This is a genomic window from Pseudomonas fluorescens (genome assembly GCF_002837185.1).
Taxonomy (GTDB): domain Bacteria; phylum Pseudomonadota; class Gammaproteobacteria; order Pseudomonadales; family Pseudomonadaceae; genus Aquipseudomonas; species Aquipseudomonas fluorescens_AM.
In genome coordinates this window covers 56,356-114,026 of record NZ_KZ477995.1, presented here as the reverse complement: position 1 = coordinate 114,026, position 57,671 = coordinate 56,356, and the positions used below count along the sequence as shown (strand labels likewise).

The following is a 57,671-nucleotide window of genomic DNA, read 5'->3' as shown; positions in this document are numbered from 1 at the left end:
GCCGGCCTGTTCCACCACGGCGGCCAAAGCGGAAAGCAATTTATAGTCGAACATCAGTTTTCCTAATGAGCGATCAGCAATATTGGTTTTTCTTATACAGCCTGCACCCTGAGAATAGCCAGCATCGCAACTCTTTATAAAGGAACCTCCCATGGCTGGCGAAACCGCCCTGGCAACCCTGCTGCGCAGCATGAGCCCCCACCTCAATGAGGGTGACTACGTATTCTGCACCCTGCCCGATCATCGTATCCCTGTCGGTTGCGAAGTGATCGCCAGCGTGCGCGAGCAGGAAGGCCTGACCCTGATACTCGAACGCCAGCAGGCGCAACAGGCCGGGCTGGCCTTTGACTACGTCGCCGCGTGGATCACCTTGAATGTGCACTCGGCGCTCGAAGCCGTGGGCCTGACCGCCGCCTTCGCCAGTGCGCTGGGCCAGGCCGGTATCAGTTGCAACGTGATTGCCGGCTATCACCACGATCATCTGTTCGTCGGCCGTGCCGATGCCCAGCGCGCCATGCAGGTGTTGCAACAACTGGCAGCGAACGCGGAGTAACCCCTATGTGGCAGAGTTATGTGAACGGGCTGTTGGTAGCCCTCGGCCTGATCATGGCCATCGGTAGCCAGAATGCCTTTGTCCTGGCACAAAGCCTGCGCCGTGAACACCATCTGCCCGTGGCGGCGCTGTGTGTCGTGTGCGATGCCCTGTTGGTGGCTGCCGGGGTGTTCGGCCTGGCGACGGTGCTGGCGCAAAGCCCTGTGCTGCTGGCGGTTGCACGCTGGGGTGGAGCGGCTTTCCTGATCTGGTACGGGGCGTGCGCGCTGCGCCGGGCCTGTTCGACACAGAGCCTGGACCAGGCAGACAACCTCAAGGTGCGCTCACTGCGCGCGGTGCTGCTGAGTGCCTTGGCCGTCACACTGCTCAACCCTCACGTGTACCTGGACACTGTGTTGCTGATTGGCTCACTCGGTGCCCAGCAAACCGAGCCAGGTGCCTATGTGGCCGGTGCCGCCAGCGCATCGCTGCTGTGGTTCGCCACCCTGGCGCTCGGCGCGGCGTGGCTGGCACCCTGGCTGGCGCGCCCGGCCACCTGGCGCCTGCTGGACCTGTTGGTGGCCGTGATGATGTTCAGCGTGGCCTACCAATTGATCAGCGCGCCATGAACTTATTCCAAAAGGCTCTGGAACCTCTATCCCACACAGTTGTTGCGTGGTTTTGCCGCACCCCCGGTGCTATGATCCCGAACTTGCGCCGCAAAGAGTACAGACTCGCCGGCGCTTGTTTGGCCGCCCGTGATCGGCCTTGCGCTCACCGCAACTGACCTGATTAGGAGAATCATCATGGCTTTCGAATTGCCGCCGCTGCCCTACGCACACGATGCCCTGCAGCCGCACATCTCCAAGGAAACCCTGGAGTATCACCACGACAAGCACCACAACACCTATGTCGTGAACCTGAACAACCTGGTGCCAGGCACCGAGTTCGAAGGCAAGACCCTGGAAGAAATCGTCAAGTCTTCGTCGGGTGGCATCTTCAACAACGCCGCTCAGGTCTGGAACCACACCTTCTACTGGAACTGCCTGGCGCCAAACGCCGGCGGCCAACCCACCGGTGCATTGGCTGAAGCCATCAACGCTGCATTCGGTTCGTTCGACAAGTTCAAGGAAGAATTCAGCAAGACGTCCATCGGCACCTTCGGTTCCGGTTGGGGCTGGCTGGTGAAGAAGGCTGACGGTTCCCTGGCCCTGGCCAGTACCATTGGCGCCGGCAACCCGCTGACCAACGGCGACACCCCGCTGCTGACCTGCGATGTCTGGGAACACGCCTACTACATCGACTACCGCAACGTGCGCCCCAAGTATGTGGAAGCGTTCTGGAACCTGGTCAACTGGAAGTTCGTGGCTGAGCAGTTCGAAGGTAAAACCTTCACTGCCTAAGCAATGCTTGCAGTAGAAAAAGCCCGGCGATTGCCGGGCTTTTTCATGGGCGCTCACAAGCAGCACGCTAGCTGGAACCGTGGAACTCGCAGAAAGGAATGTGCCACGCAGTGAGTGAGAGGAATAACCCTTTCGCGCTCTTCTGGAGAAAAAAGATGGAAGCAATCGGACAAGCAGGTGGGCAGATGGCGATGCAACTCATCAGCGGCCTTATGAAAGGTCTCGCCGGTGGTGGGGGCGGCGGCGGTGGCGATGAGGGGGGCGCCGCAAGTGCGCCAAGCCGCCCCGGTGAGGACAACATGCCGCCACCGCCGCCAAAGGTTGATTTTTCAGTCAGCTGACCAATGCACTGATGCCAGACAACCGTTGGCATTCAGCACAATAATCGAACAGCCAGACGGCGCAGCGCATCCGCCGTCTTTATGTTTTTTGCTTCTGGCCAGGCTCGAAGACGCCCGCCGCTCCAATGTTCCTTTGACTGCCCTCCCCAGATTGCCAATACTCATGGCATATTGAAGGCCACCCGCATGAGACAAGGAATGCCCCTTTGAAGCTGGAACTCAAAAACAGCTTGTCGGTGAAGTTGCTACGGGTTGCCTTGCTCTCGGCATTGATCGTGGGCGTGGCACTGAGCGTGGCGCAGATCGTTTTCGATGCCTACAAGACGCGCCAGGCCGTAGCCGGTGACGCCCAACGTATCCTCGACATGTTTCGCGACCCTTCGACCCAGGCTGTCTACAGCCTGGACCGCGAAATGGGCATGCAGGTGATCGAAGGCCTGTTTCAGGATGACGCCGTACGCGTCGCCTCCATCGGTCACCCCAACGAAACCATGCTCGCGGAAAAAAGCCGCGCCTTGCAGCCGTCCGCCAGCCGCTGGTTGACCGACCTGATTCTTGGGCAGGAACGCACCTTTACCACCGCACTGGTGGGCAAGGGCCCCTACAGCGAGTATTACGGCGACCTGAGTATTACCCTCGACACCGCCACCTACGGCGAAGGCTTTCTGGTCAGTTCAGTGATCATCTTTATTTCCGGGGTGCTGCGCGCCCTGGCCATGGGGCTGGTGCTGTACCTGGTGTATCACTGGCTGCTGACCAAACCGCTGTCGCGCATTATCGAGCACCTGACCTCGATCAACCCGGACCGGCCCAGCGAGCACAAGATCCCGCAGCTCAAGGGTCATGAGCGCAACGAGTTGGGGCTGTGGATAAATACCGCCAACCAGTTGCTCGAATCCATCGAACGCAACACCCACCTGCGCCACGAGGCCGAGTCCAGCCTGTTGCGCATGGCCCAGTACGATTTTCTTACCGGCCTGCCGAACCGCCAGAAGTTGCAGGAGCAATTGGACAGGATCCTGACCGATGCCGGCCGGCGCCAGCGTCGCGTGGCGGTGTTGTGCGTGGGGCTGGACGACTTCAAGAGCGTCAACGAGCAGTTCACCTATCAGAATGGCGACAAACTGCTGCTGGCCCTGGCCGATCGTTTGCGCGCCCACAGCGGTCGCCTGGGCGCGCTCGCCCGCCTGGGTGGCGACCAGTTCGCCCTGGTGCAAGCCGATATCGAACAGCCCTACGAAGCCGCCGAGTTGGCGCAAAGTATCCTGGATGACCTGGAAGCGGAGTTTGCCCTCGATCAGGACCAGATTCGCCTGCGCGCCACCATCGGCATCACCCTGTTCCCGGAAGACGGCGACAGCACGGAGAAACTGCTGCAAAAAGCCGAACAGACCATGACCCTGGCCAAAAGCCGCTCGCGCAATCGCTATCAGTTCTACATCGCCAGCGTCGACAGCGAAATGCGTCGGCGCCGCGAGCTGGAGAAAGACCTGCGCGAGGCGTTGAGCCGCGACCAGTTTCACCTGGTGTATCAACCGCAGATCAGTTATCGCGACCACCGCGTGGTCGGTGTAGAAGCATTGATTCGCTGGCAGCACCCGGAACACGGCCTGGTGCCACCGGACCTGTTCATCCCGTTGGCGGAACAGAACGGCACCATCATTCCCATCGGCGAATGGGTACTGGATCAGGCGTGCCGCCAATTGCGCGAATGGCATGACCTGGGCTTCACCGAATTGCGCATGGCGGTCAACCTGTCCACGGTGCAACTGCACCACACCGAGTTGCCGCGGGTGGTCAACAACCTGATGCAGATCTACCGCCTGCCGCCGCGCAGCCTGGAACTGGAAGTCACCGAAACGGGCCTGATGGAAGACATCAGCACCGCCGCCCAGCACCTGTTGAGCCTGCGCCGCTCGGGCGCGCTGATCGCCATCGATGACTTCGGCACCGGTTACTCATCCCTCAGCTACCTTAAAAGCCTGCCGCTGGACAAGATCAAGATCGACAAGAGCTTCGTCCAGGATCTGCTGGACGACGACGACGATGCGACCATCGTCCGCGCGATTATCCAACTGGGCAAAAGCCTGGGCATGCAGGTGATTGCCGAGGGCGTGGAGACCGCCGAGCAAGAGGCCTACATCATCTCCGAGGGTTGCCATGAAGGCCAGGGTTACCACTACAGCAAACCGCTGCAGGCCCGGGAGTTGGCGGCTTACTTGAAGCAATCGGAACGCGATAACGCGGCGATTCTTTGAGCGGGCAGAACGATACCAAATATTTCCCGCGTATAAGCCTTTACACAAAATGCAAATCTTTCGCATTATGTCGCAGCTTTTGCGCCCCCGCGCGCGCCCTATCAACAACCGAAGCAGGATGTTCGCCATGATTCGTATGCCCCTGGCCACCGCCAGTCTGCTGGCCATTGCTATTTCTCTCGCCGGTTGCGGCGAAGGTAAAGACAAGGCCGCCGCGCCTCAGGCGCCTGCCGCTGCCAGCACTACCGCTCCAGCGGCTGCCGCGCCTGCAGGCCAGGTCGACGAGGCGGCCGCCAAGGCCGTGGTCGCGCATTACGCCGACATGGTGTTTGCGGTGTACAGCGACGCCGAGTCCACCGCAAAAACCCTGCAGACCGCTATCGACACCTTTTTGGCCAACCCGAACGACGACACGCTCAAGGCCGCCCGTACCGCCTGGATCGCCGCGCGCGTACCTTACCTGCAGAGTGAAGTGTTCCGCTTCGGCAACACCATCATCGACGACTGGGAAGGTCAGGTGAACGCCTGGCCCCTGGACGAGGGGCTGATCGACTACGTCGACAAATCCTATGAACACGCACTGGGCAACCCGGGCGCCAACGCCAATATCATCGCCAACAACGAAATCCAGGTCGGCGAAGACAAGGTCGACGTCAAGGAGATCACCCCGGAAAAACTCGCCAGCCTCAATGAGCTGGGCGGCTCCGAAGCGAACGTCGCCACCGGCTATCACGCCATCGAATTCCTGCTCTGGGGCCAGGACCTCAACGGCACCGGCCCAGGCGCGGGCAACCGTCCGGCCTCGGACTACATGACCGGTGACGGTGCAACCGGCGGCCATAACGAGCGTCGTCGTACCTACCTGCGCGCCGTGACCCAACTGCTGGTCAGCGACCTGCAGGAAATGGTCGGCAACTGGAAGCCCAACGTCGAAGACAACTACCGCGCCACCCTGGAGTCGGAGCCGGCTACCGACGGCCTGCGCAAGATGCTGTTCGGCATGGGCAGCCTGTCGCTTGGCGAGCTGGCCGGCGAACGCATGAAGGTGTCCCTGGAAGCCAACTCGCCGGAAGACGAGCAGGACTGCTTCAGCGACAACACCCACTACTCGCATTTCTATGACGCCAAAGGCATCCGCAACGTCTACCTGGGCGAGTACACCCGCGTCGACGGCAACAAGCTGACCGGCCCGAGCCTCTCGTCCCTGGTCGCCAAAGCCGACCCGGCAGCCGATGCAGCCCTCAAGGCTGACCTGGCGGCGACCGAAGCGAAGATCCAGGTGATGGTCGACCACGCCAATAAGGGCGAGCACTATGACCAGTTGATCGCAGCCGGTAACGATGCGGGTAACCAGATCGTACGTGACGCCATCGCTGCGCTGGTCAAGCAGACCGGTTCGATCGAAGCCGCGGCGGGCAAACTGGGCATCAGCGACCTGAACCCGGACAGCGCCGATCACGAGTTCTGATCCGTACTGTGCTGAAAAAGGCGACCTTCGGGTCGCCTTTTTCATACCTGCTTCAAGCACCGCAGACCCCCTGTGGGAGGGGGCTTGCCCCCGATAGCGGTGTATCAGATACGAATTGACCGACTGACACTCTGCTATCGGGGGGCAAGCCCCCTCCCACAGTTGATCGGCATCGTCTGGAGCTGCCAGGTTTACATGCCCTGCACCCCAGGTAGAATGGCGCCTCTGCCCAAATCACCCGAGCGAACTTCATGGCGTTGCCGACCCTACGCATCATCGGTTTCATCATCGGCATCTTCCTGATCACGCTTGCGATCGCCATGGTCGTGCCCATGGCCACCCTGGTGATCTTCGAACGCACCAGCGACCTGCCCTCCTTCCTGTGGGCCAGCATGATCACCTTTATCGCCGGCCTGGCCCTGGTCATTCCCGGGCGCCCGGAACACGTGCACCTGCGCCCCCGGGATATGTACCTGTTGACCGTCACCAGCTGGGTGGTGGTGTGCGTCTTCGCGGCGCTGCCGTTCTTGCTGACTCAGCACATCAGCTACACCGACTCGTTTTTTGAAAGCATGTCCGGCATCACGGCCACCGGGTCCACGGTGTTGAGTGGGCTGGACAGCATGTCGCCAGGCATCCTGATGTGGCGCTCGCTGTTGCACTGGCTCGGCGGTATCGGTTTTATCGGCATGGCGGTGGCGATCCTGCCGCTGCTGCGCATCGGTGGCATGCGCCTGTTCCAGACCGAGTCGTCGGATCGTTCGGAAAAAGTCATGCCGCGCTCCCATATGGTCGCGCGGCTGATCGTGGCGGCGTATGTGGGCATTACCATCCTCGGCAGCCTGGCATTCTGGTGGGCCGGGATGGGGCTGTTCGACGCGATCAACCACGCCATGTCGGCGATTTCCACCGGCGGGTTTTCCACCTCCGATGAATCCCTGGCGCACTGGAAGCAACCGGCGGTGCATTGGGTGGCGGTGGTGGTGATGATCCTGGGCAGCCTGCCGTTTACCCTGTACGTGGCGACCTTGCGCGGCAACCGCCGCGCGCTGATCAAGGACCAGCAGGTGCAGGGTTTGCTCGGCCTGCTGGTGGTGACCTGGCTGGTGCTCGGCACCTGGTATTGGTGGACCACCAACCTGCACTGGCTGGACGCCCTGCGCCACGTGGCGCTTAACGTCACGTCGGTGGTGACCACCACCGGTTTTGCGCTGGGCGACTACAGCCTCTGGGGCAACTTCTCACTGATGCTGTTCTTCTACCTGGGCTTCATCGGCGGCTGTTCGGGCTCTACCGCCGGCGGGATCAAGATCTTCCGCTTCCAGGTCGCCTATATCCTGCTCAAGGCCAACCTGAACCAGTTGATTCACCCGCGCGCGGTGATCAAACAGAAATACAACGGTCATCGTCTCGACGAGGAAATCGTGCGCTCGATCCTGACCTTTTCGTTTTTCTTCGCCATCACCATTTGCGCCATCGCGCTGGCCCTGTCACTGCTGGGTCTGGACTGGATGACCGCATTGACCGGCGCGGCCAGCACCGTATCCGGCGTCGGCCCGGGCCTGGGTGAAACCATTGGCCCGGCCGGCAACTTCGCCAGCCTGCCGGATGCGGCCAAGTGGATTCTGTCGCTGGGCATGCTGTTGGGGCGGCTGGAAATTATTACGGTGTTTGTGCTCTGTATTCCGGCATTCTGGCGTCACTGACGGTCGACGTCTGCTGCAATCGCGCCCGGTATTCGCCGGGCGTGGCGTCGAACCAGCGGCGAAACGCGCGAAAGAAGTTGCTGGGGTCGGCGAACCCCAGCAGGTAGGCGATTTCCAGCAAGGTCATGCTCGGCTGCGCCAGGTATTGCTCGGCCAGCTCACGGCGGGTGTCGTCGAGCAGGGTCTGGAAGCTGGTGCCTTCCTCCTGCAAACGCCGCTGCAAGGTACGCTGGGACAGATGCAACGTCTGCGCCACCACTTCGCGCTTGGGTTCGCCCTGGGGCAGCAGGCGGCACAGCACCTGCCGTGCCTTGTGGGTCACACGGCTTTCGGAAAAGCGCGCCAGGTACTCACCGGCAAAACGATCGTGCAACTGCGCCATGGCCTCGTTGGCCGTGGGCAATGGCGCCTCCATGTCGGCCTGCTCGAAAATCAGCGCGTCATACGGCGCATTGAATTCCAGCGGCGCATGGAACACTTCGTTGTAGGGCGCCAGATCGGCCGGTTGATCGCCCTGCAGCAACACCTTATGCGGTTGCAGGGTACGCCCTGTGAGCCAGCCGCACAGCGCCAACGCGCTGGCCAACGAGGCCTCGGCGCTTTGCCGGGTGGGCGGCAGGTGATCGCCGTGCACGGTCAGGATCAACGCGTAGCCTTCGGGTAACAGGCGGAAACTCAAGTCGGCACTTTCGGCGATGATGCGCTGGTAACGCACCAGGCGCCTGAAACCTTCGGCCAGGGTGTTGCTGGACATCAAGGCATAACCGGCGACATGAAACGATGCGGGACGCACCACTTTGCCCATGTTCAGGCCAATGGCCGGGTTGCCCGATAACTCCACTGCGCGCTGCCATAAACGGGTCATGGCATCCTGCGCAAAACGCGCGTCGGGGTCACTGAGATCGGCATAGTCCAACCCCAGTTGTTTGAACAGGGCCCGGCAATCCAGGCCGTCCATTTCCAGGGCCTTGACTATCCCCATCGCCCAGCTTGCTGACGTTGTTCGTTCGCTCATGGCATCTTCTTGATAATGCAGGCTTGAACGGCAGCCAGGAGGCCAAGGATACTAAAGTGGCATCTATTGTCACTGGCTGTTACCACTGATCACTCTAGACTCAAATAAGCTCCCCGCCGAACACCTGTTGGGCGGCACTACAATCAGAGGGCTTGCCACCGTGGAAAACGTCAAGCGATTCAACAGCTTCGCCGAGTTTTACCCGTATTACCTGGCGGAGCACGGCAACAGCACCTGCCGGCGCCTGCATTTTATCGGCACCACGCTGGTGATCGGCATTCTGGCCTACGCCATCGGCCGAGGCTCGCTGGGCCTGTTGCTGGCCGTGCCGATCGCCGGCTACAGCTTTGCCTGGATCGGTCATTTCTTCTTCGAGAAGAACCGCCCGGCCACCTTTGAGCACCCGTTTTACAGCCTGCTCGGTGATTTTGTGATGTACCGCGACATGATTCTGGGCAAGGTGCCGTTCTAGTCACGATCGATATAAAAGTCTATTTGTCATTTACAGTGCTGTATCCTGCCAAGGCTTTTTGAGAGCGCGCAATCACCTGCGATTGAAAACAGACCTTGCGAGGAGCGACGACGATGCACGAGATACCTAATCTCCCCTTCCCAAGCCTGCACCCTACAGAGCAGCCAGCACCGCAGCAGGCCAGCGACACGCGGCCCGAGGCCAAAGACGCACAACCAGTCGACAGCGAAAGCCAGGACTGACGCCGTACCAGACCGTGTGGAAAGCGCAGCTTTGAGCGCTTTCCACACTGCCTGAATCATCCGAGACCCCTGCAAAAATGACCGATACCCCTGATACCGCCGTACTCGACGCCGCCCTGCAGATGGTCGAGGTCTGGAACCGCCTCAGCGCGGACAAACAAGCCGTGTTGCTCAAGCGCTTCGGCACCCAGGAAAACGCCCTGGCCGCACTGGTCACCACCCAATTGCTGGCCCCCGCGCAAGCCTGAAGTGTTCCTGAGCTGAGGTTTTTGCGCTTTAACGCCCTGCACGAACCAAACCACCGGTATCATTAGCAGCCTATCTTTACCTGCTGCGACAGTGGACCTCTCCCCATGCCAGATACCCAGCGCCCCATGGCGGTCACGCTGCAAGTTGTTTCCATCGTGCTGTTCACCTTTATCGGCTACCTGAATATCGGCATCCCCCTGGCCGTATTGCCAGGCTATGTCCACAGCGAACTGGGCTATGGCGCGGTGGTTGCCGGTCTGGTGATCAGCGTGCAGTACCTGGCCACCCTGCTGAGTCGCCCATACGCGGGCAAAGTCATCGATAACCTGGGCAGCAAGCGTGCGGTGCTGATCGGCTTGGCGGGGTGTGGCTTGAGCGGTGTGTTCATGCTGCTGGCGGCGTGGTTTTCAAGCCTGCCGGCCGTGAGCCTGGGCAGCCTGCTGATCGGTCGCCTGGTATTGGGCAGCGCTGAAAGCCTGGTGGGCTCGGGCGCCATTGGTTGGGGCATTGGCCGGGTCGGTGCGGCGAATACCGCCAAGGTCATCTCCTGGAATGGCATCGCCAGCTACGGCGCCCTGGCGATCGGTGCGCCGCTGGGCGTAGTACTGGTCAGACATTTCGGACTGTGGAGCATGGGGGTCAGCATTGTTCTGCTGGCGGCAGTCGGCCTGTTGCTGGCCTGGAACAAGGTCGCCGCGCCAATCGTCAGCGGCGTGCGCCTGCCGTTCATGAATGTGCTGGGCCGGGTATTGCCCCATGGCTGCGCGCTGGCGTTGGGTTCCATCGGCTTTGGCACCATCGCGACCTTTATCACGCTGTATTACACCACCCAGCACTGGGACAACGCGGTGTGGGCCTTGAGCTTGTTTGGTGCCAGCTTTATCGGTGCGCGCCTGCTGTTCGGCAACCTGATCAACCGTATCGGCGGGTTTCGCGTGGCGATTGCCTGCCTGTCGGTGGAGATCCTCGGGCTGCTGTTGCTGTGGCTTGCGCCGGACGCCAACCTGGCCCTGGCGGGCGCGGCGTTGAGCGGGTTTGGCTTTTCCCTGGTATTTCCGGCGCTGGGGGTGGAAGCGGTCAACCTGGTGCCTGCCTCCAGCCGCGGTGCGGCGGTGGGGGCTTATTCGCTGTTTATCGATTTATCCCTGGGTATCACCGGACCATTGGCCGGGGCCGTGGCGGCAGGCTTCGGCTTTGGTTCGATCTTCCTGTTCGCCGCCCTCGCCGCCCTGGGTGGTTTGCTGCTCAGTGTGTACCTGTATCGCCAGGCGCCCAAGGCCCGCGAAGCACGCCAGGACTAAAAGTCGACCTTGCCGCGCCCGGCCTTGATGCTGCCACGCTTGGTCTTGGATTCGAGACGACGCTTTTTCGAGCCCAGGGTCGGCTTGGTCGGCCGGCGCTTCTTCTCCACCTTGGTGGCGCTGAGGATCAACTCCACCAGGCGCTCGAGCGCATCGGCGCGATTCTGTTCCTGGGTGCGATATTGCTGGGCCTTGAGCACCAGTACGCCATCACTGGTGATGCGGCTGTCGCGTAATGCCAACAGCCGCTCCTTGTAGAATGGCGGCAATGACGACGCCGGAATATCAAATCGCAGGTGCACCGCACTCGATACCTTGTTGACGTTCTGCCCACCGGCGCCCTGGGCGCGAATGGCGGTCAGCTCGACTTCAGCATCGGGCAAGTGGACGTTGTTGGAAATCACCAGCATGGAGAACGGGGGCCTTGGCAGAGTGGGCGTTCAAGGATACGCGCCTTATAAGTCGAACGCGTTCCAATTGTGGGAGTAAGCCCGCTCCCACAACTTGGCACTGGATGCGGCTTTTACTTTGCCGTTAAGGCCGCCGTCGTCAAGCAATGCTGCGCCTTGCGCTTGTTCTTGATCCAGTAGCACACCGCCATGAACGCCACCCACACCGGAATCGCATACACCGACAGCTGAATTCCCGGAATCATCAGCATGATCACCAGGATAAACACCACGAATGCCAGGCAGATGCAGTTCCCATAGGGGTACCACAACGCCTTGAACAGCGGCACCTGGCCGGTACGGTTCATGTGCTGGCGGAACTTGAAGTGGGAGAAGCTGATCATCGCCCAGTTGATCACCAGCGTGGCCACCACCAGCGACATCAGCAATTGCAGCGCATGCTGCGGGATGAAGTAGTTCATCAACACCGCTACCAGCGTGACCACCGCCGACGCCAGGATCGCACGCACCGGTACACCGCGCTTGTCGATCCTGGCCAGCGCCTTCGGTGCATCGCCCTGTTCGGCCATGCCCAACAGCATGCGGCTGTTGCAGTAGGTGCCGCTGTTGTACACCGACAGCGCCGCCGTCAACACCACGAAATTGAGGATATGCGCGGCGGTGTTGCTGCCCAGCATCGAGAACACCTGCACGAACGGGCTGCCGCTGTAGGCATCGCCGGAGGCGTTCAGGGTGGCCAGCAAGCTGTCCCACGGCGTCAACGACAACAGCACCACCAACGCGCCGATGTAGAAAATCAGGATGCGGTAGATCACCTGATTGATCGCCTTGGGGATCACGGTGCGGGGCTGATCGGCTTCGGCAGCGGTAAATCCGAGCATTTCCAGGCCGCCGAAGGAGAACATGATGATCGCCATGGCCATCACCAACCCACCCACGCCATGGGGGAAGAAGCCGCCGTGCTCCCACAGATTGCTCACCGAAGCCTGCGGCCCGCCGCTGCCGCTGACCAGCAGATAGCTGCCCAGGGCGATCATGCCGACGATTGCCACCACCTTGATGATTGCGAACCAGAACTCGGCTTCACCAAAGACTTTGACGTTGGCCAGGTTGATCAGGTTGATCAGCACGAAGAACGCCGCCGCCGAGACCCAGGTCGGAATCTCCGGCCACCAGTAATGCACGTATTTACCAACGGCCGTCAGCTCCGACATGCCCACCAGGATGTACAGAATCCAGCAGTTCCAGCCCGACAGGAAACCGGCGAAACCGCCCCAGTACTTGTGGGCGAAATGGCTGAAGGAGCCGGCAACCGGTTCTTCGACGATCATTTCGCCGAGCTGGCGCATGATCATGAAGGCGATAAAGCCGCAGATGGCATAGCCCAGGATCATCGACGGGCCGGCGGATTTGAGTACCCCGGCCGAACCGAGGAACAGACCGGTACCGATGGCGCCACCCAGGGCGATCAACTGGATATGCCGATTTTTCAGGCCGCGTTTCAGCTCGCCTGAAGAGCAATGGGGTTCACTCATGAAAAGGGTCTCACGCAAGGTTTGAAGAGGTTGAATGCAGGTTGCTGCCTTGAATTACCGACTCAAGCAGCGCCGCTCAAACCCCAGCGCAGGCACCAGGAGTACAGCGTCTTTCTAGCGGTCATGCGTCACCTGTTTGTTTTTATCTGTGACGAAATCGAACCCGTCCGGCTCGTGACCGGGCGGAGTGATCAGGGCGATTGAACCCCTGAGGTCTTGGCCTTTGCGTGGATACGCAAGGGGGTCACAGTAAAACGCGGCGCATTGTACACCGCTCGACGGGTTCGGCACGCCCCACGAGCGCGCACTCGACAATCTGTCAGGTATTCCTTACAGCGATTTTCCGCCCAGGCTTACCCGGTCAACTGCGTAAACCTAGCGTTACACGCCGGAAAACTGGCTTTACGGTCAGGCTAAAATGAGGGTCTACGGAAAATTGTCAGTCAGACCTGACCGAACCATCGGTTCAGCCAATCAGCTGTTTTTTCTCAATAAAAAATAACCTCGAAAAAATCGAAGAAAAAATCCAAATGAAACCGTGTCAATAAATATTTTGCATTTTGAAACACTCTCTCCTAGGTTCTCTGCACTTGCCTGCGAAGCCCGTTGGCAAGCCGTTCTCAAACAACGTCCTCTAGGAGATACACCATGCAAGCACTGGAAAAAGACCTGGAAACCGAACTGCAACTCGACGATTGGTTTGAAGCGCCGACCCATGAGGCCGCCGTTGAAATGATGCAAGCCGATGCCGTTGTGCCATTTGGCACCGCGATGTGGCCGTTCTAACACCCGGCAGGCATCCGGCAGGTGCCGTGCACGGCACCTGCCCCCTTACCCAAGGCATCGAAGGACACCCGTCATGGACAAGGCCCGCGCCGTTGAACACTTTCTCTATTACCTTGCTCACCACCCGGCCCTCCAGGGTCTGAGCCGCCCTACCGTGCTGCTGGGCCATACCGAGCGCTACGACGCCATCGCCCAGGCAATTACCCAAGGCAGCGCCGCCCGTTTCAATTTCCAGGTGCAGCGCCTGGACCTGAGCGCCAGCCAATCCCTGGCCCAGGCCATCGAAGCCTGCGACCTGTACCTGTTTCTCTACGACTCCTCGACCCTGCCCAACCCACGTGCCGAAGGCCCGGATTTTATCCGCGCGCTGCAGGGCGTGATGGCCGAACATTGGAAGAAGTCGCTGTTGTTCAAGGATTATGGCGACTACTTCTACGACACTTTCAGCGTCGAACCGCAGCGCATTGCCGACCTCAACGCCACCTTGATCCGGCGCATGACCGAGGCCACCGTGCTGAGCTTCACCGACAAGCACGGCTCGCGCCTCGAAGCTCCGATGAGCAGCATCAAGAAGTGGACCAATATCAACGGCGTCGGCAACCACGACCTGGCGCCTGGCGAGATCGCCACCCACAGCGAAGCCATCAACGGGCAAGTCAGGTTTGTCGGCACCTTCCTCAGCACCATCCCCTTTGCGCGTAAATACGGCGTGCTGGAGTCCCCCCTGGAACTGTGGATCGAGAACTCCACCATTTGCAGCGTGGCCAGCGACGTACCGGGGCTGGTGGATGACTTCAACAAGTACCTGAATGCCAACCCGTCGAACCGCCGCGTGGAAGAGCTGGGGATTGGCACCAATGAAGGGGTGAAGGATTTGTATGCGCGCAATGCGGGCTTTGAAGAGCGCCATTGCGGGTTGCATCTGGGCTTGGGTGGCGGGCAGAAAGGCAGTCATCATCTGGACCTGATCTTTGCCAGCGGGGTGTTGGCGCTGGATGACAAGCCGGTGTTTGATGGGACGTTTGCGTTCTGAGCAAAGGACTCGAAAACACTGGAGATCCAACTGTGGGAGGAGGCTTGCCCCCGATAGCGGTGAATCAGTGACAGATACTGAGGCTGACACACTGCAATCGGGGGCAAGCCCCCTCCCACAGTTGATTGCATTTCAAATTCAGAGAAAAAAAAAGCCAACCCTGGGGTTGGCTTTTTTATGCAGCAGCTACGGCATCACTGCGGCTTCTTGCGACCAAAACCCGGACGCTGACCGGAGCCTGCCGGGGCGCCACGGCGCTTGCCCGACGGCTCGTCAGCTACCAGTTTCGGGCCAGGGCGCTTGTTCGCCGAAGGCTTGGCCGGACGCTTGGTGCTGGCGTTGTCGGCGGGGCGATCCGCTTCACCACGGTTGCTGCGACCACCCGACGGGGCCGGACGCGGTGCGCGTGGAGCACGCTCGCCTTCCTGGCGCGATGGCGAGGTGGGACGGCGCTCACCTTCGATCTGCGGCTCACGGGAGATACGGCCGCCGGTGGCCGGTGCATTCAACGCCGGGCGCAGGGTGCGGGCAACGCGCTCGGTACGCGGCACGGGACGCGACGATTTACGCTGCATACGCTCAAGCTTGTCTTTGCTCTTGGCGTTCATCTGCGGCATCGCGACCGGCGTCAGGCCGACTTCGGCGCTGAGGATGTCGACTTCGTACTGGCTCATTTCGCGCCAGCGACCCATCGGCAAGTCGGAGTTGAGGAACACCGGGCCGAAACGCACACGCTTCAGGCGGCTGACCACCAGGCCCTGGGACTCCCACAGGCGACGGACTTCACGGTTACGGCCTTCCATCACCACGCAGTGGTACCAGTGGTTGAAGCCTTCACCACCCGGCGCCTGCTTGATGTCGGTGAACTTGGCCGGGCCGTCTTCAAGGACCACACCGGCTTTCAAGCGCTCGATCATCTCGTCATCGACTTCGCCACGCACACGCACGGCGTATTCGCGGTCCATCTCGTAGGAGGGGTGCATCAGGCGGTTGGCCAGCTCACCGTCGGTGGTGAACATCAGCAAGCCGGTGGTATTGATGTCCAGACGACCGATGTTGATCCAGCGGCCTTCTTTCGGCTTGGGCATCTTGTCGAACACGGTCGGACGGCCTTCCGGGTCGTCACGGGTGCAGATCTCGCCGTCGGGCTTGTTGTACATGATCACGCGGCGGACCGATTCAGCGGCCTCTTCGCGCTTGATGACCTTGCCATCGATGGTGATTGCATCGTGCAGGTCGACGCGCTGGCCGAGGGTGGCCTCGACGCCGTTGACCTTGATGCGCTTCTGGGTGATCCAGGCTTCGACGTCGCGGCGCGAGCCCACGCCGATACGCGCCAGCACCTTTTGCAGTTTTTCGCCTGCTGGGCCGACTTCCTGGCTGTCGTTCTGGTCTTTGTCGTTCATCTTAAGCACCTCCCGGTGGGTCGATTCAGGCGTGGCCTGAAGAGTGTTGAAAGCGGGGCTTTGGCCGAATAGGTCGGCAAAGGGTCGCGAATCATACGCGCATGGCGCGTGTTGCGCATCAGAGAGTAGTCGATAACACCCAAGTCATTTGCTTTTCCGCCGACCGGTGGCGCCGAGGGCCAGCAAGCGCAGTTCGGCTTCGGCCAGCACTGTGCGCTTGTCGACTTTGTCGAGCTTCTTCCAGGCGCGGATTTCGCGCTTGCTGCGCCCGCAGCCGACACAGATATCGTCGCTGAACTTGCAGATGCTGATGCAGGGGTCTTTGGTCGAAGTCATATTTGCTCTCGGACAACGGCGATCAAAATATGGGAGGGGGCTTGCCCCCGATTGCGGTGTATCAGTGATGGTTGTGCTGACTGACACACTGCTATCGGGGGCAAGCCCCCTCACATATTGGACGGTGTCAGTCTTCGAGTTGGCGGCGTTCGTTTTCGATCGCCTCGGCCAACGCCCGGGCTTCATCTTCTTCATCGCTCAGCGGTGGCTGTTCGAGAGCGGCGACGGCGGCCAGCAGTTTTTCGCGGGCATCGGCCACGCCCAGCACGTCTTCTTCGACGTCGGGCTCGGGCTCAACGTTCACCTGGGTTTGCGGCTGCGACACGCCATCACGCAGCAAATCATCAAAGTCGGTCTTGATGCCCTGCTCCATGTCATCCAGTTCCAGCAACAAGGTATGGAAACTGGTTTCGTCCTTGGGCTCCTCCGGCTCGGCACTGGCATCGGCCAGTTCCTGCAGGCTCTGCGGCACCGGCGCATCGTCGAAATCCAGCACCGGCTCGGCTTCCATCTCGCGCAGCTCGGCCAACGGCGGCAGGTCGTCGAGGTTTTTCAGGTTGAAGTGGTCGAGGAACACTTTGGTGGTGGCGAACATCGCCGGTTTGCCGGGCACGTCACGGTAGCCGACGATGCGGATCCACTCGCGTTCCAGCAGCGTCTTGACGATATGACTGTTGACCGCCACACCACGCACATCTTCGATCTCGCCCCGGGTGATCGGCTGGCGATAGGCGATCAACGCCATGGTCTCCAGCATCGCCCGCGAATAACGCTGCGGGCGTTCCTCCCACAAGCGTCCCACCCACGGGGAAAATTTCTCGCGGATCTGCAGGCGATAACCCGACGCCACTTCACGCAACTCAAAGGCGCGACCGTCGCAGGACTTGCGCAGGATCTCCAGCGCCTTCTTGAACACAGGCGGTTCGGGGCGTTCGGCCTCTTCAAAGAGTTCGAACAGGCGCTCCAGGGATTGCGGCTTGCCCGAGGCCAGAAGGAAAGCTTCCAGCAAGGGCGCCAGTTCGCGGGGTTCAGTCAGATTCATCGATTCAGCTCGTTATTCGGCTCGCGCCCGCACATGGATAGCCGCAAACGGCTCATTCTGGACCAGTTCGACCAAGGACTCCTTGACCAGCTCCAGGATCGCCATGAAGGTCACCACCACACCCAGGCGCCCTTCTTCTGCGGTGAACAGCTCGACAAACGGCACAAACCCGCCGCCCTTGAGGCGCTCCAGCACATCGCTCATACGCTCGCGGGTGGACAGGGCTTCGCGACTGACCTGGTGGCTTTCGAACATGTCGCCACGGCGCAGCACCTCGGCCATGGACATCAGCAGCTCCTCCAGGCTGACGTCAGGCAGCAGCTTGCGCGCGCGCGCTTCGGGCGCGTCCAGCTTGGGCACCACCACATCGCGGCCGACGCGACTCAAACCGTCGATACCTTCGGCAGCTGCCTTGAAGCGTTCGTATTCCTGCAAACGCCGGATCAGTTCGGCGCGCGGGTCATCTTCTTCGGCCTCGACCGTCTCCGAGCGCGGCAGCAACATGCGCGACTTGATCTCGGCGAGCATCGCGGCCATCACCAGGTACTCGGCGGCCAGTTCCAGGCGCACCGACTGCATCAGTTCGACATAGCCCATGTACTGCCGGGTGATTTCCGCCACGGGAATATCGAGGATGTTGATGTTCTGTTTGCGAATCAGGTACAGCAGCAAGTCCAGCGGGCCTTCGAAGGCCTCAAGGAAGACTTCCAGGGCGTCGGGCGGGATGTACAGGTCCAGCGGCATTTCCATGACCGCCTGGCCATACACCATGGCAAATGGCAGTTCCTGCTGGGCGCCCGCCTGGGGATCAACGGTTTCCGCGACCGACATTCAGGCCTCGACCATAAACGGCGTAGGGTCGCCGCATCCCACACGGATCACTTCAGGTTCGCCGTCGGCCAGGTTGATCACGGTGGACGCCTTGCCGCCGCCGAAGCCGCCGTCGATGATCAGATCGACTTGCTTCTCCAGCAACTGGCGCATTTCGTACGGGTCTTCCAGCGGTTCGGTATCGCCCGGCATGATCAACGACACGCTCATCAGCGGCTCACCCAGTTCGGCCAGCAGCGCCAGGGCAATCGGGTGTTCGGGCACGCGCAGGCCGATGGTGCGCTTCTTCGGGTGCAGCAACAGGCGCGGCACTTCGCGGGTGGCGTTGAGAATGAAGGTATACGGCCCTGGGGTGTGCGCCTTGAGCAAGCGGAAGGTGCCCGTGTCGACCTTGGCGAACAGCCCCAACTGCGACAAGTCGCTGCAGATCAGCGCAAAGTTATGATTTTTGTCCAGGTCACGCAGGCGTCTGACCCGCTCGACCGCGCCTTTGTCGCCGATCTGGCAACCGATGGCGTAGGACGAATCTGTTGGATAAATCACCACGCCGCCGGCGCGAATGATCTCGACGGCCTGCTTGATCAGGCGCGCCTGGGGGTTTTCCGGATGAATCTGGAAGAATTGACTCACGTGTTCTACCTGTTCAGACGGTGGCAATAATGGGGTCATGCTTGAATCGTCCCCACAACAGCGGCAGATCATCCGGTACCTGGCGATACTCGCCGATCTCGGACCAGCCGCCCGGGCCATGAAAATCACTGCCGGCACTGACCAGCAGACCAAATTCGCGGGCCAGGATCGCCAGGCTGCCGACCTGCTCGGCGGGTTGATGCCCGTTGACCACTTCGATCGCGTGGCCGCCCGCTCCAATATAGTCGCCTATCAGCTTGCGGCGCTTGCTGCGGGTGAAATCGTAATGCCAGGGGTGCGCCAGGCTGACCCAGGCCCCGGAGGCCCGCAGGGTGCCGACGGTGTCTTCCAGGGTTGGCCAGTGTTGCTTCACATCACCCAGCTTGCCCGCGCCCAACCATTTACGGAAAGCTTCGGCGCGGTCCTTGACGAAACCTTCACGCACCATCCAGTCGGCAAAGTGCGGACGGGCCGGTGCATTGCCGCTGTCGCCCAGCTCCTGCTGGATGGCGCGGGCGCCGTCCAGGGCGCCAGGCATGCCCTTGAGGCTGAGCTTGCGGCTTATTTCTTCGGACCGCAGCCAGCGGCCATCGTGCAATTGGGCGATGGCCGCCACCAGGGCCGGGGCGTTTTGCTCGAAACCGTAGCCGAGCACATGAATGGTGGCGCCGCCCCAGGTGCAGGACAATTCCACGCCGTTGACCAGTTGCATACCCAATGCGTTAGCCGCCGCGCGGGCCTCATCGAGACCTTCGAGGGTGTCGTGGTCGGTCAGCGACAGGACTCGCACGCCTTTTTCAAACGCACGCGCAACCAGTACCGCAGGCGCCAGGGCGCCGTCGGAGGCCGTGCTGTGGCAGTGCAAATCAACATTCACGGGAGTGTGTAACCTCAAGTCAGCTGGCGCTATCGCAACCAAGGATGTTTGTTATTATGCCGCCACATCCAGCTTCTGGCTCTTACTGTGAAACAATTCATCGACTTCATCCCGCTGTTGCTGTTTTTCATCGTTACCAAACTCGACCCCAGGGTCATCGATATCGCCGGTCACGAACTGTCGTTCGGCGGCATCTACAGCGCCACCGCCGTGCTGATCATCAGCTCCATCGTGGTGTACGGCGCCATCTTCATCTCCCAGCGCAAGCTGGAAAAAAGCCAGTGGCTGACCCTCATCGCCTGCCTGGTGTTCGGCGGCCTGACCCTGGCCTTCCACAGCGAAACCTTCCTCAAGTGGAAAGCCCCGGTGGTCAACTGGCTGTTCGCCCTGGTCTTCATCGGCAGCCACTTCATTGGTGATCGCCTGCTGATCAAGCGGATCATGGGCCACGCGCTGACTTTGCCGGAGCCGATCTGGGTACGCTTGAACGTGGCCTGGATCGTGTTTTTCATCTTCTGCGGTGCCGCCAACCTGTTCGTGGCGTTTACCTTTCAAGACTACTGGGTCGACTTCAAGGTATTCGGCAGCCTGGCCATGACCCTGCTGTTCCTGGTCGGCCAGGGTATCTACCTGTCGCGCCACCTGCATGACACTGCCACCACGCCGAAAACCGAGGACTGACATGCTCTACGCCATCATTGCCACCGATGTTGCCAATTCGCTGGAAAAACGCCTGAGCGTGCGCCCGGCCCATGTCGAACGCCTCAAGCAGCTGCAAACCGAAGGCCGCATCGTACTGGCTGGCCCGCACCCGGCCGTCGACAGCAACGACCCGGGCGACGCGGGTTTCACCGGCAGCCTGATCGTTGCCGAGTTCGCGTCCCTGGCCGATGCCCAGGCGTGGGCCAAGGCTGATCCTTATGTGGCGGCGGGCGTCTACGCTGATGTCGTGATCAAGCCGTTCAAGCAAGTCCTGCCTTGAGCCCGGTGGCGCCGAACCAAAACGCTTGGGCGCCAGCCTGATGGCTCATCATTCCCGCTAACCTGCCGACAACGTTCTGAATATTCGTGTGGAATCAGGAGTTCCGATGCGCTTACGTCAGTTGTGTCTGTTGGCAATGTTAATGATCGGGGCGACGGCCCATGCTGAAGAACTTTCGAATGGTGGCAGCTCCACGCCGCTGTCCTTGAGTGCCGGCAGCCAGATCACCGAATTGCAGCAACGCTTGAAAGAAAGCGAAGGGCTACGCGAAGCGCTGAGCAAGCAACTGCAAGGCGCGCAATCGAACCCGGAAAGCGCGCAACTGAGTCGTTTGCGCCAGGAGAACCAACGCCTGGTCCAGCAACTCAAAGAAACACAGGCCGGTGCCTTGACTCGATGGCTGACCGAGCAGCAGCAATGGTTTGTCATCGGCGCGGGCGTCGCACTGATCGCCTTGCTGTGCGGTATCTTTGCCAGCGGTGGGCACCGTCGTCGTCGACAATGGCTAAATTGAGTGAGTCATGAGCGAGCTGTTACTGATAGATGATGACCAGGAGCTCTGTGAGCTGCTGACCAGTTGGCTGAGCCAGGAAGGTTTCCAGGTGCGCGCCTGCCATGACGGCTCCAGCGCCCGCAAGGCCTTGGCCGAAGCCGCTCCAGCAGCGGTGGTGCTCGACGTGATGCTGCCCGACGGCAGTGGCCTGGAGTTGCTCAAGCAATTGCGCAACGACCACCCGGAGTTGCCGGTGCTGATGCTCTCGGCCCGCGGCGAACCCCTGGACCGCATCCTCGGCCTGGAACTGGGCGCCGACGATTACCTGGCCAAGCCCTGCGACCCGCGCGAACTCACCGCGCGCTTGCGCGCCGTGCTGCGCCGCAGTCATCCGGCTGCCGTGTCGTCCCAACTGGAGTTGGGCGACCTGTGCTTCAGCCCGGTGCGCGGGGTGGTCAGCATCGACGAACAGGAATTTACCCTGACGGTCTCCGAAAGCCGCCTGCTCGAAGCCTTGCTGCGCCAACCCGGCGAACCCCTGGATAAACAGGAACTGGCGCAGATCGCCCTGGGCCGCAAGTTGACCCTCTACGATCGCAGCCTGGACATGCACGTGAGCAACCTGCGCAAGAAGATCGGCCCGCACCCGGACGGCCGGCCACGGATCGTGGCGCTGCGTAGTCGTGGTTACTATTATAGTTTTTAGGGGGCAGCTATAAGCGGCAAGCTACAAGCTGCAAGTAAGAGCTGTTCACTTGTAGCTTGCAGCTTGCAGCTTGCAGCTTGTAGCTTGTAGCTTGTAGCTTGTAGCTTGTAGCTTGCAGCTTGCAGCTTGCAGCTTGCAGCTTGCAGCTTGCAGCTTGCAGTTTGCCCCTTACCAAACCTTTACGCTCCGCTGACGGCGGCTGACCTTGCTCTGGGTAACCTACTCACATCCGGACTCACCGGAACAGAGACAGGAGAATCACCATGCGCAAGACCCTTATCGCTTTGATGTTCGCCACTGCACTGCCTACCGTCGCCATGGCCGCCATGCCGGAAGGCCCCGGCCCGATGGGCGGCCCGGAAGGCCACATGATGGGTGGCCCGGGTCACGGTGAACACGGTCCGCGTGGTAAAGGCGGCCCGTTCAGCCAGCTGGATTTGAGCAAGGAACAACGCGAGCAGATCCGCAAGCTGATGGGTGACCAATGGCACGCTCGCAAAGAGCTGACCCAGAAGTACCTGGACAAACTGCCGGCCGCTGACCAGAAAGCCATGCAGGACGAAATCGCCGCCGGCAAGCAGAAAACCCAGGCCGGTATCCGCGCCATCCTCAAGCCCGATCAGCAGAAGCAGTTCGACGAGATCGTCAAGCAACAAGAGCAGCGTCGTGCCGAATGGAAGGAATTCCAGGCCTGGAAAGCGCAACAGCCGCAAAAAGCGCAATAATGCCCTAGCGTTAATGCTCCCAGCCCAGTGGCCCCCGCCACTGGGCTTTTCCTGTTTGAGGGTTTCCCGTGCGTTCATTGTTCTGGCGCATCCTGGCGAGTTTCTGGTTGGCCATCGCCCTGGTTGCCGGGTTGTCGATCCTGCTTGGGCATATGCTGAACCAGGACGCCTGGATTCTCAGCCGCCATCCCGGCCTCAACAATCTGGCGCAAGAGTGGACGCAACTCTACGAAGCCCAGGGCGAAGAGGCTGCCCAGGAGTTGCTGCAGCAGCGCAAGCGCCAGTACCACATTGACGTGCAAGTGCTCAACGAGGGCGGCGAGCCGGTGGTACGCGGCACCTTCCCGCGCCGTGCCGCCGCCTTCGAAGCCCGGCAGAATGACAGCCAGGACGGCCATCTGCCCTGGCGGCGCCTGACCGCCGAATACACCAGCGAAAAAACCGGCGACACCTACCTGCTGATCTATCGCATTCCCCATCCGGAGCTGGATGCCTGGCACCGCAGCAGCCTGTTATGGCCGTTCAGCGCCCTGGCCATTGCCCTGGTGGTGCTGACGCTGTTCAGCCTGTTGGTGACCCTGTCCATCACCCGCCCGCTCAGCCGACTGCGCGGCGCGGTGCACGACCTGGGCCAAGCCACGTACCAGCAGAACAGCCTGGCGCAATTGGCCAATCGCCGCGATGAATTTGGCGTACTGGCCACCGACTTCAACCGCATGGGCGCCCGCCTGCAAAGCCTGATCGGCAGCCAGCGCCAACTGTTGCGCGACGTCTCCCACGAACTGCGCTCGCCCCTGGCCCGCTTGCGTATCGCCCTGGCCCTGGCCGAGCGCGCCAGCCCCGAAGAACGGGAAAAACTCTGGCCGCGCCTGACCCGCGAATGCGACCGCCTGGAAGCCCTGATCAGTGAGATTCTGGTACTGGCCCGGGTGGATGCCGACAACGCCAGCGCCGAAGAGATCGACCTCAACCCGCTGCTCAAGACGCTGCAAAAGGACGCCCAGCTCGGCGCGCCGGAGCAAGAGGTGCAACTGACGGCTGAACCCGACCTGCGCCTCAAGGGCTGGCCGACCATGATCGAACGCGCCGTGGATAACCTGCTGCGCAATGCGCAGCGCTTCAACCCGGCCGGCCAACCCATCGAGTTGCACGCGCAGCGGCACGGCGACCGGATCCTGATCAGCGTGCGCGATCACGGCCCCGGTGTCGACACCGAGCACCTGAGCCAATTGGGCGAGCCGTTCTACCGCGCCCCCGGCCAGACCGCGCAAGGCCACGGCCTGGGCCTGGCGATTGCACGTCGCGCCGCCGAACGCCATGGCGGCCACCTGATCCTGGCCAATCACCCACGCGGCGGCTTTGTCGCCAGTATCGAACTGCCATTGGCACCTGGGGTTGTCACACCGGCCGGATGATCTTCTATAGTGGCCCTTCTCTTAAGGAGGGCCTTCGATGACTGACCTGCTGACATCCATCCAAGCCGCACTCGATCTACCGCACACCCCGCTGACCCTGAGCGAGCCCGGCGCCCTGCCCTCGGCCTTCGCCGTGACTGATCTGGCCGCCGCCAGCATCGGCGCCGCCGGCCAGGCCGTTGCCGAGCTTATCCGCCAACAGACCGCACGTTTGCCGAGCATCAGCGTAGACCGTCGCCTCGCCTCGTTCTGGTTTTCCTCATCGATTCGCCCGCTGGGTTGGCAAGTGCCGCCGCTGTGGGACCCGGTAGCCGGTGACTACGCCAGCGCCGACGGCTGGATTCGCTTGCACACCAACGCCCCCCATCACCGCGCCGCCGCTGAACGGGTATTGGGCGAGGTAACTGAACACGCGCAAATGGCGCGTAACGTCGCCAAGTGGAACGCCGCCGAACTGGAACAGGCGGTGGTCGACGCGGGCGGTTGCGCGGCGCAAATGCGTACGTGGCAAGCCTGGCAGGGCCACGCCCAAGGCATGGCGGTGAATGCCGAGCCCCTGATACAGCGGCAGGCCTTCGCCACCGTCGGCAACAAACCCTGGCTCGGCACCATGGCCCGACCGCTGGCCGGTATCAAGGTGCTGGATTTGACCCGCGTCCTGGCCGGCCCGGTCGCCAGTCGTTTTCTCGCGGGTCTGGGCGCGGACGTGTTGCGCATCGACTCGCCCACCTGGGACGAGCCCGGCGTGGTGCCGGAAATGACCCTGGGCAAGCGCTGCGCGCGGCTTGACCTGAAAAGCGCCGAAGGCCGGCAGGTCTTCGAAGCGTTACTCGGGGACGCCGACATTCTGTTCCACGGTTACCGCGCCGATGCGTTAGAGCAACTGGGCTACGCGGGCGACGACCTGCAACGCATCGCGCCGGGCCTGATCGACGTCAGCCTCAACGCCTATGGCTGGAGCGGCCCATGGCGCAATCGGCGCGGGTTTGACAGCCTGGTGCAGATGAGCAGCGGGATTGCCGAAGCCGGCATGACTTGGAAGCAGGCGGACAAACCGTTGCCCCTGCCGGTGCAGGCGCTGGACCACGCGACCGGGTATTTGATGGCAGCGAGCGCGATCCGGGCGTTGGGCGAACGCTTGAAGTCCGGGCGTGGTGGTTCGGCGCGGTTGTCGCTGGCGCGCACGGCGAAGTTACTGGTGGATGCGGGGCAGGTGCCGGAGCAACCGGCGTTGCGGGCCGAAGAAGCGGGTGATCAAGGTCTGGTGGTGGAACAGACCGCCTGGGGCCAGGCGCATCGATTGCTGGCGCCGCTGACGATCAGCGGTACGCCGTTGCAATGGGAGGTGCCGGCTGGGGAATTGGGGTCGCATCGGCCTCAGTGGTGACCTCAAAACCGCTATCGGGGGCAAGCCCCCCTCCCACTTTTGACTGGGTTCACAAATCAAATGTGGGAGGGGGCTTGCCCCCGATGAGGCCAGTACAGCCACTATCAATCCCCCGACCGCTCACAAGGACAACACCCCACTGTACAGCCCATAGGCCGCCACTGCGGCGCCCGCCATTACACACCCGAAAATGCCTTTCTCCACCGGGGTAAACAAGGCCTGGCCCTGCTCGCGCTTGGCCTGGGCGAACAGAATCACACCCGGGGCATACAACAGCGCCGACAGCAGCAGGTATTTCAGGCCGCCGGCATACAAAAGCCATACAGCGTAAGCCAGGGCAATCAGGCCCACCAGCAAGTCCTTCATGCGTCGATGCCGGGCGCCCTCATAGGTTTCCCCACGCCCGCTCAACAGCACCGCATAGGCCGCCGACCACAGGTACGGCACCAGAATCATCGACGATGCCAGGTAGATCAGGGTGGTGTAGGTACTGGCTGAAAACAGCGTAATCACCAGGAATGCCTGGATCATCACATTGGTCAGCCACAGCGCGTTGACCGGCACCTGGTTGGCGTTTTCCTTCTTCAGGAACGCCGGCATGGTCTTGTCCTGGGCGGTGGCGTAAAGGATTTCCGCACACAGCAACGCCCATGACAACAGCGCCCCGAGCAGCGAAACCGCCAGGCCGATGCTGATCAATATCGCTCCCCAGGGCCCGACGATATGTTCCAGAACCCCGGCCATAGAGGGGTTTTGCAATTGCGCCAGTTCCGGCTGGCTCATGATCCCCAGGGACAGCACATTCACCAGCATCAACAGCGCCAGCACGCCGAGAAACCCAATCACGGTGGCCCGGCCCACGTCCGCGCGTTTCTCGGCCCGTGCCGAGTAGACGCTGGCGCCTTCAATACCGATGAACACAAACACCGTGACCAGCATCATGTGGCGCACCTGCTCCGTCACACTGCCCATCTGTGGGTTGCCCAGGCCCCAGATATCACGGCTGAAGATGTCGGCCTTGAACGCCACCGCGGCAATCACGATAAACATCAGCAGCGGCACAATTTTCGCCACCGTGGTGATCTGGTTGATGAACGCCGCCTCCTTGATCCCGCGCATCACCAGGAAGTGCACGGCCCACAGCAACACGGATGCACAGCCGATGGCCAGCGGCGTATTACCCTGGCCGAACACCGGAAAAAAGTAGCCGAGGGTGCTGAACAGCAAGACGAAGTAACCGACGTTGCCCATCCACGCACTGATCCAGTAACCCCAGGCGGACGAGAACCCCATGTAGTCGCCAAACCCCGCCTTGGCGTAGGCATACACGCCGGAATCGAGTTCCGGCTTGCGGTTGGCCAGGGTCTGGAACACGAAGGCCAGGGTCAGCATACCGACCGCCGTGATCGCCCAGCCGATCAGCACCGCGCCCACGCCCGCGCGCGCGGCCATGTTCTGTGGCAAGGAAAAGATCCCACCGCCGATCATCGAACCCACCACCAGGGCGATCAGCGCACTGAGCCGAAGTTTCTGTGCGGGGTGGGGCATGAAGATTCCTCGAAGTCAATTTTTCAGCTGACATCCACGCGCTCATCTAATTCACTTTAATCGTGTAGATCTTCATAACATAAGGGCATGTAAAGACAGGATATTTAGGCTTATTTAGAATTTAAATAAGTGCATGATAAATCGAGCGTCAAACTTTAATAAAAAAGTTTGCACATTGGCCAATGCAAACTAGCGTCATACATCCACGTCCCACCAAATAATTAATCAGGCTGCAAGAACCGCTGTGCAACGCGCTTCTTCGGGATTTTCATCATCCCACGTACTTCCATCCTAAGTCATTAATTCACAATGGAATGTGCCAATGAAGTGATCTGAGTCAGTTGTTTGATTAGCGCACGGAATTATTCTGTGATCTCTCTCTCCTGCATTGGAGTCACGCAATGTCTGATTCACCCGCAAAACTTAGGCTTGGTGCGCTGGTTGCCCTCGTCGTCGGCTCGATGATTGGCGGTGGGATCTTCTCATTGCCGCAAAATATGGCCGCCAGTGCCGACGTAGGCGCGGTGTTGATTGGCTGGGTAATTACCGCCATCGGCATGTTGACCCTCGCATTCGTGTTCCAGACCCTCGCCAACCGCAAGCCAAACCTGGACGGCGGTGTCTACGCCTACGCCAAGGCCGGGTTCGGCGACTACATGGGGTTCTCGTCCGCCTGGGGTTACTGGATCAGTGCCTGGCTGGGCAACGTCGGGTATTTCGTACTGCTGTTCAGCACCCTCGGTTACTTTTTCCCGATCTTTGGCGAAGGCAACACCCCGGCGGCCGTGATTGGCGCGTCGGTGTTGCTGTGGGCCGTGCATTTCCTGGTGCTGCGCGGGATCAAGGAAGCGGCGTTCATCAACCTGGTGACCACCGTCGCCAAAGTGGTGCCGTTGGTGCTGTTCGTGTTGATCGCACTGTTCGCGTTCAAACTGGACATCTTCACCGCTGACATCTGGGGCATGAAAAATCCGGACCTGGGCAGCGTGATGAACCAGGTGCGCAACATGATGCTGGTCACCGTGTGGGTGTTCATCGGTATCGAGGGCGCGAGCATCTTCTCGTCCCGTGCGGAGAAACGCAGCGACGTCGGCAAGGCCACCGTGATCGGTTTTATCACCGTGCTGCTGTTCCTGATGCTGGTGAACGTGCTGTCCCTGGGCATCATGACCCAGCCGGAACTGGCCAAGCTGCAGAACCCATCGATGGCCGCCGTGCTGGAGCATGTGGTGGGCCACTGGGGCGCGGTGCTGATCAGCGTCGGCTTGATCATTTCGCTGCTGGGCGCGTTGCTGTCGTGGGTGCTGCTGTGCGCGGAGATCATGTTCGCCGCCGCCAAGGACCACACCATGCCGGCGTTTCTGCGCCGCGAAAACGCCAACCACGTGCCGGTCAACGCCCTGTGGCTGACCAACGCGATGGTCCAGCTGTTCCTGGTCATCACGCTGTTTTCCGCCAGCACTTACCTGTCGCTGATCTACCTCGCCACCTCGATGATCCTGGTGCCTTACCTGTGGTCGGCAGCTTATGCGCTGTTGCTGGCGGTGCGCGGCGAGACTTATGAAAACGCTCTTAAGGAACGCAAGAAAGACCTGTTCATCGGCGCCATCGCCCTGATCTATGCGATCTGGCTGCTCTACGCCGGCGGCACCAAATACCTGCTGCTTTCCGCCCTGCTCTACGCCCCCGGCGCGATCCTGTTCGCCAAGGCCAAGCATGAACTGGGCAAACCGATATTCACCCACGTCGAGAAGCTGATTTTCGCCGCAGTGGTCATTGGCGCCCTGGTGGCGGCTTATGGGCTCTACGACGGCTTCCTGACTCTGTAACTGTAGGTTCACTGGAGGATCTGTAATGACCACGGAAAAAGTTAAGTACGGCGTACATTCCGAAGCCGGCAAACTGCGCAAAGTCATGGTGTGCTCCCCAGGCTTGGCCCACCAGCGGCTGACCCCCAACAACTGCGACGAGCTGCTGTTCGATGACGTGCTCTGGGTGGCCCAGGCCAAGCGCGACCATTTCGATTTCGTCACCAAGATGCGCGAGCGGGACATTGATGTGCTGGAAATGCACAACCTGCTGACCGACATCGTCGCCATCCCTGAGGCTCTGGACTGGATCCTTGAACGCAAGATCACCGCCAATACGGTTGGCCTGGGCCTGGTCGAAGAAGTCGGTTCCTGGCTGCGCAGCCTGGAGCCACGCAAGATCACCGAGTTCCTGATCGGTGGCGTGTCGGCCGATGACTTGCCGAGCAGCTTCGGCGGCAGGACCATCGAGATGTTCCGCGACTTCCTCGGCCACGCCAGTTTCATTCTGCCGCCGCTGCCCAATACCCAGTTCACCCGCGACACCACCTGCTGGATCTACGGCGGCGTGACGCTCAACCCGATGTACTGGCCGGCGCGACGCCAGGAAACCCTGCTGACCAGCGCCATCTATAAATTCCACCCCGAATTCACCCAGGCTGACTTCCAGATCTGGTACGGCGACCCCGACCAGGACCACGGCGCCGCCACGCTGGAAGGCGGTGACGTGATGCCGATCGGCAACGGCGTGGTGTTGATCGGCATGGGCGAACGTTCCTCCCATCAGGCCATCGGCCAACTGGCGCGCAATCTGTTCAAGAACAAGGCAGTGGAACGCGTGATCGTCGCCGGCCTGCCCAAATCCCGCGCGGCCATGCACCTGGACACCGTGTTCAGCTTCTGTGACCGCGACCTGGTCACCGTCTTCCCCGAAGTGGTCAACCAGATCGTGCCCTTCACCCTGCGCCCTGACGAGAGCAAGCCCCACGGTATCGATATCCAACGGGAGACCACCAACTTCCTCGATACCGTCGCCGCCGCCCTCAACCTCAAGGCGCTGCGTGTCGTCGAGACCGGCGGCAACAGCTTCGCCGCTGAACGCGAGCAGTGGGATGACGGCAACAACGTGGTGGCCGTGGAACCGGGCGTGGTGATCGGCTACGACCGCAACACCTACACCAACACCCTGCTGCGCAAGGCCGGGGTGGAAGTCATCACCATCAGCGCCGGTGAACTGGGCCGAGGCCGTGGCGGCGGCCACTGCATGACCTGCCCGATCATCCGCGACCCAATCGACTATTAAGGAGATCCATCATGGCTTTCAATATGCGCAACCGCAGCCTGCTGTCGCTGATGCACCACACCACCCGCGAGCTGAACTACCTGCTGGACCTGTCCCGCGACCTCAAGCGCGCCAAATACACTGGCACCGAGCGTCCGCACCTGCAGGGCAAAAACATCGCGTTGATCTTTGAAAAAACCTCGACCCGCACCCGCTGCGCGTTCGAAGTGGCGGCCCACGACCAGGGCGCCCACGTCACCTATATCGACCCGGTGTCGTCGCAGATCGGCCACAAGGAAAGCATGAAAGACACTGCCCGCGTACTCGGGCGCATGTTCGATGCCATCGAGTACCGTGGCTTTGCGCAGGAAATCGTCGAAGAACTGGCCAAGTTCGCCGGCGTGCCAGTGTTCAACGGCCTCACCGCCGAATTCCACCCGACGCAAATGATCGCCGACACCCTGACCATGCGCGAACACAGCGACAAGCCGCTGCATGACATCAGCTACGCCTACCTTGGGGACGCGCGCTACAACATGGGCAACTCGCTGCTGATGATCGGCGCCAAACTCGGCATGGACGTGCGCATCGGCGCGCCAAAAGCGCTGTGGCCACACGACGATTTCATCAAGCAGTGCCAGGCCTTCGCTGAAGAAAGCGGCGCACGCATCACCATCACCGAAGACCCGGTCGAGGCGGTCAAGGGCGTGGACTTCATCCACACCGATATCTGGGTGTCCATGGGTGAGCCGGTGGAAGCCTGGGACGAGCGTATCGAGCAACTGCTGCCTTACCAGGTCAACGCCAAGATGATGAAGGCCTCGGGCAACCCACGGGTGAAGTTCATGCACTGCCTGCCGGCGTTTCACAACAGTGAAACCAAGGTCGGCAAGGACATCGCCGCACGCTATCCGCACTTGGCCAATGGCGTGGAAGTGACCGAGGAAGTCTTCGAATCGCCGGCCAACATTGCCTTTGAGCAGGCGGAAAACCGCATGCATACCATCAAGGCGATCCTGGTGTCGGCGTTGGCGGATATCTAACTCTCACTGTCGGAACAGAGCTCAAAAATGTGGGAGGGGGCTTGCCCCCGATGGCGGTGGATCAGCCAACAAATCTGTAGCTGACACACCGCATCGGGGGCAAGCCCCCTCCCACATTTAGACCAGTGTTCACAACGATGGATTTCAGAAGGACATTCTTTATGCGCATCGTCGTAGCCCTGGGCGGCAACGCCCTCTTGCGCCGTGGTGAACCCATGACCGCGGACAACCAACGCGCCAATATCCGCATCGCCACCGAACAGATCGCCAAGATCCATGCCGGCAACGAGCTGGTGATCGCCCACGGCAACGGCCCGCAGGTCGGCCTGCTGTCGCTGCAGGCGGCGGCCTACACCAGCGTTTCGCCTTATCCGCTGGACGTGCTGGGCGCCGAAACCGAAGGCATGATCGGCTACATCATCGAACAGGAGCTGGGCAACCTGCTGGACTTCGAAGTGCCTTTCGCCACCCTGCTCACCCAGGTTGAGGTGGACGCCAACGACCCGGCCTTCCAGAACCCCACCAAACCCATCGGCCCGGTGTACGCCAAGGCCGAAGCGGAAAAGCTCGCCGCTGAAAAAGGCTGGGTCATTGCCCCGGATGGCGACAAATACCGCCGTGTCGTGGCCAGCCCACGCCCGAAACGCATCTTCGAAATCCGCCCGATCAAATGGCTGTTGGAGAAAAAGGCCATTGTGATCTGCGCCGGCGGCGGCGGTATCCCGACGATGTATGGCGAAGATGGCAAGCTCAAAGGCATTGAAGCGGTGATCGACAAAGACCTGTGTTCATCCTTGTTGGCCGCGCAGTTGGACGCCGACCTGCTGGTAATCGCCACCGACGTCAACGCTGCATTCGTCGACTTCGGCAAGCCCACCCAGAAGGCCATCGGCCAGGCCCATCCGGACGCCATGGAACAACTGGGCTTCGCCGCCGGTTCCATGGGGCCCAAGGTCCAAGCGGCCTGCGAGTTCGCCCGCCAGACTGGCAAAACCGCGGTGATCGGTTCACTCTCGGACATCGAAGCCATCGTCCAGGGTCACGCCGGCACGCGCATCAGCACGGCGACACCTGGCATCACGTATCTGTGAAGTAGAGGAGATTTGCCTATGGCTACCTTTGAACCGGGACACTTGCACGTCGAACGTCACGCACTCAACGAGCATGACTACAGCTACAACCTGTGCATCGACTATGAAGTCAGCCAGGACCCCAAGGAAGGCAAGGGCATGTTGTTCAAGCTGCACGGTTCGGTGCAGGGCAAGGACCTCAAGGAAGAATTCTTCCTGCCCAAGGACCAGGCATTCGACTTTGCCCGGCATGCGATGAACATCGCGCAGAAATACGGCATGCCGAAAATGGCCGTGCTGAACGGGACGATGCACAAGCAGTACGACTTGATGTTCGAAGATGTGCGCCATCAACTGGATGTGAAATCCGGCGATCCGGTCAAACCCGAACACCTGGAGTAACCCAACTGCACTGACACAACACTGTGCAAAATGTGGGAGGGGCTTGCCCCCGATGGCGGTGGATCAGCCAACGAATCTGTAGCTGACACACCGCATCGGGGGCAAGCCCCCTCCCACATTTGATCTCCATCAGGTGTCAGATTTCACCTGCGCCCCGCTCCAAGGCATACTTGCCGCCTCTGCTCTCCAGAATTGCCAATCGCCCCATGCGTATCCACGTCAGCTTCATCGACCGCGTCGGCATCACCCAGGAAGTCCTGGCCCTGCTGGGTGGGCGCAATCTCAACCTGGATGCGGTGGAGATGGTGCCGCCCAACGTCTACATCGACGCACCGACCTTGAGCGCCGAGGTGCTCGAGGAACTGCGCGATGCGTTGTTCAGCGTGCACGGTGTACAGGCGGTGACGGTGGTCGACATCCTCCCCGGCCAGCGCCGCCACCTGCAACTCGACGCGCTGCTGGCGGCCATGACCGACCCGGTGCTGGCCCTGGACAGCGCGGGCACGATCCTGTTGGCCAACCCGGCGTTGATTGCCTTGTACGGCCGCGAACCGGCCGGGGAAAGCATCGCCCAGCTGTTCAACGACCCTGGGCTGCTGGACACCTTGCTGGAACAAGGCTTTCGCCTGCCGCTGCGCGAGATCAGCGTCAACGGCCAGACCCTGTTGCTGGACGCCACGCCGATCACCGATGCCGGCGCCCTGCTCACTCTCTACCCGCCCAACCGCATCGGCGAGCAACTGTCGGCGCTGCACCACGACCATGCCGAAGGTTTCGACGCGCTGTTGGGCGAGTCCCCGGTCATCCGCACCTTGAAGGCGCGCGCGCAACGAGTGGCCGCGCTGGACGCCCCGCTGTTGATCCAGGGCGAAACCGGCACCGGCAAAGAGCTGGTCGCACGCGCTTGTCATGCGAACAGCGCCCGTCACAGTGCACCGTTCCTGGCGCTGAACTGTGCCGCACTGCCGGAGAATCTGGCCGAGAGTGAATTGTTCGGATACGCCCCCGGTGCCTTTACCGGCGCCCAGCGCGGCGGCAAGCCGGGGTTGATGGAACTGGCCAACCAGGGCACGGTGTTCCTCGATGAGATCGGCGAAATGTCGCCGTACCTGCAGGCCAAGTTGCTGCGTTTTCTCAACGACGGCAGCTTTCGCCGGGTGGGCGGCGACCGCGAAGTGAAGGTCAATGTGCGCATCCTCAGCGCCACCCACCGCGACCTGGAAAAGATGGTCAGCGAAGGCACCTTTCGCGAAGACCTGTTCTACCGCCTCAACGTACTCAACGTTGAAGTACCGCCGTTGCGTGCGCGCGGCCAGGACATCCTGTTGCTGGCGCGCTACTTCATGCAGCAGGCCTGCGCGCAGATCCAGCGCCCCGTCTGCCGCCTGGCGCCCGGTACTTACCCGGCGCTGCTGAGCAACCGTTGGCCGGGCAACGTGCGTCAGTTGCAAAACGTGATCTTCCGCGCCGCCGCCATCTGTGAGAGCAGCCTGGTGGACATCGGCGACCTGGACATCGCCGGCACGTCCGTCGCCCGCCAGAGCGATGGCGAAATCGACAGCCTGGAACAAGCGGTGGAAGACTTCGAACGCGACCTGCTGGAAAAGCTCTACACCAGCTACCCTTCGACCCGCCAACTGGCCAGCCGGCTGCAAACCTCCCATACCGCGATCGCCCATCGCCTGCGCAAGTACGGCATTCCCAACAAGCTCTAGCTCAATGTGAAATACAAAACCAATGTGGGAGGGGGCTTGCCCCCTCCCACATTTGAAATGCATTTCCAAGTTTTGGTCTGAGAACGACATCCCGTGTACTGAAAGCGCTACAGCGTAACGATATCGCTACAACCCTGCTTTTTGCGCGCCATGCAAGGCTTTGATCCACAAAGCCTTTTTTTCCAACACTCAACTGTAGCGAAATCGCTACAGCTGAAAAACCTGGCCCTCTCGATAATTTCGATAACCCATTGTTTTGTAACACTTTAATAACATTGGCCGCGATATTGCTAAGTAACTCCCCATTATTCCAATCCCGTCCACCAGACGAATCTGGCCCTGAGGAGTTTCCATGAGCGAGTTGCGTTTCACTGAAGATCACGAATGGCTGCGCGCCGAAGCCGATGGCAGCGTCACCGTGGGCATTACCGCTTTTGCGCAGAACGCGCTGGGTGATGTGGTTTTCGTGCAACTGCCTGAGCTGCAGGCCTACGACAAGGGCGCTGAAGCGTCCACCGTGGAGTCGGTCAAGGCCGCCAGCGGCGTGTACATGCCGTTGGACGGTGAGGTTCTCGAAGTGAATGACAAACTCGATGGCAGCCCCGAACTGGTCAACGAAGACCCGATGGGCGACGGCTGGTTCTTCCGTTTCAAACCGACCGATGCCAGTGCAGTGGCTAAGCTGTTGGATCAGGATGCGTACGACCGCCTGATCAAAGCCAACGCTGAAGCCTGAGGAGCGCGCCATGACCGTTAATCTGACCACCGCCAACGAATTCATCGCCCGCCACATCGGGCCGCGCCAGGAAGACGAGCAGCACATGCTCGCCAGCCTGGGTTTTGATTCCCTCGAAGCCCTGAGCGCCAGCGTGATCCCGGAAAGCATCAAGGGCACCAGCGTGCTCGGCCTGGAAGACGGCCTGAGCGAAGCCCAGGCCCTGGCCAGGATCAAGGCGATTGCCGGCCGCAATCAATTGTTCAAAACCTATATCGGCCAGGGCTACTACAACTGCCATACGCCGTCGCCGATCCTGCGTAACCTCCTGGAAAACCCGGCCTGGTACACCGCCTACACCCCTTACCAGCCCGAGATTTCCCAGGGTCGCCTGGAAGCGCTGCTGAACTTCCAGACCCTGATCAGCGACCTCACCGGCCTGCCGATCGCCAACGCCTCCCTGCTCGACGAAGCCACCGCCGCCGCCGAAGCCATGACCTTCTGCAAGCGCCTGAGCAAGAACAAAGGCAGCAACGCGTTCTTCGCCTCGGTACACAGCCACCCGCAAACCCTCGACGTCCTGCGCACCCGCGCCGAGCCACTGGGCATCGATGTGGTAGTGGGCGATGAGCGCGAACTGAGCGACGTCAGCGCATTCTTCGGCGCCCTGCTGCAATACCCGGCGAGCAACGGTGACGTGTTCGATTATCGCGAGCTGACCGAACGCTTCCACGCTGCCCATGCGCTGGTCGCCGTGGCGGCCGACCTGCTGGCCCTGACCCTGCTGACCCCGCCGGGCGAATTCGGCGCCGACGTGGCCATCGGCAGTGCGCAGCGCTTTGGCGTGCCGCTGGGCTTTGGCGGCCCGCATGCGGCGTACTTCTCAACCAGGGACGCGTTCAAGCGCGACATGCCGGGCCGTCTGGTCGGGGTGTCGGTGGACCGTTTCGGCAAGCCGGCCCTGCGCCTGGCCATGCAGACCCGCGAGCAACATATCCGCCGCGAGAAAGCCACCAGTAACATCTGCACCGCCCAGGTGCTGCTGGCCAACATCGCCAGCATGTACGCCGTTTACCACGGCCCTGAAGGCCTGACCCGCATCGCCCAGCGCGTGCACCAGTTGACCGCGATCCTGGCCAGGGGCCTGACCGCCCTGGGCCTGAAAGTCGAGCAGGAAAACTTCTTCGACACGATCACCCTCAACACCGGTGCCAACACCGCCGCCCTGCACGACAAGGCCCGTGCCCAGCGCATCAACCTGCGCGTAGTGGACGCCGAACGTGTCGGCCTGTCGGTCGACGAGACCACCACCCAGGCCGATATCGAAGCCCTGTGGAACATCTTCGCCGACGGCAAGGCCCTGCCCGCCTTCGCCGCGACCGAAAGTACCCTGCCGACCGCCCTGTTGCGCCAGTCGCCGATCCTCAGCCACCCGGTGTTCAACCGTTATCATTCGGAAACCGAGCTGATGCGCTACCTGCGCAAGCTGGCCGACAAGGACCTGGCGCTGGACCGCACCATGATCCCGCTGGGTTCATGCACCATGAAGCTCAACGCCGCCAGCGAAATGATCCCGGTGACCTGGGCCGAGTTCGGTGCCCTGCACCCGTTCGCCCCGGCCGCACAAAGCGCCGGCTATCAGCAACTGACCACCGAACTGGAGGCCATGCTCTGCGCGGCCACCGGTTACGACGCCATTTCCCTGCAACCGAACGCCGGTTCCCAGGGTGAATACGCCGGCCTCCTGGCGATCCGCGCCTACCACCAGAGCCGTGGCGAAGCGCGTCGCGACATCTGCCTGATCCCGTCGTCGGCCCACGGCACCAACCCCGCGACCGCCAACATGGCCGGTATGCGCGTGGTGGTCACCGCCTGCGACGCACGTGGCAACGTCGACATCGAGGACCTGCGCGCCAAGGCCATCGAGCACCGCGAGCACCTCGCCGCGCTGATGATCACCTACCCGTCCACCCACGGTGTGTTCGAGGAAGGCATCCGCGACATCTGCGCGATCATCCACGACAACGGCGGCCAGGTGTACATCGACGGCGCCAACATGAACGCGATGGTGGGCCTGTGCGCACCGGGCAAGTTCGGCGGCGATGTCTCCCACCTGAACCTGCACAAAACCTTCTGCATCCCCCACGGCGGTGGTGGCCCGGGCGTTGGCCCGATTGGCGTCAAGTCGCACCTCACGCCATTCCTGCCAGGCCACGCGGCCATGGAGCGCAAGGAAGGCGCGGTCTGCGCCGCACCGTTCGGCAGCGCCAGCATTTTGCCGATCACCTGGATGTACATCAGCATGATGGGCGGCGCGGGCCTCAAGCGCGCTTCGCAATTGGCAATCCTGAATGCCAACTACATCTCTCGTCGCCTGGAAGAGCATTACCCGGTGCTGTACACCGGCAGCAACGGCCTGGTCGCGCACGAGTGCATCCTCGATCTGCGCCCGCTCAAGGACAGCAGCGGCATCAGCGTGGACGACGTGGCCAAGCGCCTGATCGACTTCGGCTTCCATGCGCCGACCATGTCGTTCCCGGTGGCAGGCACCTTGATGATCGAGCCGACCGAAAGTGAATCCAGGGAAGAACTGGACCGCTTCTGCGATGCCATGATCGCCATTCGCGAAGAGATTCGCGCCGTGGAAAACGGCACCCTGGACAAGGACGACAACCCGCTCAAGAACGCCCCGCATACCGCAGCGGAACTGGTGGGCGAATGGAGCCACCCTTACAGTCGCGAACAGGCGGTCTACCCGGTTGTTTCGCTGATCGAAGGCAAGTACTGGCCGCCGGTGGGCCGGGTCGACAACGTGTTTGGCGATCGCAACCTGGTGTGTGCGTGCCCGTCTATCGAGAGCTACGCGTAACCTGTCTGGCTGAACGCGGTCAAAAAATGTGGGAGGGGGCTTGCCCCCGATAGCGGTGTGTCAGCCACTCTATCTATCAACTGACACTCCGTCATCGGGGGCAAGCCCCCTCCCACCTTTTGACCACCTCAATAATAAGAAACCGGAGAACAACTCATGTCTTTAAGCGTGTTCGACCTGTTCAAAATCGGCATCGGCCCCTCCAGCTCCCACACCGTCGGCCCGATGCGCGCCGCCGCGCGCTTCGTCGAAGGCCTCAAGCGTGATGCGCTGCTCAATACCACCCACCGCATCAAGGTGGAACTTTATGGCTCCCTCGGCGCCACCGGCAAAGGCCACGGCAGCGACAAGGCCGTGTTGCTGGGCCTGGAAGGCGAGCACCCGGACACCGTGAACACCGAAACCGTGGCCTCACGCCTGGCGCAGATGCGCAGCGACGGCCGCCTCAACCTGCTCGGCGAACACAGCATTGCGTTCAACGAGAAAGAACACCTGGCGATGATTCGCAAACCCCTCGCCTACCATCCCAACGGCATGATCTTTCGTGCCTTCGATACGGCCGGTATCCAGGTCCGCAGCCGCGAGTACTACTCGGTCGGCGGCGGCTTTGTAGTGGATGAAGATGCCGCCGGTGCCGACCGCATTGTCGAAGACGCCACGCCCCTGACCTTCCCGTTCAAACATGCCAAGGACTTGCTCGGCCATTGCAGCACTTACGGGCTGTCCATCAGCCAGGTGATGCTGACCAATGAAAGCGCCTGGCGCCCGGAAGCGCAAACCCGCGCCGGCCTGCTGAATATCTGGCAGGTCATGCAGGACTGCGTGGATGCGGGTTGTCGCAATGAAGGGATTTTGCCGGGCGGCTTGAAGGTCAAGCGTCGTGCCGCGGCCCTGCATCGTCAACTGTGCAAGCACCCGGAATCGGCGCTGCGCGACCCACTGTCGGTACTTGACTGGGTCAACCTGTATGCGCTGGCGGTCAACGAAGAAAACGCCAACGGCGGGCGTGTCGTCACCGCGCCCACCAACGGTGCGGCCGGGATCATTCCGGCCGTGCTGCATTACTACATGCGCTTTATCCCCGGCGCCAACGAAGACGGCGTGGTGCGCTTCCTGCTCACCGCCGCTGCCATTGGCATTCTGTACAAGGAAAACGCCTCGATCTCCGGCGCCGAAGTCGGTTGCCAGGGCGAGGTCGGCGTGGCCTGTTCCATGGCCGCCGGCGCACTCTGCGAAGTGTTGGGCGGCAGCGTGTCACAAGTGGAAAACGCCGCCGAGATCGGCATGGAACACAACCTTGGCCTGACCTGCGACCCCATCGGCGGGCTGGTGCAGGTGCCGTGCATCGAGCGCAATGCGATGGGCTCGGTCAAGGCGATCAACGCTGTGCGCATGGCCTTGCGCGGCGATGGGCAGCACTTTGTTTCCCTCGACAAAGTGATCCGCACCATGCGCCAGACCGGCGCCGACATGAAAAGCAAATACAAGGAAACCGCCCGTGGCGGTTTGGCAGTCAACATTATCGAGTGCTGACGCCTACAAGCGCGCCAGCACGTTTTTCAGGAGCTGAACATGTCCACCGAAACCCTGTTGAAAACCCCGTTGCACGCCCTGCACCTTGAACTGGGCGCGCGCATGGTGCCCTTCGCCGGCTACGACATGCCGGTGCAATACCCGCTGGGCGTGATGAAAGAGCACCTGCACACCCGTGAACAGGCCGGCTTGTTCGATGTGTCGCACATGGGCCAGATCCGCCTGACCGGCGTCAATGCCGCCAAGGCCCTGGAAACCCTGGTGCCGGTCGACATTATTGACCTGCCGGTGGGCATGCAGCGCTACGCAATGTTCACCAACGAGCAGGGCGGCATCCTCGACGACCTGATGGTGGCCAACCTGGGCAACGACGAACTGTTCCTGGTGGTCAACGCCGCCTGCAAAGACCAGGACCTGGCGCACCTGCGTCAACACATCGGCGACCAGTGCAGCATCGAGCCGCTGTTCGAAGAACGCGCGCTGCTGGCCCTGCAAGGCCCGGCGGCGGTGAAGGTGCTGGCGCGCCTGGCACCGCACGTCACCAAAATGACCTTCATGCAGTTTGCCTCCCTGCGCTTGCTGGGTGTGGACTGCTACGTCAGCCGCTCCGGCTACACCGGTGAAGACGGCTTCGAAATTTCCGTACCGGCCGAAAATGCCGAGCGCCTGGCCCGCAGCCTGCTGGCCGAAGTCGAAGTGCAGGCGATCGGCCTGGGCGCTCGCGACTCGCTGCGCCTGGAGGCCGGCCTGTGCCTGTACGGTCATGACATGAATACCGAGACCACGCCAATCGAAGCCAGCTTGCTATGGGCGGTCTCCAAGGCGCGCCGTGCCGATGGCGCGCGTGCCGGCGGCTTCCCCGGTGCAGACCGGATCTTCACCCAGCAGCAAACCGGCGTGAGCCGCAAACGCGTAGGCTTGTTGCCCCAGGAACGCACTCCGGTGCGTGAAGGCGCGGAAATCGTCGACGCACAGGGTACGGTGATCGGCAGCGTGTGCAGCGGTGGCTTTGGCCCAACCTTGGGCGGACCGCTGGCGATGGGTTACCTGGACAGCGCATTTGCCGCACTGGATACCGAAGTGTCTGCGCTGGTGCGTGGGAAAAAGGTGCCATTACGTGTAAGTAAAATGCCATTTGTCCCGCAACGTTACTTCCGTGGCTGATGGAGCGTTTCCATAAGTAACGCGGTTGCGTTACGTGCACTAAACTGTAACGCAGCCGCCATATAACAGTGCACAAGCGATAGTCATTGTTATAGGGCGTGCCCTATAACAAGTGAGCACGCCTATCGAATAAGCTGGCGCCACTTTATTCACCCAATTGTCATCAACCCGAGCAAAATCGGGCTCTCTGGCAGGGCTTGTTTTTTTCATATTAGTTGGCGTAGAGTTTGCCCACTGTGTTTGCATGGGTCGCTTGGAACCTGGACCTGGGCAGTAGCTGAAGTAGTTGTGCTACAACCCGTTCGACGTCTCTTACTTTCCTGCAACCCAGCCCAGTACTCTTTCATGTGAAAGAGGCTGTCATTAATTTTTAGCGTCAAAGGAAAGAAGAAATGTCGACACGTCAGAGCGGTACCGTCAAGTGGTTCAATGACGAAAAAGGCTTTGGTTTTATCACTCCAGAAAGCGGTCCGGATCTGTTCGTGCATTTCCGCGCTATCCAGGGCAACGGCTTCAAAAGCCTGAAGGAAGGCCAAAAGGTTACCTTCGTCTCAGTGCAGGGCCAAAAAGGCCTGCAGGCTGACGAAGTCCAAGCAGAAGGCTGATCCTTCCTGCGACAAAAAGCCCCTGATATGACATCAGGGGCTTTTTTATGGGCGCCATTGCGTAAACTGCACGTTTTCAGCCGAGAGCCCTGCCATGTCCACCCCCCTGTTGTGCCCCCAAGGCGAGTTCCCCGCTGTTGGCCTGGGCCGCCGCCTGGCAGCGATGTTCTATGATTTCCTGTTGTGCACCGCGCTGCTGATCGTCACCGCGTTTATCTACAAGCTGGTGTGGATCGCCTTTGTGGGTGAGGCGAAGATGCGCACACTTACCGAATCCGGTGCACTGGACGGTGACCCGCTGCTGTCGACGATTCTGCTGTTTGTGCTGTTCGGTTTCTTCGCCAAGTTCTGGACCCATTCCGGGCAAACCCTGGGCATGCAGGTATGGGGCGTGCGCGTGCAAAACGCCGACGGCACGCGTATCAGCCTGTGGCAGGCACTGCTGCGTTTTGTGGTGTCGATTGCGTCGTGGTTGTGCGTGGGGCTGGGGTTTATCTGGTCGCTGTTCGACAAGCAAAAGCGTAGCTGGCATGACATCTATTCGAACACGCAACTGGTGCGTATCCCCAAGCAAAAGAAGTAACCACAAGATAGCGCAGATCCAAATGTGGGAGGGGGCTTGCCCCCTCCCACAGTTTTTACCCGGGCAGCCTTGTGTCAGGCGTTGCCGGCGAGCTTGAGGCGTGCAGCCTGGGTGAAGTCGAGCATGCGCTTGAGCGGCCGCACCGCCTGCGGGATCACCGAAGGCTCGACGAATACCTCGTTAGTGCCCTCGCGCAAGCACTGCAATGTACGCTCCAGCGTATTCATCGCCATCCACGGGCAATGCGCGCAGCTGCGGCACGCGGCACCGTTACCGGCGGTAGGTGCTTCGATGAAGACCTTGTCCGGGCACAGCTGCTGCATCTTGTAGAAGATGCCGCGGTCGGTGGCGACGATGAACGTCTTGTTCGGCAGGCGCTGCGCCGCCGCAATCAACTGGCTGGTGGAACCGACGGCGTCCGCCAGTTCGATCACCGAAGTCGGCGATTCCGGGTGGACCAGGATTGCGGCCTCCGGATACAGCGCCTTCATGTCTTCGAGCTGCTTGGATTTGAACTCTTCGTGGACGATGCAGGCACCGTCCCACAGCAGCATGTCGGCGCCGGTCTGACGCTGGATGTAAGTGCCCAGGTGTTTGTCCGGCCCCCAGATAATCGTCTCGCCGTTGTCCATCAGGCTTTCGACGATCTCCAGCGCGCAACTGGACGTCACCACCCAATCGGCACGGGCTTTGACTGCCGCCGAGGTATTGGCGTAGACCACCACCGTGCGCTCGGGGTGCTGGTCACAGAACGCGGAGAACTCATCCACCGGGCACCCCAGGTCCAGGGAGCAGGTGGCTTCCAGGGTCGGCATCAGGATACGTTTTTCGGGGGTAAGGATTTTCGCGGTTTCGCCCATGAACCGCACCCCGGCCACCAGCACGGTCCTGGCCGGATGAGCGGCGCCGAAGCGCGCCATTTCCAGGGAGTCGGACACACAGCCGCCGGTCTCTTCGGCCAGGGCCTGAATCACCGGGTCGCAGTAGAAGTGGGCGACCAGCACCGCGTCTTGCGCTTTGAGCTCGGCGGCAATGGCAGCCCGCAGGCTCGCCTCTTCATCGGCGCTGAGGGCCTTGGGCTGCTTGGCGTCGAGATGGGCTTGAACCAGTAGGCGTTCGGAAATATGGGTCATGTTCGCAAGACCTGCAGGCGCAGTAGCGCGAAAGTCGAGTGTACCACCGGCTCTGGAGCCCTTCGGGCGCCGCCGGACGAAGTGTGTGTTCATCAAGCACGGGTAAAGCTGAAGCTGCGCAAGGCTACAGAATATCGAATGGATTCAAAAGCCTAATCTGGCGCACGCAGGCCTGCCCGTCGGCTACAAACACACGTGAGCCTACGCCGGCCGCGTCACTTGCCTGACTCTATAGTTTCACTAGTGCCCACAGCCCGTTGATAGTATCTTCGCCGCGATGTTTCTAAACATTTCAAGGCTGCATGAATGCCAGGTCAGATCTGCTTCATTCAGGCGCTGCTGAAAAAATAAGGATGGGACGCCGCTCCCGGCACCTTCATCAGGTAACGCGGAGCCGGGCACAGTCCCTGAAACGTGACTTGCCGTTGAGGCAGAGAGACAAGGAGGTCTGATGAATACATGGAAAGGCGATATGTGGAACATTTTCGAGTTCGACATATGTGAACAAAGTATTTTCAAAAAAATTACCGCCACTGCGCAGCAACTCGGCTTTGACCACTGCGCTTATGGCCTGCAACTGCCTTTGCCACTGACCGCCCCCAAGGTCATTATTCTCGACAACTACCCTGATGCCTGGAGAGCCCGCTACAGCGCGGCTCACTACGTCAAGATTGATCCTGCGGTCCTGCATGGGCGTCGCACGCAGGATCCACTGGTCTGGAGTGCGTCAAGTTTCAGTCTCGCCCCTGAACTGTGGGAGGAGGCAAATGCTTATGGCATTAAAGTAGGCTGGTCGCAGTCGCACATCGATCTGATTGGCGCCGGCGGTATGCTCAGCGTGTCGAGGTGCGCACAGCCACTGAGCCCATCAGAACTGGCGGATATTCAAAGCAAACTTGTCTGGCTGGTGTCCATTGCTCATTCGTCGCTGTCGAGAGCCATCACCCATCGTCATCGAAAAGAACAAGACCCCAACCTGACGTTTCGTGAATTGGAAGTACTCAAATGGACCGCCGATGGAAAATCAGCAGGCGAGATTTCAGACATTCTTACCGTGTCTAAAAACACCATAGACTTTCATATTAAAAATGCCATTCTCAAGCTAAAAACCTGCAATAAAACCGCTGCCGTCGTGCGTGCGGCCATGCTCGGTTTACTTGTGTGAATGAGTGATCGAATACTCAGCGCGTCAATAATATAGCGCTGTCGAGTGCCAGAATCATGGCATGGACGAAACTAGCACGCGGTGCCCAGTCGGGCAACCTACGATTTATGGTAGGTGGCCCGTGACCCATTTTTATATCTAATTGCCCGGCAGACTCTCGCCAGGTGATAAAAAGTGCACTTCATTACCGGAACATCATCCACATTGCCGCCCGCTGTAATGACCGCGATAGGACACTATCGTCACAAAGTGTTCGTTGAACACCTGGGTTGGAAGCTGAATTGCACCGACGGTCTCGAATACGATCAATTCGATCGTGACGACACCGTCTATGTGGTTGCTCGGAATGACGATGATCACATCATCGGCACTGCCCGGTTACTCAGCACCACCCGCCCCTATTTATTGAGCGAAGTGTTTCCCGAGTTGTTAAGCGGCGAAACACCGCCGAATTCGGAAACTGTCCTGGAATTGTCGCGCTTCGCGGCAATGGATTTCGACGTGCGAAATAAAAAAGCGGCGTCTCAGTTTTCTTCCGATATCGCCATCGACTTGATGCGCGAAACCCTGGCGAGCGCCGCCGGCCAGGGCGCAAACAAGTTAATTACGGTGTCGCCCCTGGGCGTTGAACGGTTGCTGCGCAATGTCGGCATTCATGCCAGCCGTGCCGGAAAAGTCACGCACTCCGACGGAAAGAAGATTTTCGCATCGTGGATAACAGTCGCGTGATTCACCCCTTTTTTATTAGCTGACAGACACACCACCGTCGACCGCGACGCTGTTCGCGCCTCGTGTCTCAACCCCTGGAGGGCCGTCATGCCTGAATCTCAATTGCTCAATAAAATTACCGATACCTGGTACGCCAAGGCGACCGTACGCTCAACCCCACGCATTCTCGTGCCCGACTACAGCAGCGAACAGCTTATTTATCCAGTGGCGCGCTGCTCTATCTGCGAGCACCCCTTGGTGCTGGAGCTGGGCCCGCAGGTACGCTCGTATATCTTGACCCAGGCGGCTTATCAGTTTCTGTACGGCGTCGGCTTACTCGAAACAAAATTCGTCATCCAGTGCTGTCTGGACATGCTTCATAACAATATTAAAGACATCAGTGATGCAGCCAAACTGCAGGCGCTGACGGTGATCGTTGACGAGGGCTACCATGCTCATGTTGCGCTTGACTACATCATTCAGATGAAGAAAAAGAGCGCCATTGACCCCCTGGAAGTGCCGCAAACCAATCGCAAACTTGATGCCACCGCGCGCGCCTATGCCAGCCTGCCGGAAAGTATGCGCATGGACTTCCAACTGTTGGCCGTGACACTCGCCGAGAACGTCTTGACCGATGAAGTTGCCAACTTGGGCCGTGAGCGGGAACTGGCCCAGTCGTTTACCACATTGATGATGGACCATGTACGCGATGAAGGCCGCCATTCTCGATTTTTCGCGGACTTGATGAAAGAGCGCTGGCCACAACTGCCTCGCGCAACACAAGAACACTTCGGTTTAATGCTACCGGCCTACCTGGATGATTTTCTCGGGGCCGATCTAAGCCGCGGTTTCGAACGCAAGATACTCGCTCATTGCGGTTTGACCGAGGCGCAGGCAGAACAAGTGATTCATGAATCCGATCCGCACTTCTCGACGGATCAGGCCCGCATGAAAAAATCGATATTGCAACGTATCTACCGACTGCTCAACCAGATCGGCGTATTAGAACTGGACAGCGTTAAAGATGCTTTTTCAGATCGTAACTATGTCACGACTTGAGCGTTAAGAAACGAGAGCCGGCCCCATGTTCAAGACTTTGATCATCGATAACTTCGATTCTTTCACCTACAACCTCTATCAATATATGGGGCAAGTAACGGGGGAAGAACCTGATGTCTTTACCAATGATGCGTCGCCCCACGATATCGACTTGGGCCGCTACGACTGCATCATCGTATCTCCAGGCCCGGGCACACCCAAGCGCCGGCAAGACGTGGGGATCAGTGAAGACATGATCCGCGACGCGCATGTGCCTCTGCTGGGGGTTTGCCTCGGGCATCAGTGCATGGCGCACGTGCATGGCATGGATGTGGACCATGCGCCGGAACCCATGCACGGCAGGGTCAGGCATATACGCCACAACAATGAAGGCGTGTTCAAAGGCCTGCCCGTGGATATGCCGGTGGTTCGTTATCACTCCCTCGTGGTGAAGGCGCTCAAGGGGCCCTTCGAACTCAGCGCCTGGGATGAAAACGGCATGATCCACGGTATCCGCCATACCGAACGACCGCTCTACGGCATCCAGTTCCATCCCGAATCCATCTGTACCGACTCCGGGCTTGACCTGCTGCGCAACTTTCGAGACATCGCGCATCGGCACAAGCTCGAGCGTCTACCCCGCTAAACCTGCCGGATGCCGGCATCACAACTATCAGGAGTGGGCAATGACGACCTTTGATGTCGAAGTCAGAGCGCTTGATTACAACCCCGATCCATTGCGTGTATTTCGCAGCGAGTTTCTTGCTTCGCCGCGTCATTTCTTTCTCGAAAGCAGCGTGGTGAAACCAGGTTTTTCGCGTTTCTCCTTTATGGGCGATTCCCATGGCCGCCTTGCTGAAACGATCACCTACGACACCTCCTCCCGCAGCGTGCGCGTTGAGCGCAGCGACGGCGTTACCCGGGAGCCGACGTCGGACTTTCTTGAGTTGATGGCCGCGCGCCTCAACCATTACCACTGCGAGCAGCCGCAGTGGCTGCCATTTGACTTCAACCTCGGGTACGTCGGCCTGCTGGGCTACGAACTCAAGTGCGAAACCCTCGGCGCTCAGGCTTACGCATCCCACTCACACGATGCAGCATTCATCCTGGCAACCCGGATGATTGCTTTCGACCACGCCGAGCAGCGCTGTTACCTGCTGTACCTGGTTGAACATGACGAAGACCGGCAGGATGCGGCGCAGTGGTTCGATCAGGTCCAGGCGCGACTGCGCGAGCAACCCCAGGTGGCGGAGCCTGTCAGCCGTCAACGCAAGCTGTCACTGCCTCAGGTTGAGGCGTGGATACAAGAGCACGCCTGTATACGGCACTCCAAGCAGCGCTATATCGACAAGATCAACGAGGCCCAGCGCGAGATCATTGACGGTGAGACCTATGAGGTCTGCCTGACCAACTTGATCGAGTTTGCGTTCGCCGACTCATCCTTCGACCTTTATTGCGTAATGCGCGAGCTGACGCCCGCTCCTCACGCCGGTTATTTTTCGATCCCCGACTTTCAGATCATCAGTTCGTCACCGGAACGCTTTCTGAAAATCGACCGTCACCACCAAGTGGAAGCCAAGCCGATCAAAGGCACCCGGCCGCGCGGGCGGTGCGCCGAGGAAGATCAGGAACTGATCGAACAGATGCGCGGTGACGAAAAAGACCGGGCAGAAAACCTGATGATCGTCGACCTGTTGCGCAACGACCTGGGGCAGGTCTGCACCATTGGTTCGGTAAGGGTGCCAGCGCTGTTTGCGGTCGAAACCTACTCCCACGTGCACCAACTGGTCTCGACCATCAGCGGGCAGCTCAAACCATCACTCAGCGCGGTTGACTGTGTACGGGCGACGTTTCCGGGTGGCTCGATGACCGGCGCGCCGAAGAAACGCACGATGGAAATCATCGACCGCCTCGAAGAGGGCCCACGTGGCGCCTATTCCGGCTCGCTCGGCTGGTTTGGCCTGGGCGGCGCCTGCGATCTCAACATCATGATTCGCTCTATCACCGTCGACGCCCAGGTCGCCCGCTTCGGCGTCGGCGGCGCAATTACCTCGCTCTCTGACCCGCTGGGCGAATACATCGAGACCATGGTCAAGGCCAGCGGTGTTGTCGAGGCCGTCACACAATTGAGGAGCACATCGGTATGAGCCTTTCCTCCCCGCATCGCCATGCCGTTGTCGTCGGCATACTCGGCTCAATCGGCCAGCTACTGGCCAATCAACTGAGCATTGCCGGGTACAGCGTCACCGGTATTGATATTGCCGTCGATGATCAATCGGTGCAGCCCCACACGGTTATCCAGGGCGATGTCTTGCGTCCCGGCAATGAAATAAAGCAGCGACTGGGTGATGCTCAAATCCTCGTGTTGGCGCTGGCCCAGAACGTCCTGAGCGAAGCGCTGCCGCAGCTGTTGCCCTCTTTACGCTCCGATTGCCTGATCGTCGACACCCTGTCGATCAAGAGCGAATTCGCCGACTTCGTCGCGACGCTGGATGTAGCGCAACCCATGGTCGGCATCAACCCGATGTTTTCCGGCGACCTGGATCCTGCCGGCAGGCCTGTGGCCGTGGTGACCTACCGCGACGGCGACGGCGACGCAGTGGCCCGGCTTGTCGAGTGGTTGCACAGCTGGCCAGCGAATGTTTTCCAGATGACCGCCAGCGAGCATGATCGGACGATGGCATACCTGCAGACCCTTGGCCACGCGTTGGTCATGGGAATGGGTTTGACGCTGGCGGAGTCCGCCGCCCCTCTGGAGAACTTGTTCGAACTGGCCCCGCCCCCCTTCAAGGTCATGCTCGCGCTGCTGGCGCGCATGACTAAAAACCATCCCGATGTGTACTGGGAAATCCAGTCGAACAACCCCTACTCCCAGGAAATACGCAGTCGCATGCTGGCGCAGCTGGGCAAGCTCGATGACAGGGTCAATAGCGGCTCACGCCTGGATTACCACGTGTCGATGGCGATGCTGAGGAACGCGCTGAAGCCACTGAATCCGGGGCTTGAAAATACCAGTCGCCACCTGTTTGAGCAGCTTGACCAGGCGCCCAAAGCAATTGAAGGGGCACCTGAAAGCCTGGCCGACTACCGCCAACGTATCGACCACATCGACGATCAACTGGTGGACTTGCTCGGCCAGCGCCTGAGCCTCATTCGAGAGGTAGCGCAAAGCAAAAAAGATCACCAGACCGCGGTCATGCAGCCCAACCGCGTGGTCCAGGTCGTCGAGCGTTGCAAGGCCAGGGGTCGCCGGCACCACATCCGCGAATCCCTGATCGAGCAACTCTACGGGCTGATCATCGATGAAGCCTGCCAGATCGAATACGACGTGATTGGCGGCCCCCGCGAGTCGCTTTACGAAGCCAGCCCATCCGCCTTCACCTCAAGCGCAGAGAAAACCCAATGAGCAATGTCAAACAACAAACCGCCCAGATCGTCGATTGGTTGAGCTCAACCCTGGGCAAGGACCACCAGTACCGTGAGGACAGCCTGAGCCTCACGGCGAACGAAAACTATCCCAGCGCCCTGGTGCGCCTGACATCCGGCTCTACAGCCGGTGCGTTCTACCATTGCTCGTTTCCCTTTGAAGTACCCGCAGGCGAGTGGCATTTCCCGGAACCGGGTCACATGAATGCCATCGCCGATCAAGTGCGTGACCTGGGTAAAACACTGATTGGCGCGCAGGCCTTCGACTGGCGCCCGAACGGCGGCTCGACAGCCGAGCAGGCTCTGATGCTCGCGGCGTGCAAACCGGGTGAAGGCTTTGTCCATTTTGCTCACCGCGACGGCGGCCACTTTGCGCTGGAGAGCCTGGCGCAGAAAATGGGGATCGAGATTTTCCACCTGCCGGTGAACCCGACCAGCCTGCTGATTGACGTCGCCAAACTCGATGAGATGGTCCGGCGCAACCCGCATATCCGTATCGTCATTCTCGATCAATCATTCAAGCTGCGCTGGCAGCCGCTGGCCGAGATCCGCAGCGTGCTGCCCGACTCCTGCACCCTGACGTATGACATGAGCCACGACGGCGGCCTGATCATGGGGGGCGTGTTCGATTCTCCCCTCAGTTGTGGCGCCGACATCGTCCATGGCAACACGCACAAGACGATCCCCGGCCCGCAAAAAGGCTATATCGGCTTCAAGTCGGCTCAGCATCCCCTGCTGGTAGACACCTCGCTATGGGTCTGCCCGCATTTGCAGAGCAACTGCCACGCCGAACAACTGCCGCCAATGTGGGTGGCATTCAAGGAGATGGAACTCTTCGGTCGGGACTATGCCGCGCAGATCGTCAGTAATGCCAAGACTCTGGCCCGTCACCTGCATGAGTTGGGGCTGGATGTGACCGGTGAGTCGTTCGGTTTCACCCAGACCCACCAAGTGCACTTTGCCGTGGGTGATCTGCAAAAAGCCCTGGACCTGTGCGTCAACAGCCTGCATGCCGGCGGCATTCGTTCCACCAATATCGAAATTCCTGGCAAACCGGGGGTGCATGGCATCCGCCTGGGTGTTCAGGCGATGACACGCCGTGGCATGAAAGAAAAAGATTTCGAAGTGGTCGCACGCTTCATCGCCGACCTGTACTTCAAGAAAACCGAACCGGCCAAGGTCGCGCAACAGATCAAGGAATTCCTCCAGGCCTTCCCCCTCGCGCCATTGGCCTACTCCTTCGATAACTACCTGGATGAGGAGTTACTGGCGGCGGTGTATCAGGGAGCCCAACGATGACCAACCTCCCCTCCACGCACATCAACCTGACCTCCGAGGAGGTCAGTCTGGGCGACCTGGTGGGTCGCGTGTTGGTAGAAAGCGGGATCGATGACCTGTTTTGCATTCCCGGTGACTTCACCATGCAGCTGTCGCGTGAGCTGTTGACCACGCCGGGGCTCGCACTCAGGACGATGTCCCATGAGTACGGCACCACACTGGCGGCGTTGGGTTATGCCGTCGGCAAAGGGGTGCCCGGCGCCGTGTGCTTCACCTACGGCGTCGGCGTGCTGAACGCCACCAACGCCATTGCCCAAGCCTATGTAGAGCGCGTGCCGTTGCTGGTGTTTTCCGGCTCGCCAGGTACCCGTGAGCGCCAGGCGCCGTTATTCCTGCACCACACGATCGTGGATCACCAGACCCAATATCGCATCATGAAGGAGATTACGGTGCACCAGGTCTGTGTGACGGACCCGCACCAGGTGCTGGAGCAACTGCGCGAAGCCGTGGCCTTGGCGGTGCTTCACTCCAGGCCGGTGTATATCGAAATTCCCCGAGACCTGTTCCAGGCGCGGGTGCGCTACAGCCCTGCCCGTCGGGTGCCGTTGGAACCCTCGACGCGCTATAGCCAGGCCGCTCGCCAGGCCGCAGAGCTGGCTTACGCGCTGGTGCGCAAAGCCCGGGATCCGGTGTTCGTGCCCGGCCTTGATCTCAAGCGGCGCGGGCTGACGGACCTGGCCATGCGCGTCTGCGAGCGCCTGGCCATGCCGTGGGTGGCCACGCCGATGTCCCGAGGCGGCATCCCCGTTTCGCACCCCAACTACCGCGGCATCTATGCCGGGCCTGCGTCACCCTCTCGGGTTACCCGTGAGCTGTTGGCCAAATGCGATGTACTGATGCTCATCGGCGAACCCAACTCTGACGTCAACATGGGCATCGCCAGTCATATCGCCAAAGGCCGCTTGATCCACGCCGATGACGGCAAGATCAGCGTCGGGCGTCAGCACTTCAACGCCTCCACCGCCGAGTTCCTGATTGCCTTCAGCGATGTGATCCACAACGCCAAGACACCGCTGGCACCACTGACCGAGACGCAAAAGGACTTCATCGTACCGACGCCGGCCAGCCTCTACCCCTCAGAAGAAAGCCCGTTGACGCCCTTCGACATCATCAACGAGCTCAACCGTCATTTCGTCACCCAACCGGATACCCAACTGGTGGTCGACTGCGGCGACGTGTTCTTCATGTCCCTGGGCATGTTCCCTGCCGACGTTCTGACCTCACCGCTGTACATGAGCATGGGGATCGCCGTGCCGGGCGCCATGGGCTACCAATTGGGTACAGGCAAGCGGCCTATCGTGCTGGTGGGCGATGGTGCGTTTCATATGACCGGCAACGAGCTGATGCGAGCCGCCAAATTCGGCCTGAGTCCTATCGTGATTGTGCTCAACAACCAACGCTGGGCCTCGCTTTCCTCGGATGCGGCAGATATCGCGCTGACCGAACAGATGCCCATGAGCTTCTCGGCAGCCGGGCAATTCCTGCAAGTCCAGGCGTTCACCGCCACCACGGGCCGCGAACTGCGCCAGCACCTGGAAGAAGCCTTGAACATGGACAGACCGGTGCTGATCGACGCTCAAGTCGACCCGTCCAAGCGCAGCTATTTGTGCGAGCGTTTTTTCGATGCGGTGAAAGGCCAGCAGCACTTGCCCAAGGCATGACCTCTCTTGCATTTACCATTTCCGACCGGAGTTAAACTGGCATGTCAGCCTCATTCACCACTGCTTTGACATCTGCCCAACAGTCGATCTGGATGGGGCATCAATTCGATCCGCAAAGCCCTGCCTACAACGTTGCCAGCTATATCGAAATGAGCGGCGATATCGACCCCCAGCGACTTCAGCACGCCCTGCAGCGGGCGGTGGACGACATCGAAGCACTACGTGCGCGCTTTCATGAAGACGAGACTCAGGACGGCGCGCTGACCCAGACCATCCTCGCCCAAGTGGCCGTCGAGCTCAACGTGCTTGCAGTGGATGCCGAGCAAGCGCGCAGCTGGATGGAGAGCGACCTGGCCCGTCCCACTGACCTGACGAGCGGCCCGATCTTCTCCAGCGCGCTGCTACAGGTGGCGCCCAACGTCAACTATTGGTACTTCAAAACCCACCATATCGTCATGGATGGCGTTGCGCTCTCCATGCTGTTCAAACGCGTTGCCGACCTCTACGGGCAAGCCCCGGACCTCTGCTCGCCATCGCCTTTCGGCAGTGTTCGGCAGGTGCTGGAGAACGAGCAGGCCTGGCGCGCATCGCCGGCCTTTGCACAGGACCGTGCATTCTGGCAGCAGCACTGCCAGGACATGGCCGAAGTGGCCAGCCTCAACAGTGATGTCGCTCAGCCGTCCTACCAGGCCATCCAACATCGCCGGGTGCTGGACGAATCCATCATGGCCAGCTTGCGCGAACGCGCCGAGGTCATGGATTCGCAATGGGTCAACCTGCTGTTGGCGGCCTTTGGCGCGTTTGTCGGGCGTAGCACGGGTTACCGACAGGTGACCGTTGGCGTCCCCATGATGAACCGCTTCGCCACGGGCGCAATCAACGTGCCCTGCACCCTGGCCAATGTGCTGCCGCTGCGCCTGGACATCAAACCCGGCCAAAGCGTTGAGCAACTGGTCGCCAGCGTGCAGGCACAGTTGGACCGCATGCGCCCTCATCAGCGCTATCGGGCCGAAGACATCCGCCGCGATTGCAACCTGCTGGGGGACAACCGACGCCTGACCGGACCGCAAATCAACATCGATTTCTTCTCCGCAAAGCTGTCGTTCGATGGCGTTCCCGGTGAGGTCCATGTGCTCAGCGCAGGCCCGGCCGATGATCTCTCGCTGCTGATCCAAACCCCGGCCGACGATAAAACGCTGAACATCATTGCCATGGCCAACCCGGCGCTGTACAGCCGCGCTGCCCTTGAACGGCACGTGCAACGGTTCATCGACTTTGTCGAACGTTTCGCCGCGGCCAGCGACACGCCAGTGGGGCAGTTGGACGCCTACGATGCAACAGACCCGGGCTACGCCCAAGGCAATGCCTGCTTCAGCCCGGTCAACCAGGCGCATACGCTGGCGCAGACCCTGGTTGAACGCTTTGAGCGCGCCGTCCAAGCGACTCCGGACGCCATCGCCCTGACCTTCAACGGCGAACACCTCACCTATCAGGCGCTGAACCAACGCGCCAACCGTCTTGCCCACTTGATCCAGGACCAGACCGGGCAAACCAGCCCCCAACCGGTCGCGCTGCTATTGGCGCGCTCGGTACAAACCTTTGTGTGCATCCTTGGCGTGTTGAAGGCCGGCGCGCATTACGTGCCACTGGACCCGGATGCACCCGCCGAACGCATCACCACCATCCTTGAGGACACCTGCCCGACACTGGTGATCTGCGACCAGTCCAGCCAGGCGCTGGTCTCGGGCAGCGACGTGAAGGTCATGGTGATCGACACCCCATCGTGCATGGATGCAGTGCAACAGCAATCGATCGACAACCTGCAATCGGGCCCTCGCGCCAACGACCTGGCCTACATCATCTACACCTCAGGTTCGACGGGCAAACCCAAAGGCGTGTGCATCACCCACCACAACGTCGTGCGCCTGTTCGAAAACACCCATCACTGGTTTGATTACCGCAGCAGCGACGTGTGGACGGCCTGTCACGGCTACATCTTCGACGCTTCCGTGTGGGAAATGTGGGGCGCATTCGCGCATGGCGGCCGCCTGGTGCTGGTACCGGTGGACACGACCCGCGACCCGGAAAAACTGCTGGAACTGGTGGTGCAGGAGCAGGTGACAGTATTCGGCCAGATCCCCTCTGCGTTCTACCGTTTCATGGAGGCCCAGGCCGATCAGCCAGCGCTGGCCGCTCGACTGAATCTGCGCTACCAGTGCTTTGGCGGCGAAGCGCTGGACTTGAGCCGGCTCAAACCCTGGTTCGAACACTACGGTCACAGCCGGACGCGCTTGCTTAACCTGTACGGCATCACCGAAACGACCATCAACGCGACGTACCAGTTCGTCACGCTGGAACAGGTGCAGACCAACCAGGGCAGCCTGATCGGTACGGTCTACGATGACCTGGACATCAAGGTTCTGGATGACGCGCTGCGTCCGGTACCCGTGGGCGGTTATGGCGAGATGTACGTACGGGGCGCAGGCCTCGCCCGTGGTTACCTCAATCGCCAGGATCTGGATGCCACGCGCTTTGTGGCCGACCCTTTCGGTGCCCCCGGTGAGCGCATGTACCGCAGCGGTGACGTGGCGGCATTGCAGGAGGGTGGCGTACTGGAATACATCGGGCGGGCCGACCAGCAGGTCAAGGTCCGCGGTTATCGCATTGAATTGGGCGAAATCGAAACCCAACTGCGTGGCCACCCGCTGTTGTCCGACGCCATTGCATTGGTGGTGACCGACGCCTCGGGCGATCCCAAGCTGGTGGCGCACGTCGTCCCCAAAGCCACCTGCCGTTGCGAGGATATCGACACCGCACAGGTGCGCGACTACCTGCGCGAGCGGTTACCGTCCTACATGGTGCCCGGCGCCATCGGCGTGCAAGAGCGCCTGCCCGTCACCTTGAGCGGCAAGGTTGATCGCAAGGCCCTGCCGACCATTGCCCTGTCGGGTGCACGCCAGGTCGAAGCGCCACGCGATGAGTTGGACGAGCGAGTGCTGGCCGCCTGGAGTGAGCAACTGGAGATAGACACCCTCGGCATCGATGACAACTTCTTCGATATCGGCGGCGATTCAATCAAAGCCATTCGGATCTGCCGGGACCTGGGACTGCCGGTCACCGAACTGTTCGACCACCCCACCCCCCGGGCCAACGCAGACTACCTGCGCGATCATCAAGACAACGAGGCGCAAGGCGCGGTCAACTGGCTGCATGCGTTCGACAAGAGCGCAAAGAAAGAGCGCTTGAACCTGGTCTGCGTTCCATTTGCCGGCGGCAATGCGTTTGCCTACCGTAACCTGGTCAACCAGCTGTCGAGTGTCTTCAACTGTGTCTCGGTGAACTTGCCGGGGCACGACATCATGCGCCCGGACGAAGGCATGCAAGCGCTGGAAGTCGTCGCTGATGCCGCGACCCAGGAAATTCTCGCCACGTTGAGCGGGCCGATTATCGTCTACGGGCACTGCGCCGGTAACGCCACCGCCATCGAAATCGCACGCCGCCTCGAACAGGCCGGCGCCGACCTCAAGGCCCTGGTGATTGGCGGTATGCTGCTGGATCAGGACCCGGTCGACGTGCAGGCCAGGGTTGCCGACCAGAGCGGCGAAAACATTATTGATTTCCTGCAGCAGATCGGCGGATTCAAGGAAGTCCTCGACGATGCCAGCATGGCAAGCATCGCGCGTATGACCAAGCATGACGCTACCCAGACGGCGCGCTTCTTCGCCGAGGAAGCGCTGAACCGGCAAACGCTGCAAGCCCCCATTCATGTAATCGTCGGCGACATGGACCCGCTCACGCCCGACTATGAGGAGCGCTACACGGATTGGCAGATGTACTCCTCGGACGTGACGCTGTCAGTGATCGAAGGCGGCGGGCATTATTTCGTGACCGATCTTGCCGAACCGTTGGCGCAGGTGTTGCTGGCGAACTATAAGCACCTCAACCCGGTTGTACCCGTGCGTGCGCCCCGTGCCCTGCGCGCGTTTCATAACCCGTTCGATGATGTCGAGGGCCGTTTCAGCCTGCTCGCCAACGATGCCCGCCAGCTTTCCTTGTGGCCTGAGTTTGCGCCCACGCCGGCAGGCTGGACTGCCCTGTTCGGCCCGGCCAGTCACAGCGAATGCCTGGCCCGCACACAAGCCCACGACCATGAGGCGCTCATCAGTCCTCCTGCACCGACCGAAGGGCTCGATGCACCTTACTGGCCCGAAGCGTTCGAGTCTCGCTACCGCGCCAGTGGCTGGTGGACCGGGGAAACCCTCGGCGCCATCCTCACCCGCCACGCACTGCTCGCCCCGCAGCGGGTAGCGGTTACCGACGGCGATCGGAACCTGAGCTATTCGCAACTGGACAGCAATGCCGACCGCATTGCCGACGGCTTCGCCACCCTCGGTGTGAAGGCCGGTGACCGAGTGGTTGTGCAATTGCCGAACTCCCTGGAGTTCATCGAAACCATCTTCGGCCTGTTTCGCCTTGGCGCGATTCCGGTGTTTGCGCTGCCCTCGGATCGCCTGAACGAAATCACGCACATCTTTGAGATTTCAGGTGCGATCGCCTACGTGATCAAGGACCAGGCGCTGGGTTTCGATTACCGGCGTATCGCAACCGAGCTCACGCAGCAGATTGCGTCGATCAAGCAGGTCATCGTGGTCGGTGATGCCGAAGGGTTCGTCCCGTTCGCCAACCTGTACGGACGCACCGCCGCCTGGCCACAGCGCAGTTCGCGCGAGCCTGCGCTTATCACCTTGTCCGGCGGCAGCACGGCACTGCCCAAACTCATCCTGCGCCGCCATGACGACTACCTTTACAGCTTCAAGGCCAGCGCCCGGATCTGCCAACTGGACAGCGACAGCGTGTACCTGTGCGTGCTGCCTGCCGGGCACAACTTCACGCTCAGTTCGCCGGGCTTCCTCGGCGTGCTGTACGCCGGCGGGCGCGTCGTCATGACCTCGGACCCCAGCGGTTCAGCCGCCTTTGCCCTGATAGAGCGCGAGCGCGTGACACTGACGTCGGTGGTTCCAAGCCTGGCCCAGGCCTGGCTGCATGCCTCCCGCGACCATGACCTGTCCAGCCTGCAGTTGCTGCAGGTCGGAGGCGCGCGCCTGAGCGATGACGTCGCCGAGCGGCTTGCCACCTCGTTCGACTGCCAGCTGCAGCAGGTCTATGGCATGTCCGAAGGCCTGGTTTGCTACACGGCAGTGGGTGACACCGAGGAGCACGTGTTGCATACCCAGGGACGCCCGATCAGCAGTGGCGATGAAATCCTGATCGTCGACGAAAACGA

Annotated in this window: 51 protein-coding genes (2 of these 51 only partly in view); 39 read left to right on the top strand and 12 right to left on the bottom strand. The window is 60.7% G+C overall.

Annotated features, from left to right (window positions below; translation table 11 throughout):
- Positions 1–54, bottom strand: partial view of a LysR family transcriptional regulator ArgP gene (locus CIB54_RS12890; protein ID WP_065949387.1) — the beginning only. 843 nt of this gene lie to the left of the window's left edge; only the first 54 of its 897 coding nucleotides appear in the window; its start codon is at positions 52–54; the stop codon falls past the left edge of the window.
- Positions 55–151: 97 nt separating this feature from the next.
- Between CIB54_RS12890 and CIB54_RS12885 the strand changes: the two genes are divergently transcribed.
- The 6 genes from CIB54_RS12885 (at position 152) to CIB54_RS12855 (ending at position 7,708) form a co-directional block, all read left to right on the top strand.
- Positions 152–553 carry an ACT domain-containing protein gene (locus tag CIB54_RS12885; protein WP_101219961.1) on the top strand — a complete coding sequence of 134 codons (402 nt, stop codon included), beginning with the start codon at positions 152–154 and terminating at the stop codon, positions 551–553.
- A 5-nt stretch (positions 554–558) separates the two neighbouring features.
- Positions 559–1,161 carry a LysE/ArgO family amino acid transporter gene (locus CIB54_RS12880; protein ID WP_065949385.1) on the top strand — a complete coding sequence of 201 codons (603 nt, stop codon included), beginning with the start codon at positions 559–561 and terminating at the stop codon, positions 1,159–1,161.
- 177 nt (positions 1,162–1,338) lie between these two features.
- Positions 1,339–1,935, top strand: coding sequence for a superoxide dismutase (locus tag CIB54_RS12875; protein WP_065949384.1), 597 nt, complete (start codon positions 1,339–1,341; stop codon positions 1,933–1,935).
- A 547-nt stretch (positions 1,936–2,482) separates the two neighbouring features.
- Positions 2,483–4,534 (top strand): putative bifunctional diguanylate cyclase/phosphodiesterase, encoded by a 2,052-nt coding sequence (locus CIB54_RS12865; RefSeq protein WP_065949382.1) that lies wholly within the window; start codon positions 2,483–2,485, stop codon positions 4,532–4,534.
- Positions 4,535–4,661: 127 nt separating this feature from the next.
- The gene (locus tag CIB54_RS12860; RefSeq protein WP_101219960.1) at positions 4,662–6,002 is read left to right on the top strand and encodes an imelysin family protein; all 1,341 of its coding nucleotides are present in this window, start codon (positions 4,662–4,664) and stop codon (positions 6,000–6,002) included.
- A gap of 251 nt (positions 6,003–6,253) precedes the next feature.
- Positions 6,254–7,708, top strand: coding sequence for a TrkH family potassium uptake protein (locus CIB54_RS12855; protein ID WP_065949380.1), 1,455 nt, complete (start codon positions 6,254–6,256; stop codon positions 7,706–7,708).
- On the opposite strand, the gene CIB54_RS12850 is transcribed toward CIB54_RS12855, so the two are convergent.
- On the bottom strand, positions 7,665–8,723 hold the full coding sequence (locus CIB54_RS12850; RefSeq protein ID WP_101219959.1) for an AraC family transcriptional regulator: 1,059 nt from the start codon (positions 8,721–8,723) through the stop codon (positions 7,665–7,667). The two genes, CIB54_RS12855 and CIB54_RS12850, sit on opposite strands and share 44 nt — an antisense overlap.
- A gap of 160 nt (positions 8,724–8,883) precedes the next feature.
- Between CIB54_RS12850 and CIB54_RS12845 the strand changes: the two genes are divergently transcribed.
- The 3 genes from CIB54_RS12845 (at position 8,884) to CIB54_RS12840 (ending at position 10,987) form a co-directional block, all read left to right on the top strand.
- Positions 8,884–9,195, top strand: coding sequence for an Mpo1-like protein (locus CIB54_RS12845; RefSeq protein ID WP_065949378.1), 312 nt, complete (start codon positions 8,884–8,886; stop codon positions 9,193–9,195).
- A 319-nt stretch (positions 9,196–9,514) separates the two neighbouring features.
- Positions 9,515–9,685, top strand: coding sequence for a hypothetical protein (locus tag CIB54_RS27460; RefSeq protein ID WP_164484665.1), 171 nt, complete (start codon positions 9,515–9,517; stop codon positions 9,683–9,685).
- 105 nt (positions 9,686–9,790) lie between these two features.
- Positions 9,791–10,987, top strand: coding sequence for an MFS transporter (locus CIB54_RS12840; protein WP_065949377.1), 1,197 nt, complete (start codon positions 9,791–9,793; stop codon positions 10,985–10,987).
- On the opposite strand, the gene arfB is transcribed toward CIB54_RS12840, so the two are convergent.
- Both arfB and CIB54_RS12830 read right to left on the bottom strand, forming a co-directional pair.
- Positions 10,984–11,397, bottom strand: coding sequence for an alternative ribosome rescue aminoacyl-tRNA hydrolase ArfB (arfB, locus tag CIB54_RS12835; protein ID WP_065949376.1), 414 nt, complete (start codon positions 11,395–11,397; stop codon positions 10,984–10,986). The genes CIB54_RS12840 and arfB overlap by 4 nt on opposite strands.
- Positions 11,398–11,510: 113 nt before the next feature.
- Complete coding sequence (locus CIB54_RS12830) at positions 11,511–12,932, bottom strand: amino acid permease (protein ID WP_101219958.1); 1,422 nt, start codon at positions 12,930–12,932, stop codon at positions 11,511–11,513.
- A 648-nt stretch (positions 12,933–13,580) separates the two neighbouring features.
- Here CIB54_RS12830 and CIB54_RS27455 point away from each other — a divergent pair.
- Together CIB54_RS27455 and CIB54_RS12820 are read left to right on the top strand one after the other, a co-directional pair.
- Positions 13,581–13,718 carry a hypothetical protein gene (locus CIB54_RS27455; protein ID WP_003237751.1) on the top strand — a complete coding sequence of 46 codons (138 nt, stop codon included), beginning with the start codon at positions 13,581–13,583 and terminating at the stop codon, positions 13,716–13,718.
- Between the two features lie 73 nt (positions 13,719–13,791).
- Positions 13,792–14,751, top strand: coding sequence for a CgnE/CgnB domain-containing protein (locus CIB54_RS12820; protein WP_065949373.1), 960 nt, complete (start codon positions 13,792–13,794; stop codon positions 14,749–14,751).
- A 194-nt stretch (positions 14,752–14,945) separates the two neighbouring features.
- Here the strand turns inward: CIB54_RS12820 and rluB are convergent, their stop codons facing one another.
- From rluB to CIB54_RS12790, 6 genes are all read right to left on the bottom strand, one after another.
- Positions 14,946–16,157: a 23S rRNA pseudouridine(2605) synthase RluB gene (rluB, locus tag CIB54_RS12815; RefSeq protein ID WP_101219956.1), complete on the bottom strand. Its 1,212-nt coding sequence runs from the start codon at positions 16,155–16,157 to the stop codon at positions 14,946–14,948.
- Positions 16,158–16,301: 144 nt separating this feature from the next.
- A complete protein-coding gene (locus CIB54_RS12810) occupies positions 16,302–16,493 on the bottom strand; it encodes a DUF1289 domain-containing protein (protein ID WP_065887639.1) in 192 nt (63 codons plus the stop codon).
- Between the two features lie 127 nt (positions 16,494–16,620).
- Positions 16,621–17,535, bottom strand: a complete 915-nt coding sequence (scpB, locus tag CIB54_RS12805; RefSeq protein ID WP_065949371.1) for an SMC-Scp complex subunit ScpB — start codon at positions 17,533–17,535, stop codon at positions 16,621–16,623.
- Between the two features lie 12 nt (positions 17,536–17,547).
- Positions 17,548–18,246, bottom strand: coding sequence for a segregation and condensation protein A (locus CIB54_RS12800; protein ID WP_164365898.1), 699 nt, complete (start codon positions 18,244–18,246; stop codon positions 17,548–17,550).
- 120 nt (positions 18,247–18,366) lie between these two features.
- On the bottom strand, positions 18,367–18,996 hold the full coding sequence (locus CIB54_RS12795; RefSeq protein WP_065949370.1) for an L-threonylcarbamoyladenylate synthase: 630 nt from the start codon (positions 18,994–18,996) through the stop codon (positions 18,367–18,369).
- A 13-nt stretch (positions 18,997–19,009) separates the two neighbouring features.
- The gene (locus tag CIB54_RS12790; RefSeq protein WP_065949369.1) at positions 19,010–19,873 is read right to left on the bottom strand and encodes a PHP domain-containing protein; all 864 of its coding nucleotides are present in this window, start codon (positions 19,871–19,873) and stop codon (positions 19,010–19,012) included.
- A gap of 87 nt (positions 19,874–19,960) precedes the next feature.
- Here CIB54_RS12790 and CIB54_RS12785 point away from each other — a divergent pair, with 87 nt between their 5' ends.
- The 7 genes from CIB54_RS12785 (at position 19,961) to CIB54_RS12755 (ending at position 25,581) form a co-directional block, all read left to right on the top strand.
- Positions 19,961–20,554: a septation protein A gene (locus CIB54_RS12785; protein ID WP_101219954.1), complete on the top strand. Its 594-nt coding sequence runs from the start codon at positions 19,961–19,963 to the stop codon at positions 20,552–20,554.
- Position 20,555: 1 nt separating this feature from the next.
- Positions 20,556–20,855, top strand: a complete 300-nt coding sequence (locus CIB54_RS12780; protein WP_065887633.1) for a YciI family protein — start codon at positions 20,556–20,558, stop codon at positions 20,853–20,855.
- Between the two features lie 106 nt (positions 20,856–20,961).
- Positions 20,962–21,369, top strand: coding sequence for an SH3 domain-containing protein (locus tag CIB54_RS12775; protein ID WP_065949367.1), 408 nt, complete (start codon positions 20,962–20,964; stop codon positions 21,367–21,369).
- Between the two features lie 7 nt (positions 21,370–21,376).
- Entirely contained in the window at positions 21,377–22,054 is a 678-nt protein-coding gene (locus CIB54_RS12770) for a response regulator transcription factor (protein ID WP_065949366.1), read from the top strand.
- Positions 22,055–22,317: 263 nt separating this feature from the next.
- Positions 22,318–22,779, top strand: a complete 462-nt coding sequence (locus CIB54_RS12765; protein WP_101219953.1) for an LTXXQ domain protein — start codon at positions 22,318–22,320, stop codon at positions 22,777–22,779.
- A 68-nt stretch (positions 22,780–22,847) separates the two neighbouring features.
- Positions 22,848–24,194, top strand: a complete 1,347-nt coding sequence (locus tag CIB54_RS12760) for a sensor histidine kinase (RefSeq protein ID WP_101219952.1) — start codon at positions 22,848–22,850, stop codon at positions 24,192–24,194.
- Positions 24,195–24,231: 37 nt separating this feature from the next.
- Positions 24,232–25,581: a CoA transferase gene (locus tag CIB54_RS12755; protein ID WP_101219951.1), complete on the top strand. Its 1,350-nt coding sequence runs from the start codon at positions 24,232–24,234 to the stop codon at positions 25,579–25,581.
- 120 nt (positions 25,582–25,701) lie between these two features.
- Here the strand turns inward: CIB54_RS12755 and arcD (CIB54_RS12750) are convergent, their stop codons facing one another.
- The gene (gene arcD, locus CIB54_RS12750) at positions 25,702–27,129 is read right to left on the bottom strand and encodes an arginine-ornithine antiporter (protein ID WP_101219950.1); all 1,428 of its coding nucleotides are present in this window, start codon (positions 27,127–27,129) and stop codon (positions 25,702–25,704) included.
- A gap of 401 nt (positions 27,130–27,530) precedes the next feature.
- On the opposite strand from arcD (CIB54_RS12750), the gene arcD (CIB54_RS12745) reads away from it, so the two are divergent.
- From arcD (CIB54_RS12745) to CIB54_RS12690, 12 genes are all read left to right on the top strand, one after another.
- Entirely contained in the window at positions 27,531–28,958 is a 1,428-nt protein-coding gene (gene arcD, locus CIB54_RS12745; protein WP_065949361.1) for an arginine-ornithine antiporter, read from the top strand.
- 25 nt (positions 28,959–28,983) lie between these two features.
- On the top strand, positions 28,984–30,240 hold the full coding sequence (arcA, locus tag CIB54_RS12740; RefSeq protein ID WP_101219949.1) for an arginine deiminase: 1,257 nt from the start codon (positions 28,984–28,986) through the stop codon (positions 30,238–30,240).
- 11 nt (positions 30,241–30,251) lie between these two features.
- Positions 30,252–31,262, top strand: coding sequence for an ornithine carbamoyltransferase (locus tag CIB54_RS12735; protein ID WP_065949359.1), 1,011 nt, complete (start codon positions 30,252–30,254; stop codon positions 31,260–31,262).
- Positions 31,263–31,423: 161 nt separating this feature from the next.
- On the top strand, positions 31,424–32,353 hold the full coding sequence (arcC, locus tag CIB54_RS12730; protein ID WP_065949358.1) for a carbamate kinase: 930 nt from the start codon (positions 31,424–31,426) through the stop codon (positions 32,351–32,353).
- Positions 32,354–32,371: 18 nt separating this feature from the next.
- Positions 32,372–32,734 (top strand): DUF5064 family protein, encoded by a 363-nt coding sequence (locus CIB54_RS12725; RefSeq protein WP_101219948.1) that lies wholly within the window; start codon positions 32,372–32,374, stop codon positions 32,732–32,734.
- 206 nt (positions 32,735–32,940) lie between these two features.
- Positions 32,941–34,449, top strand: a complete 1,509-nt coding sequence (locus CIB54_RS12720) for a sigma-54-dependent transcriptional regulator (protein ID WP_065949357.1) — start codon at positions 32,941–32,943, stop codon at positions 34,447–34,449.
- 352 nt (positions 34,450–34,801) lie between these two features.
- Positions 34,802–35,185: a glycine cleavage system protein GcvH gene (gene gcvH / locus CIB54_RS12715; RefSeq protein WP_065949356.1), complete on the top strand. Its 384-nt coding sequence runs from the start codon at positions 34,802–34,804 to the stop codon at positions 35,183–35,185.
- Between the two features lie 10 nt (positions 35,186–35,195).
- A complete protein-coding gene (gene gcvP, locus CIB54_RS12710; protein WP_065949355.1) occupies positions 35,196–38,033 on the top strand; it encodes an aminomethyl-transferring glycine dehydrogenase in 2,838 nt (945 codons plus the stop codon).
- A gap of 156 nt (positions 38,034–38,189) precedes the next feature.
- Positions 38,190–39,566 (top strand): L-serine ammonia-lyase, encoded by a 1,377-nt coding sequence (locus CIB54_RS12705; protein WP_101219947.1) that lies wholly within the window; start codon positions 38,190–38,192, stop codon positions 39,564–39,566.
- Between the two features lie 39 nt (positions 39,567–39,605).
- Positions 39,606–40,730, top strand: a complete 1,125-nt coding sequence (gene gcvT / locus CIB54_RS12700; RefSeq protein WP_101219946.1) for a glycine cleavage system aminomethyltransferase GcvT — start codon at positions 39,606–39,608, stop codon at positions 40,728–40,730.
- A gap of 392 nt (positions 40,731–41,122) precedes the next feature.
- On the top strand, positions 41,123–41,335 hold the full coding sequence (locus CIB54_RS12695; RefSeq protein WP_065949352.1) for a cold-shock protein: 213 nt from the start codon (positions 41,123–41,125) through the stop codon (positions 41,333–41,335).
- A 94-nt stretch (positions 41,336–41,429) separates the two neighbouring features.
- Positions 41,430–41,918 (top strand): RDD family protein, encoded by a 489-nt coding sequence (locus CIB54_RS12690; RefSeq protein ID WP_101219945.1) that lies wholly within the window; start codon positions 41,430–41,432, stop codon positions 41,916–41,918.
- Between the two features lie 74 nt (positions 41,919–41,992).
- Here the strand turns inward: CIB54_RS12690 and nadA are convergent, their stop codons facing one another.
- A complete protein-coding gene (nadA, locus tag CIB54_RS12685) occupies positions 41,993–43,051 on the bottom strand; it encodes a quinolinate synthase NadA (protein WP_065949350.1) in 1,059 nt (352 codons plus the stop codon).
- Between the two features lie 451 nt (positions 43,052–43,502).
- Between nadA and CIB54_RS12680 the strand changes: the two genes are divergently transcribed.
- The 9 genes from CIB54_RS12680 to CIB54_RS12640 form a co-directional block, all read left to right on the top strand.
- Positions 43,503–44,216, top strand: coding sequence for an autoinducer binding domain-containing protein (locus CIB54_RS12680; protein WP_101219944.1), 714 nt, complete (start codon positions 43,503–43,505; stop codon positions 44,214–44,216).
- Between the two features lie 174 nt (positions 44,217–44,390).
- Entirely contained in the window at positions 44,391–44,945 is a 555-nt protein-coding gene (locus tag CIB54_RS12675) for an acyl-homoserine-lactone synthase (protein WP_232790547.1), read from the top strand.
- 87 nt (positions 44,946–45,032) lie between these two features.
- On the top strand, positions 45,033–45,983 hold the full coding sequence (locus CIB54_RS12670; protein ID WP_101219943.1) for a diiron oxygenase: 951 nt from the start codon (positions 45,033–45,035) through the stop codon (positions 45,981–45,983).
- A 25-nt stretch (positions 45,984–46,008) separates the two neighbouring features.
- Complete coding sequence (locus CIB54_RS12665; protein ID WP_083216665.1) at positions 46,009–46,608, top strand: anthranilate synthase component II; 600 nt, start codon at positions 46,009–46,011, stop codon at positions 46,606–46,608.
- A 40-nt stretch (positions 46,609–46,648) separates the two neighbouring features.
- Positions 46,649–48,109 carry an aminodeoxychorismate synthase component I gene (gene pabB, locus CIB54_RS12660; protein ID WP_083217904.1) on the top strand — a complete coding sequence of 487 codons (1,461 nt, stop codon included), beginning with the start codon at positions 46,649–46,651 and terminating at the stop codon, positions 48,107–48,109.
- Entirely contained in the window at positions 48,106–49,368 is a 1,263-nt protein-coding gene (locus CIB54_RS12655; RefSeq protein WP_101219942.1) for a chorismate mutase, read from the top strand. Before pabB ends, CIB54_RS12655 begins: the two co-directional genes overlap by 4 nt.
- Complete coding sequence (locus CIB54_RS12650) at positions 49,365–50,687, top strand: hypothetical protein (protein ID WP_065949345.1); 1,323 nt, start codon at positions 49,365–49,367, stop codon at positions 50,685–50,687. Before CIB54_RS12655 ends, CIB54_RS12650 begins: the two co-directional genes overlap by 4 nt.
- On the top strand, positions 50,684–52,387 hold the full coding sequence (locus CIB54_RS12645) for a thiamine pyrophosphate-binding protein (protein WP_065949344.1): 1,704 nt from the start codon (positions 50,684–50,686) through the stop codon (positions 52,385–52,387). Before CIB54_RS12650 ends, CIB54_RS12645 begins: the two co-directional genes overlap by 4 nt.
- 41 nt (positions 52,388–52,428) lie before the next feature.
- Positions 52,429–57,671 carry the 5' portion of a non-ribosomal peptide synthetase gene (locus CIB54_RS12640; RefSeq protein ID WP_101219941.1) on the top strand. The gene runs 490 nt beyond the window's last position, so only the first 5,243 of its 5,733 coding nucleotides appear in the window; it begins with the start codon at positions 52,429–52,431; its stop codon lies off the right edge, out of view.

Excerpts from the sequence above, each read along its gene's own strand:
- arcD (WP_101219950.1), bottom strand. The coding sequence starts at position 27,129 with ATGCCCCACCCCGCACAGAAACTTCGGCTCAGTGCGCTGATCGCCCTG.
- gcvH (WP_065949356.1), top strand. The coding sequence starts at position 34,802 with ATGAGCGAGTTGCGTTTCACTGAAGATCACGAATGGCTGCGCGCCGAA.
- CIB54_RS12810 (WP_065887639.1), bottom strand. The coding sequence starts at position 16,493 with ATGACTTCGACCAAAGACCCCTGCATCAGCATCTGCAAGTTCAGCGAC.
- arcD (WP_065949361.1), top strand. The coding sequence starts at position 27,531 with ATGTCTGATTCACCCGCAAAACTTAGGCTTGGTGCGCTGGTTGCCCTC.
- CIB54_RS12875 (WP_065949384.1), top strand. The coding sequence starts at position 1,339 with ATGGCTTTCGAATTGCCGCCGCTGCCCTACGCACACGATGCCCTGCAG.
- CIB54_RS12830 (WP_101219958.1), bottom strand. The coding sequence starts at position 12,932 with ATGAGTGAACCCCATTGCTCTTCAGGCGAGCTGAAACGCGGCCTGAAA.
- CIB54_RS12850 (WP_101219959.1), bottom strand. The coding sequence starts at position 8,723 with ATGAGCGAACGAACAACGTCAGCAAGCTGGGCGATGGGGATAGTCAAG.
- CIB54_RS12755 (WP_101219951.1), top strand. The coding sequence starts at position 24,232 with ATGACTGACCTGCTGACATCCATCCAAGCCGCACTCGATCTACCGCAC.
- CIB54_RS12725 (WP_101219948.1), top strand. The coding sequence starts at position 32,372 with ATGGCTACCTTTGAACCGGGACACTTGCACGTCGAACGTCACGCACTC.
- CIB54_RS27460 (WP_164484665.1), top strand. The coding sequence starts at position 9,515 with ATGACCGATACCCCTGATACCGCCGTACTCGACGCCGCCCTGCAGATG.
- arcA (WP_101219949.1), top strand. The coding sequence starts at position 28,984 with ATGACCACGGAAAAAGTTAAGTACGGCGTACATTCCGAAGCCGGCAAA.
- CIB54_RS12650 (WP_065949345.1), top strand. The coding sequence starts at position 49,365 with ATGAGCAATGTCAAACAACAAACCGCCCAGATCGTCGATTGGTTGAGC.
- CIB54_RS12855 (WP_065949380.1), top strand. The coding sequence starts at position 6,254 with ATGGCGTTGCCGACCCTACGCATCATCGGTTTCATCATCGGCATCTTC.
- CIB54_RS12775 (WP_065949367.1), top strand. The coding sequence starts at position 20,962 with ATGCGCTTACGTCAGTTGTGTCTGTTGGCAATGTTAATGATCGGGGCG.
- CIB54_RS12695 (WP_065949352.1), top strand. The coding sequence starts at position 41,123 with ATGTCGACACGTCAGAGCGGTACCGTCAAGTGGTTCAATGACGAAAAA.
- CIB54_RS12770 (WP_065949366.1), top strand. The coding sequence starts at position 21,377 with ATGAGCGAGCTGTTACTGATAGATGATGACCAGGAGCTCTGTGAGCTG.
- CIB54_RS12780 (WP_065887633.1), top strand. The coding sequence starts at position 20,556 with ATGCTCTACGCCATCATTGCCACCGATGTTGCCAATTCGCTGGAAAAA.
- rluB (WP_101219956.1), bottom strand. The coding sequence starts at position 16,157 with ATGAACGACAAAGACCAGAACGACAGCCAGGAAGTCGGCCCAGCAGGC.
- arcC (WP_065949358.1), top strand. The coding sequence starts at position 31,424 with ATGCGCATCGTCGTAGCCCTGGGCGGCAACGCCCTCTTGCGCCGTGGT.
- CIB54_RS12645 (WP_065949344.1), top strand. The coding sequence starts at position 50,684 with ATGACCAACCTCCCCTCCACGCACATCAACCTGACCTCCGAGGAGGTC.
- CIB54_RS12860 (WP_101219960.1), top strand. The coding sequence starts at position 4,662 with ATGATTCGTATGCCCCTGGCCACCGCCAGTCTGCTGGCCATTGCTATT.
- CIB54_RS12670 (WP_101219943.1), top strand. The coding sequence starts at position 45,033 with ATGCCTGAATCTCAATTGCTCAATAAAATTACCGATACCTGGTACGCC.
- arfB (WP_065949376.1), bottom strand. The coding sequence starts at position 11,397 with ATGCTGGTGATTTCCAACAACGTCCACTTGCCCGATGCTGAAGTCGAG.
- pabB (WP_083217904.1), top strand. The coding sequence starts at position 46,649 with ATGACGACCTTTGATGTCGAAGTCAGAGCGCTTGATTACAACCCCGAT.
- CIB54_RS12665 (WP_083216665.1), top strand. The coding sequence starts at position 46,009 with ATGTTCAAGACTTTGATCATCGATAACTTCGATTCTTTCACCTACAAC.
- CIB54_RS12880 (WP_065949385.1), top strand. The coding sequence starts at position 559 with ATGTGGCAGAGTTATGTGAACGGGCTGTTGGTAGCCCTCGGCCTGATC.
- nadA (WP_065949350.1), bottom strand. The coding sequence starts at position 43,051 with ATGACCCATATTTCCGAACGCCTACTGGTTCAAGCCCATCTCGACGCC.
- CIB54_RS12765 (WP_101219953.1), top strand. The coding sequence starts at position 22,318 with ATGCGCAAGACCCTTATCGCTTTGATGTTCGCCACTGCACTGCCTACC.
- CIB54_RS12820 (WP_065949373.1), top strand. The coding sequence starts at position 13,792 with ATGGACAAGGCCCGCGCCGTTGAACACTTTCTCTATTACCTTGCTCAC.
- CIB54_RS12885 (WP_101219961.1), top strand. The coding sequence starts at position 152 with ATGGCTGGCGAAACCGCCCTGGCAACCCTGCTGCGCAGCATGAGCCCC.
- CIB54_RS12655 (WP_101219942.1), top strand. The coding sequence starts at position 48,106 with ATGAGCCTTTCCTCCCCGCATCGCCATGCCGTTGTCGTCGGCATACTC.
- CIB54_RS12680 (WP_101219944.1), top strand. The coding sequence starts at position 43,503 with ATGAATACATGGAAAGGCGATATGTGGAACATTTTCGAGTTCGACATA.
- CIB54_RS12690 (WP_101219945.1), top strand. The coding sequence starts at position 41,430 with ATGTCCACCCCCCTGTTGTGCCCCCAAGGCGAGTTCCCCGCTGTTGGC.
- gcvT (WP_101219946.1), top strand. The coding sequence starts at position 39,606 with ATGTCCACCGAAACCCTGTTGAAAACCCCGTTGCACGCCCTGCACCTT.
- CIB54_RS12840 (WP_065949377.1), top strand. The coding sequence starts at position 9,791 with ATGCCAGATACCCAGCGCCCCATGGCGGTCACGCTGCAAGTTGTTTCC.
- CIB54_RS12705 (WP_101219947.1), top strand. The coding sequence starts at position 38,190 with ATGTCTTTAAGCGTGTTCGACCTGTTCAAAATCGGCATCGGCCCCTCC.
- scpB (WP_065949371.1), bottom strand. The coding sequence starts at position 17,535 with ATGAATCTGACTGAACCCCGCGAACTGGCGCCCTTGCTGGAAGCTTTC.
- CIB54_RS12720 (WP_065949357.1), top strand. The coding sequence starts at position 32,941 with ATGCGTATCCACGTCAGCTTCATCGACCGCGTCGGCATCACCCAGGAA.
- gcvP (WP_065949355.1), top strand. The coding sequence starts at position 35,196 with ATGACCGTTAATCTGACCACCGCCAACGAATTCATCGCCCGCCACATC.
- CIB54_RS27455 (WP_003237751.1), top strand. The coding sequence starts at position 13,581 with ATGCAAGCACTGGAAAAAGACCTGGAAACCGAACTGCAACTCGACGAT.
- CIB54_RS12735 (WP_065949359.1), top strand. The coding sequence starts at position 30,252 with ATGGCTTTCAATATGCGCAACCGCAGCCTGCTGTCGCTGATGCACCAC.